A 55,658-nucleotide genomic window follows, 5' to 3' on the forward strand; every position below is an offset into this window, starting at 1 on the left:
CGTTCGTGCTGGCGCCGCTGGTCATCGTGTGCCTGGTGGCGTTCACGCCGGACTCGACGCTGACCGTGCCGACGACCAGCTTCTCGCTGCGTTGGTTCTACGCGGTCTTCGACCACCCCAACTTCATGCAGGCGTTCAAGAACAGCCTGTGGCTCGCGTTCCTGTCGGCCAGTATCGCCGTGTGCCTGGCGGTGCCCGCCGCCATCGCCATCACGCGCTACCGCTTTCCGGGGCGCGATGTGCTCAACGGCCTGTTCCTGTCGCCGCTGATGATCCCGCATCTGGTGCTGGGCGTGGCCCTGCTGCGCTTCTTTGCGTTGATGGGCATGGCCGGCAGCTTTCCCTGGCTGGTCGCCAGCCACGTCGTCGTCATCACGCCGTACGTGATGCGGCTGGTGATCGGCGCGCTGGTGGGCTTTGACCGCTCCATCGAGCACGCGGCGCTGTCGCTCGGCGCGAGCCGCGCGACGGTGTTCTTTACGGTCACCCTGCCGCTCATCATTCCCGGCGTGTCCGGCGGCTGGCTGCTGGCGTTCATCAACAGCTTCGACGAACTGACGATGTCGGTGTTCATCACCGCGCCGTCGACCATCACGCTGCCGGTGCGCATGTACATGTACGCCACCGAATCCATCGACCCGATGATGGCCGCCGTGTCTGCACTGGTGATCGCGCTGACGGCCGTGACGATGCTGCTGCTGGACCGCGTGTATGGCCTGGACCGCGTCCTGGTGGGCCAGAAATGAATTCACTGCCGACAGCCGCAAAGGAGCCGCGCGCGCCATGGCAATCCTGAAACGCCTGGCCGAAACCGGCCGGCCTGCGTTGACCTTCACCTTTGACGGACAGCCCTGCACCGCGCTGGCCGGCGACACCGTCCTGACCGCCGTGCTGACGCAGGCCGAGCGCCTGCGCACCTCGGAATTCGGCGGCGGCCCCCGTGCCGGCTTCTGCATGATGGGCGCGTGCCAGGACTGCTGGGTCCAGCTTGAAAACGGCGAACGTGTGCGCGCCTGTTCCACCTACATCGAGCCCGGCATGCGGCTGCAGAGCGCCGCGCTGGCGCCCGCTGCCGCGCCCGGCACGCTGACGGCCGCTTGGCCCGAGGATGACGCGTCATGAGCATCGTCATGCCTGTGATCGTGGGCGCGGGGCCCGCCGGCATCCGCGCGGCCCAGACGCTGGCCGCGCAGGGCCTGCGGCCCGTGATTCTGGATGAAGGGCTGCGGCCCGGCGGTCAGATCTACCGACAGCCTCCGCCCGGTTTCTCGCGCCCGAAATCCGCGCTGTACGGGTTTGAACACCGCAAGGCCGACGCCGTGCATCGCACCATGCAGGACCTGCAGGGCAGCGTCGAGTACCGTCCCGGGTGCCTGGTCTGGAACGCCGAGGGAAAGACGCTGGACGTGCTGCGCGACGGCGTCAGCACCACGGTGCCCTACACCCACCTGATTCTTGCGACTGGAGCAACGGATCGCGTCCTGCCATTCCCCGGCTGGCTGACGCCCGGCGTCTACACGCTAGGCGGGTCGCAGGTCGCGTTGAAGCACCAGGGCTGCGCCATCGGATCGCGCGTCGCGTTCCTGGGCACCGGTCCCCTGCTTTATCTGGTGGCGTATCAATACGCGAAGGCCGGCGCACAGGTCGCCGCCGTGCTGGACACGTCGCGATTTGCGGACCGCGTCGCCGCGCTACCCGGCATGTTGCGCGCGCCCGCGCTGCTGGCCAAAGGCCTGTATTACATGGCGTGGCTGCGCGCGCACGGCGTGCCGCTGCGCAGCGGCGTGCGCCCCGTCGCCGTGCAGGGCGGCGATCGCGTCACGGGCCTGTCGTACACCCAGAACGGGCAGACGCATGCGCTGGACTGCGATGCCGTGGGCTTCGGCCTGTCGCTGCGCTCCGAAACCCAGCTCGCCAGCCTGATCGGCTGCGACTTCGAATTCAATGAACGCGACCGAAACTGGATCCCGCGGCGCGATGCCGCCGGACGCAGCAGCGTGGCGGGCGTGTACGTCGCGGGCGACGGCGCGGGCATTGCCGGGGCGGATGCAGCGGAACTCGCCGGCGAACGCGCCGCGCTGGCGCTGCTTGAAGACACCGGCCACCCGCGCGACGCACGCCGCGCGCGGATACTGGAATCGCAACTTGCGGCAAACGGCCGCGCGCGCGACGCGCTGGAACGCGCGTTTCCGTTTCCGGCGGACTGGGCAGCCAGCATCGCCGACGACACCGTCGTCTGCCGCTGCGAGGAAGTGACCGCCGGCACCATCCGCCAGGCGGTGCGCGACAACGGCGTGCAAGAGATGAATCGCCTGAAGGCGCTGACGCGCGTCGGCATGGGACGCTGCCAGGGCCGCATGTGCGGCGTGGCCGGCGCTGAAGTCCTGGCGCGTGCCGTCGGCTGCGCGCCGCAGGCGGTTGGACGGCTGCGCAACCAGCCGCCGGTCAAGCCCATTCCGGTCAGCGTCGTCTGCCTGGAACGACCCGCGAAAAAGGCCGCCTGATGGAACGCATCGACACCGAAGTCGCGATCATCGGCGGCGGCATCGTCGGCGGCAGCGCCGCGCTCTTTCTGCGCCGACTAGGCGTGCCCGTCGTGCTGCTGGAAGCCGCGCTATGCGGCGCCAAGGCCAGCGGCGTCAACTACGGCGGCGTGCGCCGGCAGGGACGCGGTATCGAACAGCTGCCGCTCGCGCGGCGCGCGCACGAACTGTGGGGCCAACTGCCCGCGCTGATCGGCATCGACGGCGAATACGTGCGTTCTGGCCATCTCAAGCTGGCCACCTCCGAAGCCGATCTCGCACAGCTCGAAGCCTATCGCGACAGCACCCGCGGCTTTGGCCTGAACCTTGAAATCCTGGACCGCCGCGCGCTCGCCCAGCGCTTCGGCTGGCTGGGCGAAAGCGTGGTGGGCGGCTCGTTCTGCCCGCAGGACGGCCACGCCAACCCGCGGCTCGTGTCTCCGGCCTTCGGACGTGCCGCGGCCGCGCTGGGCGCCGACGTGCGGGAAGGCGTGCGCGTCACCTCCGCCACGCACGACGGCACACGCTTTATCGTGCGCGCCGGCGACACGCTCGAAGTGCGCGCGCGCGTCCTCTTGAACTGCGCGGGCGCCTGGGCCGGCCGCTTTGCCGAAGGCTTTGGCGAGCCGGTCCCCGAGACCTCCATTCATCCTTTGATGATGGTGACCGAACCCCTGCCGCTGTTCATGGACGTCAGCCTCGGCATGCAGGGCGGCGGCATCTACGCGCGGCAAGTCGCGCGCGGCAACTGCGTCATCGGCGGCGGACGCGGCGTGTCCGCCGACCCCGACTACGCCCGCCCCGGCCGCGCCAACCTGGGCGCCCTCATGGCGAACGCCGTCAAGCTCTTGCCCGTGCTGCGCGGCGCCCAGATCATCCGCTTCTGGACGGGCGTCGAAGGCAACATGCCCGACCACAATCCCGTGCTCGGCCCCAGCGCCACCGTGCCCGGTCTCTTTCACGCCTTCGGCCTGTCCGGCGCGGGCTTTCAGATTGGCCCCGCCATCGGCGAAGTGCTGGCCGACCTGGTCGTGCACGGCCGATCCCCCATCCCTATCGATGCCTTCCGCATTGAACGGTACGCGCCCGCCGCTCACGGCGCCGCGGCCCGGCCTGATCGTCTTCGTGAGCAAACGCTGGAGTCACCATGATGCACAAGAAACAGGGCGCGCAGCGCCTGAGCAAGGGGAAACGACTGCTGGGCGCGGCGATGCTGGCATTGCTGTCCGCCGGCGCGATGGCGCAGCAGAAAACGTTGTACGTCGGCATGAACGGCGGCGACATGGAACGCGCTTTCACGCAGCACGTCTTCCCCGATTTTGAAAAGGCCAACAACGTCAAGATCGTCGTCGTGCCCGGCACCTCGACCGACGTCCTCGCCAAGGCGCAAGCCTACAAGGACAAGCCCCAGATGCACGTCATGTTCCTGGACGACGGCATCATGGCCCGCGCGATTTCCATGGGCCTGTGCGAACAGCTCAACGACGACCCCGTCCTGAAAGAGCTGTATCCCACCGCCCTGATGAAAGACCGCATGGCCGCCGGCATCGACATCGGCATGACCGGCATCGGCTACAACACCCGCCTCTTCCAGAAAAACGGCTGGACCCCACCCACCTCGTGGCTGGACCTGGCCGACCCCAAGTACAAAGGCAAGGTCGTCTTCCAGTCCGCGTCCGGCAGCACCTTCGGCCTGCACGGCTTCCTGATGTTCAACCGCATCGAAGGCGGCAACGACCAGAACTACGAGCCCGGCTTCAAGAAGTGGCCCTCCACCATCGGCCCCAACGTCCTCGAGTACATCCCCAACTCCGCCAAGCTCGCCGAGATGATCCAGTCCGACGAGGCCGCCATCTTCCCGCTCACGCCCACCGCCATCGCCCGCTTGAAAAAGCGCGACATCCCGGTGGAATACGCCCAGCCCAAGGAAGGCTCCGTCATCCTCATGGTCGGCGAATGCGTCATCGCCAAGAACAGCGAACCCGAACTCGCGCAGAAGCTCGCGCTGTACCTCTTGTCCGCCAAGGCCCAGGCCAAGGCGCTCGAAATGGGCGGCCACTTCCCGTCCAACAAGAACGTCCAGGCCCCCGCCGACAACGCCGAGTCCCTCAAACGCTTCCAAGGCTACATGGCCAACGCTAAGATCCTGGACTGGGACCAGATCAACGCGGCCCGGCCCGCCTTCAACGCCCGCTGGAACCGCACGGTCGAACGTTGACGACACCGCGCGGCGCTCCCTGTGGACAACCCGCAGGCGCGCCGCGCCGGGCAATACGCCGGATATACGCGCTTGACTCTCGCGCCTGGCATACACGCCCGCAACACCAGCAAGGACACGCATGCGCCTCATCATCAATTCCGGCGGCCCCCAGGCGATCGAAGAATGGCGCACGCAATTCCGCAGCTTCGCGCCAAACCTGGACGTCGTCGGCTGGCATGAAGACCCCGACCCCGCCACCATCGACTACGCCCTCGTCTGGGCCCCCGACGCCGGCCGCCTGGCCACCTTCCCCAACCTCAAACTCATAATCAGCGCCGGCGCCGGCGTCGACCACATCCTCGCCGACCCCACCCTGCCGCGCCACCTGCCCATCGCCCGCATGGTCACCGCCCGCACGCAGACCGAGATGGCCGAGTACGTGCTCACCAGCGCCCTGATGATTACGCGCAACGTCAAACGCATCACCGACAACCAGTCCCGCCGCCACTGGGAAATCTTCGACTCCCTGCGCGTGGCGGCAGACGTGCGCGTCGGCATCATGGGTCTGGGGCATCTGGGCGTTGCCTCAGCCCAACTCCTGTCCCGCGCGGGCTTTCCCGTCAGCGGCTGGTCGCGCGGCGCCAGCAGGCTCCCCGACATGCCGTCCTACGCAGGCCAGGACCAGTTCACCGACTTCCTCGCCAACACCGACCTCCTCGTCTGCCTCCTGCCCGCCACCGAAACGACGCGCGGCATCCTCAACCGCACTACGCTGTCCCAGCTCCCCAAAGGCGCCAGCCTCATCAACGCGGGGCGCGGCACCCACATGGTCACGCAGGACATCCTGGACGCGCTGAACAGCGGCCATCTGGACCAGGCGATCCTGGACGTCTTTGAACAGGAACCCTTGCCCGAAGACTCCCCGCTGTGGACCCACCCAGGAATCACGATCACGCCCCACTGCGCCGCGATCCCCGACCGTAAGGAGCGCGCGCGTCACACCGCGCTGCTGATCGCAGCCAACGAGCGCGGCGAAGCGCTTCCGAACATCTACGACCCTCAGCGCGGCTACTGACGCCCATTCGCCGTGATGCGAAAGTCGGCAAGACGGCAAACCTTCACGACACCCAGCGCAGCGCGTAGCGCCAACGGATGACGCAAGGCACCGCGTAAGCTCCACCAGGCCGCCCGCGCGGCCGCCGTGGAGCGGGCCCCGCAAGATCTTCCATCCCAAGCTCCGCCCGAGCAAAAAAACGCCAAGCACCCCGCCCGCCCCAGCGATGCGGATACCCGAACTAACGGAGCACGGTGTGGCGGCGGCCTTGGGGTGCGGGGCGTGTAGATGCGCCCGAGGGAATCTGAAGGGAGCCGAAGGCGGACGAAGATGACAACGGGGCAGTCCGGAGCGAAGGCTCCGGACCGCAATCGTAGCCCCGCGCCCCAAGGCCGCCGCCGCACCGTGCGCCTAAAGAACCCAACGCCCGCCCCGCCAAAAAAAACCGCAAAATCTGCAAACCCCCAAAAGCTAAATTGCCCCTAACAAGGAGCAAACATTGAAGCCTGAAACGCGGTCCCTTTACGCCCAACGCCTGGACCCGGTCCTACGCTGGCTAATCGCCAACCCGGACGCCGATCCAGACCTGCACCAGCTGGCAGACCTGGCCTGCCTATCCCCCTACCACTTCCACCGCGTCTACCGCGCCATGATGGGAGAAACCGTCGCCGCCACCGTCAAGCGCATCCGCATGCACCGCGCCGCCGCAGCGCTAACCCGCACGCAAACCGCCCTGAAAGACGTCGCCCAGCGCGCCGGCTACGACTCCGACGCCGCCTTCAACCGAGCCTTCAACGCCGCCTTCGGCATCCCTCCGGGCAAATACCGCACCGCCCGTTCCCAGCTGTCCACCCCCCAGGAGCTAGCCATGTACCCCATCGCCATCGAAACCTTCCCCGGAACGACCCTGGCCGTCCTGCACCACCGCGGCAACTACCAGGACATCGGCCCCGTTTTCTCCAGAGCCTTCATGCTGGCCACAGGCAGAGGCATCGCCACCCCCGACACCCCCGGTATCGGCATTTACTTCGACGACCCCGATCAAGTCCCCGAAAGCCAGTTGCGCTCGCTTGCCGGTGTCCCCGTCGCGCCCGACGCCGACATCGGCCAGGAACTGGAGCGCTTTGAAATCCCCGCCGGCCGCTGCGCCATCCTTACCTACACCGGCCCCTACAACGAACTGCGCAAGCCCTACGACTGGCTCTTCTCCGAATGGCTACCCGCCAGCGGCATGACCCCCGCCGACTTCCCCATGTTCGAGCAATACCTCAACGACCCGCGCACCACGCCGCCCGCCCAATTGCAGACCCGCATCTGCCTGCCGCTCAAATAGTGCGGATCGGACAGCGCAGATAAGACAGCGCAGATAAGACAGCGCGCCTCAACTCACGTTGAGCGTCATCGAATACTTCATCTTGTCGTGCGGAAACGTGGTGATGGTGGCAAGCAGCAGCGCGCCGCCATCGCCGTAATAGCGGCGCGTAATCACAAAACCCGGCGTCCCCGTATCGACCTGAAGCTGCCTCGCAATAGGAGCCCCAATAGGCGTTGCGGAGAACTCCTGGTTGACCTCGGTGATGCGGTCCCCGAAGTGATCCTCGATCAGGCGCAGCAGCGAAATCCGCGACTTCACGTCGACCCGCACGTCGGAATGCGCCGGATCGGCGTAGATGAGGGTGCAGGCCGCGGCAACGTCCGGGTCGTCCAGCGTCTTGATTGAGTTGATGTGCAGCCACTGCTGGCCAGGCTCGCAACCCAGCGTTTCCGCAAGGCGCTTGGTGAGCTTGACGGTGCGCACGTCCTGCACCAGCAGCGCCGCATTGCGCGCGTACTGCAGCAGATCGGGAAACTGCGAAATGCGCTGCGTAAAGCGCGTCGTCGCGCGCGCCGTCTCCACCCGCGTACCCACGCCCGGCCGCCGCGACACCACGCCCGCCACCGTCAGCATTCGAATCGCTTCGCGAATCGTGTGCCGGCTCGCGCCAAATTGCTCGCACAGTTCATGTTCAGTCGGCAGCAGCGTCATCACCGGATAACGCCCCGAGCTGATGTCCTGCGACAGCGACTGGTAGATGCTCTTGTAGCGCGGTCCACCCGCCGCGTCTGCCGGGAGCGCCGCGCCGGGCCGGCCGCGCGCTTCCCGCTCCCCGCCGGAACTGGCAGCGCGCTCGGAAGTTCGGGTCATGAGGGAAGCCTCCTTGATTGGTTTTATAGGGTTTGTCCGGACAATAACCGATTGACAAGGCAGTCTTGCCGGATCCATTATTTGTCCGGACATTCATGTACGGACAAATTGTACGGCGGACATGAGGTCGCCGGGCAACAAATCAGTCGGTTCTTGCAGTTCTCTTCCAATATTCGGGGGTTCTCATGAGCAAGGTACTTGCAGTGCTCGCGGCAGCGGCGGTAGCAGCCGGGCTGGGCGCAAACGCACAGGCGCAGCAGAAACTGGTGGTCGCCGGTTACGGCGGATCGTTCGAAGACATCATGCGCAAGGACATCTTCCCGCCCTTCGCCAAACAGCACGGTGTCGAGCTGGATTACGTCGCCGGCAACTCCACCAACACCGTCGCGCGCCTGCAGGCGCAAAAGAGCAACCAGCAGATCGACGTCGCCATCATCGACGACGGCCCCATGTACCAGGCCATTGCGCTGGGCTTCTGCGAACCCATCAAGAACCTGCCCGCCGACGACATCTACACCACCGCGCGCTACAAGGACGACAAGGCCGTCGCCATCGGCATCGTCGCCACCGGCATCATGTACAACAAGAAGGTCTTCGACGAAAAGAAATGGGCCCCGCCTACGTCGTGGAAGGATCTGAAGGATCCCAAGTACAAGAAGCAGCTCGTCATCCCGCCGCTCAACAACACCTACGGCCTGCACACCCTCGTCGAGTATGCCCGCGAAGGCGGCGGCGGCGAAAAGAAGATCGACCCCGGTTTCACCACGTTCAAGAACGAGGTCGGTCCCAACGTCCTGGTCTATGAGCCCTCGCCCGGCAAGATGACCGAACTCTTCTCCAGCGGCCAGGCCACCATCGCGGTGTGGGGCAGCGGCCGCGTCAAGGCCTTTGCCGACACGGGCTTCCCGGTGGGCTTCGTCTATCCGCAGGAAGGCGCGTACGCGCTCCTGTCGTCCGTGTGTCCGATCGCCAAGTCCAACGCCAATCCGAAGGCGCAGGCCTTCGTCGAATACCTGGTGTCGCCCGAGGTGCAGGAGAAGCTCGCGTCCGCCTACGGCTACGGTCCGGTCAACAAGAAAGCCAAGGTGGCTGACGATCCCCGCGTGCCGCTGCCCATCGGCAAGCGCGCCGCCGATCTCATCGTGATCGACTGGGACACCGTCAACCAGAACCGGGATGACTGGAACAAGCGCTGGACGCGGGAAATCGAGCGCTGACTGCGTGTGCATAAGGGCGGCGCTGGCGCCGCCCACCGGGAGCATTCATGACCTATCTCGTGCTGGACCGCCTGAGCAAGCGCTACGGCGACACCACTGCCGTTGAAAACCTGAGCCTGTCCGTGAAGCAAGGCGAGTTCATCTCGCTGCTGGGCCCGTCCGGCTGCGGCAAGACGACCACGCTGCAGATGATCGCGGGTTTCGTCGAGCCTTCCGGCGGCAGCATCGTGCTGAATGGCAAAGACGTCAGCAAGGTACCCGCCAATAAACGCGGACTGGGCATGGTGTTCCAGAACTACGCGCTGTTCCCGCATATGACCGCGGCCGAGAACGTGTCGTTCGGCCTTGAGATGCAGCGCGTCAAGAAGGACGAGCGGCTGGCCCGCGTGGCGGATGCGCTCAAGCTCGTGGGCTTGTCGCATCTGGCCGACCGGCATCCGGCGCAGATGTCGGGCGGCCAGCAGCAGCGCGTCGCGTTGGCGCGCGCGCTGGTCATCCGGCCCAGCGTGCTGCTGCTGGACGAACCGCTCTCCAACCTGGACGCCAAGCTGCGCGAAGAAATGCAGCTTGAACTGCGCAGCATCCAGCGCACGGTCGGCACCACCACCATTCTTGTCACGCACGACCAGTCCGAAGCGCTGGCGCTGTCGGACCGCATCGTCGTCATGAACCAGGGCCGCGTCGAACAGGTGGCCGAACCTTTCGCCGCATACGAAGGCCCCGCCAGCCATTTCGTCGGCGGGTTCCTGGGCAAGGCCAACGTCTTCACTCCGCAGGCCGAGCAATACGAAGGCGAGATGCGCGCCCGCATCGGCGAGGCGCACATCGGCCTGGAAGGCGCGCCCGTGCCGCAGGGCGCGGTGATCGTGCGGCCCGAGAAGATCCTGTTCTCCGAACCCGCGGCCTGTGCGTTGCCCGGCCGCATGAAGACGCGCGTCTTTCAGGGCAATCACTGGCTGTGCCAGGTGGAAACGTCGGTTGGCGAAGTCATGGTGATCCGTCAGAACGACGGCGTGCCGGTCCCGGCGGAAGGCGAACCCGTGCATCTGCGCTGGCGCGCGCAGGACATGTGCACCGTCGATCCGGCCGCTGCGCCGCAAGGCAAAGCGTCATGACCGCGCGCACCAATCCGTGGGTGTTGAGTGCGCCGGCGCTGGTGGTGTACGCCACGTTCCTCGTCGTGCCGATGGCGCTGGTGTTCCTGATCAGCTTCTTCGACTTCCAGTTCTATGGCGGCATGCAGGCCACCTTTACCTGGAAGAACTACATCGAGATCTTCTCGGACGGCTACTACTACGAGATCTACGCGCGCACGTTCGGCGTCGCCGCCGCCGTGACGGTCGCGTGCCTGGTGCTGGGCACGGCGGAAGCGTACGTGCTGTCTCGCATGGCCAATCCGTGGAAGGGCCTGTTCCTGATGGTGGTGCTGGGGCCGCTGCTGATTTCGGTGGTGGTCCGCACGCTGGGCTGGGCGCTGCTGTTCGGCTCGACGGGTCTGATCAACAAGGCGCTGATGGGCATCGGGCTGATCTCCACGCCCATCGACCTCATGTACAGCAATCTGGGCGTGGGCATTGCGCTCACGCACGTGCTGGTGCCCTTCATGGTGATCTCGGTGTGGGCATCCCTGCAGCGGATCAACCCGGCCACCGAGGCCGCCGCGCTGTCGCTGGGCGCCAGCCAGTTCACCGTGATCCGGCGCGTGATCGTGCCGCAGGTGATGCCCGGCATCCTGTCCGGCGCGATCATGGTGTTCGCGATGGCAGCCAGCTCCTTTGCCACGCCCGCCATCATCGGCGGACGCCGCTTAAAGAACGTGGCCACCGCCGCGTACGACGAATTCCTGAACACCCTGAACTGGCCGCTGGGCGCGGCGCTTGCCGTGGTGTTGCTGGTGGCGACCGTGGTGGTGCTGCTGTCCGCCAACCGCATCATCGAGCGCCGCTACGGCGCGGTGTTCAACCAGGCCGGAGGCTGACATGCAATTTCGCAACGGCCCCATCGGCCTCGTCTTCCACACGCTGTTCATCCTCTTCATCCTGGCGCCCATCGTCATGGTGTGCGCGGTCGCGTTCACGTCCGAAGGCTTCATTTCGCTGCCCTCGGGCGGGCTGTCGCTGCGCTGGTTCCGCGCCATCCTGGACAACCCGCGCTTTGTCGACGCGTTCTGGTTCAGCCTGGGGTTGGGCACGCTGTCGGCCACGCTCGCCATTGCTCTGGCGGTGCCCAGCGCGCTGGCGATCGCGCGCAACCGTTTTCCCGGCCGCGAGGCCCTGGTGGCGTTCTTTCTGTCGCCGCTGATGATTCCGCACGTCGTGTTGGGCCTGGCGTTCCTGAAGTTCTTCACGACCGTCGACCTGGCCGGCACCTACTTCGGCTTGGTGGTGGCGCACGTGATCCTGGTCATGCCGTATGCGCTGCGGCTGGTGCTGGCGTCGGCGGCGGGCATCGACCCGGCGCTGGAACGCGCGGCGCAATCGCTGGGCGCGTCCAACTGGACGGCCTTCCGGCGCGTGGTGTTGCCATTGCTCTTGCCGGGCGTGGTGAGCGGCTGGGTGATCGCGTTCATCACCAGCTTCGATGAACTCACCATGTCGATCTTCATCGCCTCGCCGTCCAACACGACGCTGCCGGTCCGGATCTTCCTGCACATCGAAGACACCATCGACCCGCTGGTCACAGCCGTGTCGGCGGTGCTGATCTACGTGACCATCATTGCCATATTCATCCTGGACCGCGCCGTCGGCCTGGAAAAGCTGTTTGTAGGAAAGGGACGCTGATGACGGACGAGAAAGAACTGGCGCCGCGCGCACCCGCGCACCGCGGCATCTACGATGCGGCGGTGATCGGGGGCGGGTTGGTCGGATCGGCCGTGGCCTACGGGCTGCGGCGCGAGCTGGACCACGTGGCCGTGCTGGACGAGGGCGACGTGGCCTATCGGGCCTCGCGTGGGAACTTCGGGCTGGTGTGGGTGCAGAGCAAGGGCATGGGCCTGCCGCGCTACGGCGTGTGGACGATGACCTCGGCCAAGGGTTGGCCGCAGCTTGCCGCCCTGTTGCAGGAAGAGACCGGGGTCGACGTGCATCTGGAGCAGCGCGGCGGCCTGCACGCGCTCTTGAGCGACGAAGAGGTCGAGGCGCGCACGCGCTTCATGAGCACGCTGCTCGCGCAGCCCGGCATGGCGCAGTACGACTGGAAGATGCTGGATCGCGCCGAAGTCGCGGATTTGGTGCCGGGCATCGGGCCCGAGGTTCGTGGCGCGACGTGGACGCCGGTGGACGGCATTGCGAATCCGCTCAAGCTTCTGCGTGCGCTGCACATGAGTTTTGCACAGCGGGTTGTGGATTATCTGCCGCAGCGGCCGGCGCAGAACATCCGTCAGCGCGACGGGATATTTGAAATCGCCACGCCCAGCGGCACGGTGCGCGCGCACAAGGTGGTGCTCGCCTCGGGCCTGTCCAACAAGCAGCTTGGCGAGCAGGTCGGACTGGACGTGCCGGTGCGCCCGCAGCGCGGCCAGATCATCGTGCTGGAGCGCACGCGCCGCATGCTGGAAACGCCCTTGTCCACGCTGCGCCAGACCGACGAAGGCACCTGGCTGATCGGCGACTCGCAGGAAGAGGCCGGCTATGTGGACAACCTGGTGGGCCTGCCGATCCTCGGCACGCTGGCCGACCGCGCCGTCCGCACGCTGCCCGCGCTGCGCGAGGTCCGCGTGGTGCGCAGCTGGGCGGCGCTGCGCGTCATGTCCAAGGACGGCTTTCCGATCTATCAGCAGTCCGAAACGTGTCCAGGGGCCTTCGTCGCCACCTGTCACAGCGGCGTGACGCTTGCCGCCGCCCATGCGCTCAATCTGGCGCCCATGATCGCCGCCGGCATCCTGGCCGACGACATGGCGCCCTTCTCGACCCGGAGGTTTCATGTTCAAGCGGCTTGACGAGGCGCAGCGGCAGGCGCAGGGCGCGCCGGTGCGGGTAACGGTCAATGGGGCCGAGATGCTGTGCCGCCAGGGCGACAGCGTGGCGGCGGCGCTCTTTGCGGGCGGCGTGCAGGCCTGTCGCGACACGGCGGTCAACGAGGTGCCGCGCGGCCCGTATTGCATGATGGGCGTCTGCTACGACTGCCTGGTCACCATCGATGGACAAGCGAACCAGCAGGGCTGCATGACGCCCGTGCGGGAAGGAATGAAGATCGAGCGCCAGTTGGGTGCGCGCAAGGTGCAGGCATGATCGACACGACGCAATGCGATTTGCTGGTGGTGGGCGCGGGTCCGGCGGGTCTGGCGGCCGCCACGCTGGCCGCGAACCTGGGCGTGGACACCGTGCTGCTGGATGAACAGCCCGCGCCGGGCGGCCAGATCTACCGCGCCATCACCACCACGCCGGTCACCGACCGCGGCATCCTGGGCGAAGACTATTGGCACGGCGCGACGCTGGTGCCGCCGTTCCAGCAGTCCGGCGCGCGCTACGTGCCGGGCGCGACGGTGTGGGCCGTGGCCCAGCGCACGGCGCCCGAAGCAGCGGAAGGTTTCGAGGTGGCGTATTCGGTGGCGGGCGAGGCGCGCATCGTGCACGCGCGCCGGCTGCTGCTGGCCACCGGCGCGCAGGAGCGGCCATTTCCGATTCCCGGCTGGACGCTGCCGGGCGTCATCACCGCGGGCGCGGCCCAGATCCTCTTGAAGTCATCCGGCGTCGTGCCGTCCGACCGCACGGTGCTGGCCGGCTGCGGCCCGCTGCTGTATCTGGTGGCCTGGCAGTACCTGAATGCGGGCGTGAAAGTGGACGCGCTGCTGGAAACCACGCCGCCCGGCCGCATGGGGCAGGCGCTGCCCAAGGTCTGGGGCTTTTTGCGCTCGCCGTATCTGGGCAAGGGGCTGAAGCTGCTGCGCGCGGTCAAGGCCGCCGTGCCCATCGTCAAGGGCGTGACGGCGCTGGAAGCGCTGGGCGACGGCAAGCTGCAAAGCGTGCGCTACACCGCAGGCGGCGTCACCAAGACGCTGCCCGCCGATCAGCTGATGCTGCATCAGGGCGTCGTGCCCAACGTGAACCTGTCGCGCGCCGTGGGTGTGGCGCATCGCTGGAACGATGCGCTGGACTGTTGGGAGCCGGAAGTCGACGAGTGGGGCACGACGGCCGTGATCGGCATCGGCATGGCTGGTGATGGTGCGGGCATCGCCGGCGCGGTGGCGGCCGAGCACCGGGGCCGGCTGGCTGCCTTGCAGGCCGCGCATCTGCTGGGACGCATCGATGCGCGCAAGCGCGACAGCGAGGCCGCTGTACCGCGCGAGGCGCTGGCGCGTGCCGTGCGCGGCCGGGAATTCTTCGACACGCTTTACAAGGCGCCTGAAGCCTTCCGGCGCCCCACCGGCGACACCATCGTGTGCCGCTGCGAGGAGGTCACGGCCGCGCAAGTGCGCGAGACCGTCAAGCTGGGCTGCGGCGGGCCGAACCAGATGAAGGCGTTCCTGCGCTGCGGCATGGGACCGTGCCAGGGCCGTTTCTGCGGCCTGACGGTGGCCGAGATCATTGCCGAGGAACGCGGCGTGCCGACTGAGGAAGTCGGCTATTACCGGCTGCGCTTCCCGACCAAGCCGCTGACGCTGGGCGAACTGGCCTCGCTGCCGCAGACCGACGATTCGCGTCAGGCCGTGGTCCGCCTGAAGAAATGACGGGTGGACGCCATGACCGTGCAAACGCGGGCGGCTGAAGTCATCATCATCGGCGGCGGGCTGCACGGCAGCTCGGCCGCGCTGCATCTGGCGCGCGCCGGCGTGCGCGCGCTGGTCATCGAAAAGAACTACGTGGGACGCCATGCCTCCGGCGTCAACGCGGGCGGCGTGCGCACGCTGTCGCGCCATCTGGCCGAGGTGCCGCTGGCGTTGGCCTCGCGCGAGCTCTGGTATCGCATCGGCGAGCTGGTGGACGACGACTGCGGCTTCGAGCAGCACGGGCAGGTGCGTGTGGCCGAGAACGCCGCCGACGCCGAGACGCTGCGTGCGCGGCTCAAGACCATGACGGATCACGGCTACACGCACGAGCAGTGGATAAGCCGTGAAGACCTGCTGGACCTGATTCCCGCGATTGCGCCCACGGTGCAGGGCGGCTTGATCGCGCGCGAGGACGCGGCGGCCGATCCCTATCGCACCACCCTCGCCTTTCGCATGAAGGCCGCGAGCCTGGGCGCGCAGTTTCTCGAAGGCGTGCGCGTGCTCAGCGTGGCGCGGCAGGACGGCCAATGGCGTGTGGAGACGGATGCCGGCGTGTACACCGCGCCGCAGGTGCTGAACTGCGCAGGCGCGTGGGCCGACCGCATCGCCGCGCAATGGGGCGAGCCGGTGCCGCTGTTGCCGATCAGTCCCATGATGCTCGTCACGCTGCGCATGGACCACTTCCTGGATCCCGTGGTGCTGGGCACCGGCCGGGCGCTGTCGTTCAAGCAGCGCACCAACGGCACCGTGCTGATCGGGGGCGGCCGGCGCGCGTGGGTGGACCGCGATGCCGAATGGACCGAACTGGATTTCCGCTCGCTGGCCGAAGGCGCGCGCACGGTGGTCGACCTGTTCCCGCACATGCGCGAGGCGATCGTGAACCGAGGCTGGGCGGGAATCGAAGCGGCCATGCCCGACGAGATTCCCGTGATCGGGCGCAGCAGCCGGCACGAGACGGCCTTTCACGCGTTCGGATTCTCGGCGCACGGCTTCGAGCTCGGGCCCATCGTCGGCCGCATCATGGCCGACCTGATCACGACCGGCGCGACGGACATGCCGATCGCGCCATTCCGGATCGAACGTTTCTCGGATGCGGGCAAGGCATCCGGCTCATCCACCAAGGAGCAAGACCAATGAACGATATCGTGCGCAAGGAAACGAACGAGCGCCTGTCGCGCATCGTGATCCACGGCGACACCGTGTATGTGGCGGGCGTGACCTCGAATGCGGAAGGCGGCATCGCCGCGCAGACGCGCGACGTGCTGGCCAAGATCGACGGCTATCTGAAGCAGGCGAACACCGACAAGTCGCGGTTGTTGACCGTGCAGATATGGCTGAAGGACATCGAACGCGACTTTGCCGGCATGAACGCGGTGTGGGCCGAGTGGGCGCTGCCGAGTGCGATGCCCACCCGCGCCACGTGCGAGGCCAAGCTGGCCTCGCCTGATCTGCTGGTGGAGATCATCGTGACGGCCGCCGCGCGGCCGGGATACGTCAGCGGGCCGGTGTCTGAAAGCTGACCTCGCCGGGGCGGCCCGGCAGGTTCAGCGTGGCGGTGGCGGGCGGCGTGGTCGCCACCACCTTGCCGGCGCGCAGCACCATCAGGCGCGTGGCGCGCAGGCGCAAGGCCTCGACCGCGTCGCGCGCCTGCAGCAGCACCAGGTCGGCGCGCTTGCCGACCGCCAGGCCCGTCTCGTCCAGGCCAAGAATCTTGGCAGGCGTGGTGGTGACCGCTTCGAAACAGGCGCGCATCGCGTCCTGGCCCGTCATCTGGCCGACGTGCAGGCCCATGTGCGCGACTTCCAGCATGTCGCCGGAACCCAGGCTGTACCATGGGTCCATCACGCAGTCGTGGCCGAAGGCGACCGGCACGCCCGCCGCCATCAGCTCCGGCACGCGCGTCATGCCGCGGCGCTTGGGGTACGTGTCGTGGCGGCCCTGCAGCGTGATGTTGATGAGCGGATTCGCAATCGCGGACACGCCGGCTTCACGGATCAGCGGGATCAGCTTGGACACGTAGTAGTTGTCCATCGAGTGCATGGACGTCAGGTGCGAACCCGTCACGCGGCCGTGCAAACCAAGACGCTGCGTGTGGTACGCCAGCGTCTCGATGTGGCGCGACAGCGGGTCGTCGCTTTCGTCGCAGTGCATGTCCACGCGCAGGCCGCGCTCGGCGGCCAGTTCGCACAGGATGCGCACGGATTCGGCGCCGTCCTGCATGGTGCGTTCGAAGTGCGGAATGCCGCCCACCACGTCCACGCCCATGTCCAGCGCGCGCTTCAGGTTGTCCAGCGCACCGGGGGCGCGCAGCACGCCGTCCTGCGGGAAGGCAACGAGTTGCAGATCCAGGTAGGGTTTGACCTTCTCGCGCACGTGCAGCAGCGCTTCGGTCGCCAGCAGGCGCGGATCACAGACGTCCACGTGCGAGCGGATCGCCAGCAGCCCGCGCGCCACGGCCCAGTCGCAATAGGCGAGTGCGCGTTCCACCAGCGCTTCCTGCGTCAGCAACGGCTTCAGTTCGCCCCACAGCGCGATGCCTTCGAGCAGCGTACCCGACTGGTTCACGCGCGGCAGTCCGAAGGACAGCGTGGAATCCATGTGGAAGTGCGCGTCGACAAAGGGCGAGGTCACCAGCTGGCCGGCGGCGTCCACGGTCTGCGCGGCCTCGGCCTTCAGCGCCGGTTCCAGCGCGGTGATGCGTCCGTCGGCCACGCCGATGTCGATGTTCTTGCGGCCGTCGGGCAGCGTGCAGTTCTTGATGATCAGATCGAGCATGTTGTTCTCAGCGGTTTAACGTTCGCCTTTGCGATACGGTTTCATCAAGGCCTGCGGGTAGGCGGCGCGGCGCGCCATGAACACCAGGGCCAGGATGGACAGGATATAGGGCAGCATCAGGTACACCTGATACGGCAGTTCGGGCAGGCCCGGCAGCGCCGCCCCGCCCTGTTGCAGCCGCAACTGCAGCGCGTCGAAGAAGGCGAAGATCAGCGCGCCCAGCAGCGCCTTGCCCGGCCGCCACGACGCAAACACCACCAGCGCCACGCAGACCCAGCCGCGGCCGTTGACCATGTTGAAGAAGAATGCATTGAACGCGGCCAGCGTCAGGAAGCTGCCGGCCACGCCCATCAGCGCCGATCCGGCCACGATAGCGCCGATGCGCAGGCGCGTCACGGACAGGCCCTGGCCTTCGGCGGCGGCGGGGTTCTCGCCCACCATGCGCACGGCCAGCCCCACGGGCGTGCGGTTCAGCACCCACGCAAGAATAGGCACCGCGGCCAGCGCGATCAGCGTCATGGGCGTCTGCCCGGCCAGCACGGGGCCGATCAGCGGAATCCCGTCCAGGAACTTCATTTCGGCAAACGGCGTGATCGTCGGCGGCGTGGACACGCTGGGGAACGTGACGCGGTAGGCGAAGTAACTCACGCTGGTCGCAAGCAGCGTCACGCCGAGGCCCGAGACGTGCTGCGACAGGCCCAGCGGCACCGTCAGCACCGCGTGCAGCAATCCGAACACGGCGCCGGCCAGCGCGGCCGCCAGCACGCCCACGTACAGCGGCGCGCCCAGGTAGACGACCAGCCAGCCGGTGAAGGCGCCGGCCACCATGATGCCCTCGATGCCCAGGTTCAGCACTCCGGCGCGCTCGCACAGCAGCACGCCCAGCGTGCCCAATATCAGCGGCGTGGCCAGGCGCAGCACGGCCACCCAGAAGGCCGAGGAACTCATCAGATCCATCCATTCCATGGCGTGCTCCTCAAGCCTTGTTGCGGCGCAGGCGATACTGCGCGAATAGCGTCGCGACCAGCATGGCGAGCAACGAGGTGGCGACGATGACGTCGGCGATGTAGTTGGGCACGGCGATGGCGCGGCTCATGCTGTCGGCGCCCACCAGCATGCCGGCCACGAAGATGCTGGCCAGGATCACGCCCAGCGGATGCAGGCCGGCCAGCATGGCGACGACGACACCCGTGTAGCCGTAGCCCGGCGACATATCCAGCGTGACGTAGCTGGTGCGGCCCGCCACTTCGATGGCGCCGGCCAGGCCTGCCAGCGCGCCGGACAGCATGGCGGTGCCGAGCATCACGCGGTTCACCGGCAGACCCAGAAAGCGCGAGGCGTGGGCGTTGGCGCCCACCGCGCGCATCTGGAAACCGAAGACGGTATAGCGGTTCAGCAGCCAAAGGCCCAGCGCCAGGCCCGCGGCCCACAACAGGCCGGTGTGCGCACGCGTGCGTTCGATGAGCTTGCCCAGTTCCAGGTCGCCGTTCAGCGCGACCGACTGCGGCCAGCCCATCGCCATCGGATCCTTCATCGGGCCGTCCAGCATCATCGACACGAACAGCAGCACGATGAAGTTGCCCAGCAGCGTGGTCACGACCTCGTCGACGCCCAGGCGGGTTTTCAGGATGGCCGGAATCAGCAGCAGCAAGGCGCCGGCCAGCGCGGCCGCCAGCATCATGCCGCCGAACAGCACCGGCATCGGTAGATCGAAACCCGTGCCGCCGTGCAGGCCGCCGACGGCCACAGCGGCCAGCGCGCCCAGATACAGCTGGCCCTCGGCGCCGATGTTGTAGAAGCGCGCGCGGAACGCCACGGCACAGGCCAGGCCGGTCAGCATCAGCGGCGTGGCGCGGGTCAGGGTTTCGGACAGTGCGAAGCGCGTGCCGAACGCGCCTTCGAACAGCAGCGCGTAGGTGCGGCCGACGGGGGCGCCGGCCCAGGCCACCAGCAGTGTGCAGACCGCCAGCGTGAAGAGGATGGCCGCGATGGGCGCCAGCGCCAGCGCAAGGCGGCTGGGCTCGGGGCGGCGTTCCAGGATCAGTTTCATGGGATGCTCAATAGTGAAGAAAGCCGGGCGGAACGGTGCAAACCGTCATGCCCGGGTTCCTGTCATGGCCAGGCCGACGGTGGCGGGCGTCCACTCGGCCACCGGCTTGATCGCCACCAGCTTGCCGCCGCACAGCACGGCGATGCGGTCGGCCAGCGCGAAGATCTCTTCCAGGTCCTCGGACACCAGCAGCACGCCGGCGCCGCGCGCGCGGGCGGCCAGCAACTGCTCGCGCACGTAGGCCACGGCGCCGATGTCCAGGCCCCACGTCGGTTGGTCGGCCACGATGAAGCGCGGCTCGCGCGCCAGCGTGCGGCCCAGGATCAGCTTCTGCATGTTGCCGCCCGACAGGCTGCGCGTGCGCACGTCCAGCGACGCGGCGCGCACGTCGAACTGCTTGGCCAGCGACGCGGCGTAGGCCTTGCCCGCGCGGGCGCGGATCAGGCCGTGACGGGCGAAGCGCTTGTCCTTCAGGTCTTCGACGATGGCGTTTTCCCACAAGGGGCTGTCGCCGATCATGCCTTCGCCGTGGCGGTCTTCCGGGATGCGGCCCACGCGCGCGGCGGTCCAGCCGGCGGGCGTGGTGGGCGCGGCGGCGTGCTCCGGTCCCAGCCGGATCGTGCCGTCCGACGGTTGGCGCAGGCCGGTCAGCACCGACACCAGCGCCTGCTGGCCGTTGCCGGCCACGCCGGCGATGGCCACGATTTCATGCGTGTGGACCACGAGGTCCAGGCTGTCCAGGCGCGGCGCGCCGTCGCGGCTGTCGCGCACGGTGACCTGCGACAGCGTGACCACGGGGGCGGCCTGCTCGGCGGCCGTCGCGGCCTCGGCGCGCGGCATGACCACCTTGCGGCCCACCATCAGTTCGGCCAGTTCCGCGGGGTTGGTGCCCGCGGTGTCGCGTTCCGCGACCAGCTTGCCCTGCCGCAGCACCGCCACGCGGCGCGACACGGCCATCACTTCGTCCAGCTTGTGCGAAATGAAGATGACTGCCAAACCTTCGTCGACGAAGCCGCGCAGCGTCGCGAACAGATCCTGCACTTCCTGCGGCGTGAGGACCGCGGTCGGTTCGTCCAGGATCAGCACGCGGGCGCCGCGATACAGCGCCTTCAGGATCTCGACGCGCTGCTTTTCGCCGACAGACAGCGTGCCGACGCGCGCGTCCGGATCCACGCCCAGACCGAAGCGCTGGCCGAGTTCGACAAGGCGCTTGCGGGCCTGGCCGCGGCCCGAGGCCAGCTTCCAGAGCGATTCGGTGCCCACCATGATGTTGTCCAGCACGGTGAGGTTGTCGGCCAGCGTGAAGTGCTGATGCACCATGCCGACGCCCGCCGCAAGTGCGGCGTCGGGCCGGCCGGCGGGCAAGAGTTTGCCGAAGACTTCGATACTGCCGGCGTCGGCCACATAGTGGCCGAACAGGATCGACACCAGGGTCGATTTGCCGGCGCCGTTCTCGCCCAGCAAGGCCAACACTTCGCCCTGGCGCAGCGAGAGCGAGACATCGTCGTTGGCCGTGAGGGTGCCGAAGCGTTTGGTGATCCCCGTCAGTTGCAGGGCGAGAGGCGCTTGGTTCATCGTGCCGAGGACTTGGGTTCTTTGTCGTTGACCTTCACGGTGAAGCTGCCGTCCAGGATGGCTTTTTCCTTGGCCTGGACCTTGGCGATCAGGTCGGCGGGGATCTTCTGCTCGAACGTGCCCAGCGGCGCCAGCGACGAGCCCTTGTGCTTCATCAGCGAGTACTGGCCGAAGTCATCGGCCTTGAACGCGCCGGCCTTCACCTGATTGAGGGCTTCTTCGATGGTCGGGATCATGCTCCACAGCGCCGAGGCGACGACCGTCTCGGGGTACTGCGGCTGCGTGTCGATCACGTTGCCGATCGCCAGCTTGCCGCGTTCCTTGGCCGCGTCCGACACGCCAAAGCGCTCGGCGTACAGCACGTCCGCGCCCTTGTCGATCATGGCGAAGGCGGCTTCCTTGGCCTTCGGGGGATCGAACCACGAGCCGATGAAGGTCACGGTGAACTCGGCCTTCGGGTTCACTTCCTTGACGCCTTCCATGAAGGCGTTCATCAGGCGGTTCACTTCGGGGATGGGGTAGCCGCCCACCAGGCCGATCTTGCCGGTCTTGCTCATGCCGCCGGCGATCATGCCGGTCAGGTAGGCCGGTTCCTGGATGTAGTTGTCGAACACCGAGAAGTTGGGCTGCTGCGGCTTGCCCGACGAACCCATCAGGAAGGCGGTCTGCGGATAGTCCTTGGCGACCTTTCGGGCCGCGGCTTCAACCGCGAAGGCTTCACCGACGATCAGCTTGTTGCCCTGCTCGGCGTACTGGCGCAGCACGCGCTCGTAGTCGGCGTTGGTGACGTTTTCCGAGAACGTGTAGTCGATCTCGCCGCGGTCGCGCGCGGCGGACAGCGCGATGTGGATGCGCGACACCCATTGCTGCTCGACCGGCACCGTGTAGACGGCGGCGACCTTGATCTTGGCGGGCGCCTGGGCCAGGGCCGCGCCCGAGAACAACAGCGCGCCGGCAGCCGCGGCCGCCAGCTTGAGCAGGCCGCGGCGGGCGATGCCGCTAGCCGACGAAAGGGAAAGGGATTTCATGCAGGTGACTCCTACGCGAAGAAGGACAGGAAATGGAGGGATGGGGGAATGCCGCCCGCCGCACGGAGGCAGCCGCCGCCGGCAGTCGTGCCGGGCAGATCGTGCTTGAACGGGGGCGTGGGATCGGTCATCGGATGGGAGCGCCAGGCGGCGCACCCGGCCAAATGGTCGAGTTCTCAGCCTGTCCTGGCGAAGCAATATGTATGCCACGGGGCGTTCCCGCGACAAGGCGGGGAAACCTGATGGCCGGGCAGGATTATAGGCACCCTCGCCGAGAAGCGTGGCACCAGTTTGGTGCGTGGTGTCCCGATAGATGGACACCGGCGGGTCGCGCGACGCACTGCAATGGAACGCAGTGTTGCCGCGCGGACGGCAGGGTCTATGCCCCAGGCGCGAGGCCGCGCGCCTAAAATTGCGCGCATGAGCCGCGCCTGCGCCGCGCGCGGCAAGCTGGAAACCCCAATGCAAGATATTCAATTGCTGCTCGAACAGTACGGCGGGTGGCTCGTGTTCGCCAACGTCCTCATCGAGCAAGCCGGCCTGCCGGTGCCCGCCTACCCCATGATGATCGCCGCCGGCGCGCTGGCCGGCGCCGCCGGCTGGCTCGTGCCGCTGCTGGCCGCCACGGCCGCGTGCCTCATCGCCGACAGCCTGTGGTACTGGGCCGGGCGGCGCTACGGGTCGCGCCTGCTGGGCGTGGTCTGCAAGCTGTCGCTGTCGCAGGACTCGTGCATCCGCCAGACGCAGCGCCTGTACCTGCGCATCGGCGTGCGCGCGCTGCTGGTGTGCAAGTTCCTGCCGGGCGCGGGCGCCTTGTCCACCGTCATGGCCGGGCTGACCAACACGCCTTATCGCCGCTTCTTCCTCTATGACCTGGCCGGCGCGCTGATCTGGGTGGGCTCGGCCCTGCTGCTGGGCGGCCTGTTCCACAGCGTCATCAACGATGTGCTGGACATCCTGGGCACCTACGGTCCGATGGGGCTGGCAGTGCTGGCGGCCGTGCTGGCGCTCTACATCGTGGCGCGCTTTCTGCGGCGCAGGATCCTGCTGCGCAGCCTGCGCGTGATTCCGCGGCTGTCGGTCGACGAGCTGATGCAATGGCGTCAGGACGGCCGCGAGGCGCTGGTCTTCGACGTGCGGCCCGAAGCGCAGCGCGACGCGGCGCGCATCCCGGGCGCCGTGGCCGTGGACCTGAAGCAGCCGCTGCCCACGCTGGATCCCGGCGCGATCGATTCCGACATCGTGGTCTATTGCGCGTGCCCGAATGAGGTGTCGGCCGCCCTGCTCGCCTCGCGGTTGCGGGCGGCGGGCTACCGCAAGATCTGGGCGCTGCGCGGCGGCTACGAGGCGTGGGTGGAACGCGAACAGCAGGCTTGAGGCGTCCAGCGCATGATCCATCGGCCGCCGCGTGTGCGCGGCGGCGTGGCCCGGGCGCATAATGCGCGCATCGGCCCGCGCCTGACGCGGGCAGCCAACAGGAGACAGGCATGCGGTTGTTGTTCTTGGGCGCCGGCGGCACCGGCGGATACTTTGGCGGACGCGCGGCGCAAGCCGGCGCGGACGTGACGTTCCTGGTGCGCGAGCCGCGCGCCGCGCGCATCCGCGAACACGGACTGCGCATCCAGAGCCCGCTGGGCGACGCCACGCTGCATCCCAAGCTGGTCACGCAGCAGACGCTGCAGGAAAGCTATGACGTCGTCGTGCTGTCGTGCAAGGCCTACGACCTGGACAGCGCCATCGAGGCCATCCGCCCCGCCGTGGGACCGGACACCGCCGTGCTGCCCATCATGAACGGCGTGCTCCAGTACGACGTGCTGGACCGCGAATTCGAGCCGCATCGCGTGCTGGGCGGCCTGTGCCAGATCAACGCCACGCTCGGCCCCGAAGGCGAAGTGGTTCATCTGGGCAAGCATGCCAACCTGGTGTTCGGCGAGCGCGCCGGTCCCGCCCGCAGCGAGCGCTGCGTGGCGCTGGAGCAGGCGCTGGCGGGCGGCGAATACGTCAGCCGCCTCAGCGAAAACATCTACCAGGACATCTGGGAAAAGTACGTCATGCTGACGACGCTGGCCGCCGCCACCTGCCTGATGCGCGGCTCGGTGGGCGAGATCGCGTCCACCGACGACGGCGTCGACATCCTGCTGGGTCTGCTGCAGGAATCGCAAGCGGTGGCCGCAGCCTCCGGCCACACCGTGCGTCCCGAGGCGGACGCCACCGTGCGCAAGCTGCTGGCGGACCGCACCCAGCCCATGACCGCCTCCATGTTCCGCGACCTGCGCCAGGGCCTGCCCGTCGAGGCCGACCACATCGTCGGCGACATGGTCCGCCGCGCCCGCACGCTGGGCGTGGATGCCACGTATCTGCGCGTGGCCTATTCGCACCTGCAGGTCTATCTGGCGCAACGCGCCGCCCGCTGATCGCGGGGGGGCGGCCCTGTTCAAGCGGGGCCGCCGGGCGCACACTGATCGGGCGTGCCGCCGCTGCGTGCACGTCCGGGTCAAACCCCCAGCCGCGCGCTGCCTACGCCGGATTGGTGCATGGATTGCAAAAAACTCTTCTTCATTGACGGGTTTTTCGTTCGTATTTGACCGAATAGTATGGCTTTGCCTTGAGCCAGAGCTGATTTCGCCGCAATCGTGCGGCGGCTGCTCCGGCCCATTCCTCTCAGGAGCAAGACCATGAAAATCGCATTGATCGGCATTACCGGACGCGTGGGTTCGCGCGTGGCAGACGAATTGCTCAAGCGCGGCCATCAGGTGACGGGCATCGCCCGCAACCTGGCCGAGGTCAATGAGCAGCCGGGCCTGACCGTCCGCCAGGGCGATGCCACCGATCCCGAAGGCCTGACCCCGGTCCTGGCCGGCCACGACGCCGTCATCAGCGCCTCGCGCTTCGTGTCCGCCGACGCCAAGCCGCTCCTGGCCGCCGTGAAGAACGCCGGCGTGCCGCGTCTGCTCGTGGTGGGCGGCGCCGGCAGCCTGCTGGTCGCCCCGGGCAAGATGCTGATCGACACCCCTGAATTCCCCGATGCCTACAAGCCCGAGGCCCGCGCGGGCGTCGTGTTCCTGGACACGCTGCGCCAGGAAAAGGTGCTGAATTGGACGTTCCTGTCGCCCTCGGCCCTGTTCGAACCCGGCGAGCGCACCGCCACGTTCCGTGTGGGCGACGACCACCTCTTGGCCGACGAGGACGGCAAGAGCTGGATTTCGATGGAAGACTACGCGATCGCCCTGGCCGACGAGGTCGAGACGCCTCAGCATTCGCGCCGCCGTTATACCGTCGGATACTGATCCTCGGCCCCGTTTGTTTGTAAACTGGCAGGCCGCCAGCCGGCGTCATCTGAGTAGTCCTGTATGCGTATGAAGTGGAAATCGTTGGCCGCCTGCCTGCTGGTCGCCTCCAGTTGCGTGGCGGCTGCGCCGGCGCTTGCGGCCGCGCCGCAATCAAACAAGGAAATCGCCGTCGCGTTCTTCCGCATGATGTTCCAGGACCGCGACGTCGACGAGGCGGTGCGCCTGTATGTCGGCCCGAACTACACCCAGCACAATCCGTACATGCAGGACGGCGTCGGGCCGATGGTCGACTTTTTCCCGCGCTACTTCGAGCAGCATCCGCAGGCCATCGTCGAGATCAAGCGCGTCATCGCCGAGGGCGATCTCGTCATGATCCACAACCTGTGGCGCGATTCGCCGGAAGACCGCGGCCAGGCCGTGGTCGACATCTTCCGCGTCCAGGACGGCAAGATCGTCGAACATTGGGACGTGAGCCAGGAAATCCCCGAGAATCCCGCCAACAAGAACGGCATGTTCTAGGTGTCCATGATCGAACCCGTTGACCTGCCCCGCGCCTATCTCCTTCTGAACCACGGCCCGACCGTGCTGGTCACCAGCGCGCATGGCGACGCCCGCAATGTGATGGCCGCGGCCTGGGCCATGCCGCTGGACTTCAGTCCGCCCAAGATGCTGGTCGTGGTGGACAAGAACACCTGGACGCGTGAACTCATCGAAGCGTCGGGCGAGTTCGCGCTGTGCATTCCGTCGCGGGCGCAGGCGCGCGCCACGATGGTCGTGGGCTCGCAATCCGGGCGCGACGAAGACAAGTTCCAGGCCAGCGGCCTGACGACGTTTCCCGCCAGCAAGATCGGCGCGCCGCTCATCGAGGGCTGCCTGGGCTGGCTGGAATGCAAAGTCATTTCCGAACCGCACAATCAGCAGGCCTACGATCTCTTCATCGGCGAGGTCGTGGCCGCGTGGGCGGCGCCGGACGTGTTTTCCGGCAACCGCTGGCACTTTCCGGACGACGAGCGCCGGTCGGTGCACTACCTGGCCGGCGGCTCCTTCTTCGCCACCGGCGAAGCCTTCAACGTCGCCGATCCGGAGTAAGGGCCATGCGCAGTGTCTACCTGGCGGGTTTCGATGTCTTTCTGCCCGATGCCGTGGCGCACGGCGAACGGCTCAAGACCCTGTGCGCCACCTACGGTTTCGAGGGCGTGTTCCCGCTGGACAACGCCGCGCCGCCGGAACTGGCCGGGCAGGCGCTTGCAGAGTGGATCTATCGCGCGAACATCGCGCTGATCCGCCGTGCCGACATGGTGATGGCAAACCTGAATCCGTTTCGCGGCGCCGAGCCCGATTCGGGCACCGCCTTCGAAGTGGGCTATGCCATCGCCTGCGGCAAGCCCGTGTGGGGCTACACCGGCCAGGCCGGCTCGCTGATCGATCAGGTGGCGGTGGGGGCGGCGGCTGACGACGGCGCCTCGCGCATGGTCGACGCGCAGGGCCATACGGTCGAGGACTTCGGTTTGAACCTGAACCTGATGCTGGCGTGCAGCGCGCGCATTGTGACGGGCGGCCCGGCGGACTGCCTGGCCAGGATGGCGCGCGAGCGGGCCTGAGTCCGGCGGCTAGGCGCGCGCCGGCTTCGTCGTTTTGGCGGCGCTGGCCGTCCTGACCGTTTTCGCGGCCGCTTTGACTGACTTACTTGCCTTGCCCGGCGCGGCGTTTCCAGGCGCGCCCAGATACCCCATCACCGCATCGACCACCGCGCCCTCCAACTGCTTGGGCGTGAAGCCCACAGGCGGCTCCAGCGCGGCCGCGTGCACCAGCGACTCCATGATCCGCAGCACCACGTAGGTCGCCAGATCCCGATCCGCCTGCGCGATCTCCGCGCGGTGCAGTTCCAGGAGATGCCGCATGCGGCGGTGGATGTCCTGGTCCGCGCGGCTGTGCTCGTGCGGCTGGTCGAACAGCGGAAACTCCCTTTCCAGCACGCGGTGCAGCGCGGGCTCCAGCAGATGCGCGTGCAACATCGCCTGCACGATCGCCCCTACGCGCTCGCGCAGCGTGGCCGCCGGGTTGCCGTTCAGCACGTCGTCGATCACGTCCAGCATCTGGTTGTCGTGCCGGTCATGCAGCGCGGCGATCAGCGCGTTCTTGTTCGGAAAGTACTGATAGAGCGAACCCACGCTCACGCCGGCCGTTTCCGCGATCAGATTGGTGTTGGTGCCGGCATACCCATGCGTGGCCAAAACGTGAGCAGTGGCCTGAAGAATGGTGTCGACGGTTTGTTGCGATCTGAGCTGGCGCGGCGATTTCCGGGGCTGGGGAATGGCGGTCATGAATGGCAAAAGGCGAATATCAAACGTGAGCAATGGCTCATGGAATGTGCGGCAGGCGATTGCAGGCCAACGGGCCGTAGTCCGGCGGCGCCGCAGCCAGGCGGCCCCACCGCAACGCGCTGCGTCGCTTCGCGCGAATTATGCCATTCGCTCAGATACGCGATGGCCGCGCCCGCGAATGCCGCGGGCGCAACCCTGGCGGCCGCTCAGACGGTGGCCGCCATCTCCAGCACTTCGTCGTCGATCGCCTCGGCCTGGCCGTCCTTCAGCTTTTGCAGATGGTCCGCCAGTTCGGCAATGGTCAGCGCCACCAGCCCGTGCTCGGCGGCGTAGCGATCCAGCGCCGCGCCGCGCATCATCGTGCCGTCGGCATTCATCAGTTCGCACAGCACGCCCGCCGGGCGCATGCCGGCCAGCACGGCCAGATCCACCGATCCTTCGGTGTGGCCGCGGCGCGTCAGCACGCCACCAGGTTGGGCGCGCAGCGGAAACACGTGACCGGGGCTGACGATGTCATCGGGCTGCGCCGACGGCGCGATGGCGGCGCGGATCGTGGTGACGCGGTCCACGGCGGACACGCCGGTGCTCACGCCTTCACGCGCCTCGATCGACACGGTGAAGGCCGTGGCAAAGCGGCTTTGATTGCGCTGGACCATCGGCGGCAATTCCAGGCGGTCCAGCGTGTCGCCGGGCAGGCACAGGCAGACGATGCCGCTGCCGTCGCGGATGAGCTGCGCCATGACCGGCACGGTCAGCTTGTCGGCCGCGACGATCAGGTCCGCTTCGTTCTCGCGGTCAAAGTCGTCCATGAGGATGACGGGGCGGCCCAGGCGCAGATGATGCAGCGCGCGCGACAGGCGCACGGCGAAGGGCTGCGAAGCCAGGCTGGGGATGGGGGACTGCTGGGTGAAGGCAACGTTGGACATTGAAACGCTCTCGCAAAAGGATGGGGCGAAAAACGTTTCAGGGCTAATCGACAGCCGAACGCAATACGGCCAGGCAAGGCGCAAACGCGCCCGGCGCAGCCGAGTATGTGCCGGCACATCTTCTCTCATCCGGACTATGACCGTCGGCCCTGGCATCTCACCAGATCTGCTGACCCCGGCCAAAGCATGGCCGGGCGCTCGCGGGCTCGCCACATTGCATGGCATACCGCCGGTGGGGAATTGCACCCCGCCCTGAAGACGTACTGCATGTCGTGTTAACGACCGGTCGATTGTACGCCTGTCCGCAGAGCGGGGCTGAATATGCTTATTGCGGTTGTGGTCTTGGGAAATGGGGCGCCCGGCCCCGTTTTCCGTCAGGCGGCCGTGGCGGCCTTCTTCGCCTTCTTGGCAGGCAGCGCCAGCATCGTGCCACGGCAAGGCGGCGTGCCGCAGAGGCACTTGTAGCCTTCCTTCAGCGCCTTCGTGATGCGCCCGTCCAGCACCAGCCCGTAGTCGTACGACAGTTCCGTGCCGCGCGGGATGTCCTGCAGCGCGACGATGTAGACGCGCTTGCCGTGCTTGCCTTCCTGCGCCTCGCAGTTGGGCTCGCAGGAATGGTTGATCCAGCGCGCGTCGTTGCCTTCGTCGCCGCCGTCGATGACGCGGCCGGAGCTGAGCGCGAAGAAGAACGTGTGGAAGGGATCGTCCGGATTCGTGGGATGGCGGCGGTCGGCTTCCTTGGCGCTGATGCGCGCGCCGCCGTACTCGATGATGCGCGTGCCTGCGGGAATCTTGCGGGCGGCGAAGACGCCGTTGCCGTGCAGCTTGGAGCGGCGGACGGCATACCAGGGCTTGATCGGGGTGTCTTCGGTGGTCATTGAGGCTCGAGTGTGGCGGTGAGACGAAACAGAATTATATCGGCGGCTTCATTGCGCGATGACAGGCGTATAGTGACCGCCGCCTTGTCCCTTGCTTGATATTCATCATGATCGTCCGTCCGCGGCCCTCCGCGCTGGCTTTGTTCTTTGTACTGCGCGGTTCCATCATCCCGCGCATCCTCAGCAGGATCGTCGTCATCACGGTGCTCTCCTGCGTGGTGGTGTGGATGTACCACCGCCAGTTCTTCTCGCCCGCGCACCTGACCGCGGTGCCGTTTTCGCTCTTCGGCCTGGCCCTGTCCGTCTTCATGGGCTTTCGCAACAACGTCTGCTATGACCGCTGGTGGGAAGCCCGCAAGCAATGGGGCGACCTCGTCGTGCAGGCGCGCAGCCTGGCGCGCGAAAGCGCGGTGCTGCTGGCGGCCAGCACCGCCAATCCCGTGCAGGAACGGCTGGTGCGGCGCTGCATCGGTTTCGGCTACGGGCTGGCGGCGCGGCTGCGCGGGCAGGACATGGTCGAGGCCGTGCGCCCGTGGGTGCAGCAGGACGAGCTCGACACGCTGGCCGGCTGCCGCAACGTGCCCGATGCGCTGCTCATGTCCATCAACCGCGACCTGGCGACGTGCCTGCGGCGCGGTGAATTGACCGACATTCTTTATCAGGGCCTGACCCAGCGCGTGGCGCAGTGCGCCGCGATCCAGGCGGCCTGCGAGCGCATCAAGTTCACGCCCTGTCCGTTCGCCTATTCCCTGCTGCTGCATCGCACGGCGTGGCTGTTCTGCCTGCTGCTGCCCTTCGGTCTGGTGGGCACGCTGGAGTTCCTGACGCCGCTTGCGGTGACCATCGTGGCCTACACGTTCTTTGGCCTGGACGCGCTGGGCGACGAGCTGGAGGATCCCTTCGGCGCGGACGAGAACGACCTGCCGCTGTCGGCGCTGGCCCGCGTGATCGAGATCGATCTGCTCGAAGGCTTGGGCGTGCGGCCCTTGCCGGAACCGGCAGAGCCGGTGGACTACGTGCTGCGCTAAGGAAGTTGGCATGCGGGCCGTGGCGCTGGCGCCGGCCTAGGCCGCCGGCCCAGGCCCCGGCCCCGTCAGCGGCAGCTTGGTTTCCTTCAGCCGGCGCAGCACGAAGCAGGACTTGCTGTGCCGGATGCCGGGAATGCGATAGAGCTGTTCGCGCAGCAGGCGCTCGTAGTCGCGGGTGTCGCGCACGGCGATGCGGATGTAATAGTCATAATCGCCCGACACCAGAAACGCCTCCAGCACCTCGGGAATCTGCGCCAGCGCGCGGCCGAATTCGTACAGCGTCTCTTCGCTGTGGCTCTCCAGCGTTACGTGGACGATGACCGTGTCCATGAAGCCCAGGCTGGCCGGATCGATATCCACGGTGTAGCCGCGGATGACCCCGGCGCTTTCCATGCGCTTGATGCGGTTCCAGCACGGCGTGGATGACAAACCGACCGCCGCGCCGATGTCGTTCAGGCTGGCGCGCGCGTTGTCCTGCAGCACCTTCAAAATGGCCAAGTCGAACTTGTCGAGGTTCATTTTCTTTGATTCCTCCAAATCAAAGATGAATTTACTCCGTTCGCCTGTTATCCGTGGAAAAGAAGATAAAAATTCTTCGAATCTACCAATAAGATGGATAGCATGAACGATCGCCTGCACCCCACCGCCGCCGCCGCGCTTTCCGCCACCGAAACCGCCATCGAAACCGCCCCTGAAAACGGGGCGAAAATTCTGCTCGACACGCTGATTGCGCATGGTGTCGACACGGTCTTCGGGTATCCGGGCGGGGCGGTCCTGCCCTTGTACGACGCCCTGTACGCCGAGCCGCGCCTGCGCCACGTGCTGGTGCGCCACGAGCAGGCCGCCGTCCATGCCGCCGAGGGCTATGCCCGCACCACGGGCCGCACGGGCGTGGTGTTCGTGACCTCCGGCCCCGGCATGGCGAACACGACCTCGGGCCTGCTGGATGCCATGTGCGATTCGATCCCGGTGCTGTGCATCAGCGGTCAGGTGGCCACGGCGGCCATCGGCACCGACGCTTTCCAGGAATGCGACGCCATCGGCATCTCGCGTTCCGTCACCAAGTGGAACACCCAGATCCGCGCCGTGGACGACGTGGCCAGCGTGACGGCCCGAGCGTTTGAACTGACGCGCCAGGGCCGTCCCGGCCCGGTGCTGGTGGATTTTCCCAAGGATGTGCAGCTTGCCGTGCCGCGCGACAGCGATGGCCTGGACGCGCCGTCGCAGCACAAGCTGGCCGCGCTGCGCGCGCGTCGCCAGTCCGGCAAGCTGGCGGCCAAGCTGCCGCAGTCGGCCGTGCGCCGCGCCGCCGCGCTGATCGCGCAGGCCAAGCGGCCCATCTTCTACGGCGGCGGCGGCCTGGTGAACGCCGGCCCCGAGGCCTGCGAGGCGTTCACCGACCTGGTGCGCCACACCGGCGCGCCCTGCACGCTGACGCTGATGGGCCTGGGCGCCTTCCCCGCGTCCGACCCGCAGTTCGTGGGCATGCTGGGCATGCACGGCACGGTCGAGGCCAACCTCGCCATGCACAACTCGGACCTCGTCGTCTGCATCGGCGCGCGCTTTGACGACCGCATCACCGGCAAGCTGTCGGAATTCTGCCCGCACGCCCGCAAGATCCATATCGACATCGACCCCGCCTCGATCAACAAGGTCGTGCGCGTGGACGTGGCGCTGGTCGGCGACTGCCTGCCGCTGGTGCGCGCGCTGCGCGCCGAGCTGGGCGACACGCCGCTGGAGCCGGCGCGCCTGGCGCCCTGGTTCAAGCGCATCGACGCCTGGCGCGCGCAGGACTGCCTGGGCTTCACGCCCGCGCCCGACGCCATCCTGCCGCAACACCTGATGTCGCGCCTGAACGCCGCGCTGGCGGATCGCGATGCCATCGTGTCGACGGACGTGGGCCAGCATCAGATGTGGGCCGCGCAATACCTGCGCTTTGACCGGCCGAACCGCTGGCTGACGTCGGGCGGTGCAGGCACCATGGGCTACGGCGTGCCCGCCGCCATCGGCGCGCAGGTCGCGCATCCGGACAAGACCGTGGTCTGCGTCAGCGGCGACGCGTCGGTGCTGATGAACATCCAGGAACTGTCCACCGCGATGCAGCACGAGACGCCCGTGAAGGTCGTGCTGTGCAATAACGGCTACATGGGCATGGTGCGTCAATGGCAGGAACTGATCCACGGCGGCCGCTACAGCCACAGCTATAACGCGTCACTGCCGGATTTCGTGGCGCTGGCGCGGGCTTTCGGCTGGGGGGCGGCGCGGGTGGATGATCCTGCCAAGCTGGATGCGGCGCTGGCGGAGTGCCTGGCGCATGACGGTCCGTATTTTCTGGACGTGGCGGTCACGGCGCAGGAAAACTGCTTCCCGATGATGCCGGCGGGCCATGGTCACCAGAAGATGATGCTGGCCGAAGGCGTCTGGTATCAGGACGAGACGACCTGAGAACTTGCGGAAGGGGGTGTCTGCCTCACTTGCAAGGTAGGTGTCTGACACCCGCTGAGACGCTGTGGCAGGCTGTAGATCATCTCCCCAGGGTGTCAGACACCGGTGCAACACCGATGAACAAGTCGGTGTCAGACACCCATGAGACGGCCGCGCGATATGCAGAACTGCTCATGCGGGTGTCAGACACCTGGCGGCGGCTGCACGCGATCTTCCTTGCCTAGGTATCTGACCCCCGTTGATGAGTTGCGCTTCCTTAGGTGTCTGACATCCGTTGAGGCGTTGCGCTTCCCTAGGTGTCTGACACCCGCTGAGACGCTATTGCAGGCTGGAGATCATCTCTCCAGGGTGTCAGACACCGGCACCAGAACGCCTCATGACGATTTAAGACACCCGCCGTCTTCAAAACTGGATCGATAACCCGCCGTCCACCACGAGTACGTGGCCGTTCACATACGACGCAGCAGGCGAAGCCAGGAACACGGCAGCCCCCGCGATTTCCTCGGGCTCGCCCCACCGCCCCGTCGGGTTGCGTGCGGCAACGCGCGGCCCGAATTGCGGGTCCGCAACCATCTCCGCATTGGTTTCCGTGGCAAACGTCCCCGGCGCGATGGCGTTGCTGGTGATGTAGTGCGGGCCGAATTCCGCGGCCAGCGCGCGCACCATGCCGGTCAGCCCTTGCTTGGCCGCGGGATACACCGCGTCGCCCGCGCGCGCCAGTTCTCCCACCACCGACGTGATCGCGATCAGCCGCCCGCCGCCCTGGCGCATCATGCGCTCGGCCGCGAACTTGGCCAGCAGCATGCCGGCCACCAGATCCGTGTCGATCAGCTCGCGGATTTCGGCCGGGCTGGTGTCGCGCAGCGTCTTGCGATTGCGCGCGCCCACGTTGTTCACCAGGATGTCCAGGCGCTCGTGTTCGCGGTCGATGCGTTCGAAGGCCTCGGCCATCGCCGCGTCGTTGCTCACGTCAAACGGCAGCGGATGCGCGTCCAGGCCGGCGCCGGTCAGTTCGGCCACCGCCGCGTTGACCGCGTCCACATTGCGGCCGTTGATCAGCACGCGCGCACCGCAGCCGGCCAACGCCCGCGCAATACAAAAGCCCAGCCCGCGGGCCGAGCCGGTCACCAGCGCCACCTGTCCGGTCAGGTCGAAATTGCGCAGATACGGAAGTGTCTTCATCAATCGGGCCTCGCTCATTCCCGGAACTCCGGCGCCCAGTGCAAGAGCCGCCGTTCGATCCACGTCACACAATAAACCAGCGCGATGCCGACGATGGACAGCAGCGTCACTGCGGCGAACATGTCGGTGGCGTTCAGCGTCGCCAGCGCGGTGATCATCAGATAACCCATGCCCGTGGTCGAGCCCACGAACTCGGCCAGCACCACGCCGATCAGCGCGAAGCTGATGGCATTGGGCAGCGCGGCAAACGTCCACGCCGCCGCCGTCGGAATACGCACCCGCCACAGGATCTGCCGCGGCGACCCGCCCAGCGTGCGGCAGAAATCGACAAGCTCACGTTCCACGCTGCGCCCGCCCTTGTAGGTGTTGAAGAACACCAGAAAGAACACGACGAACCACGAGGTGACCACCTTGGACGCCAGCCCCAGTCCGAAGAACATGGTGATGAGCGGCACGAACGCGATCCGCGGCATGGAGTTGAACGCCACGATGAACGGGTTGAACACGTCGGCCAGAAAGCGGCTGCGGCTGAGCGTCATGCCCACCACAAAGCCGCTGCCCACGCCCACCACCAGGCCGACAAGCGTGGCCTGCAGCGTCAGCCACAGATGGGGCCAGACCGAGCGTGGCCCGGGTTGCAACCATTCCCACAGGCGCACAGCGACGCGCGAGGGCTGGCTGATGAAGAAGGGATCGAAGAGCGTGTTCTGGGCAAACCACGGGATGCGCGTCAGCGTTTCCCACGAGCCCAGGATGACGGCAAGGATCAGGACCTGCCACAAGGTGATGCGCACGCGGCGCGCGACGGCGGCGCGGCGGTCCAGGCGTAGCTGGTCCTGCAGGGTGTCGGCGGTATCAATCGAGGTCATGACGCGTATCGGTTCAGGCGGCGGCGCGGAACTGCTGGCCCAGCACGCTCCAGAGGCTTTGCACGTGGGAGACGAACTGCGGCGTTTCGCGCAGGGTGAAGACGTCGCGCGGATGCGGAATCTGGATGCGCTCGTCCAGCAGCACGCGGCTGGGCGGGCCGGACAGCACCACCACGCGATCGGACAGCAGGATGGCTTCGTCCAGATCGTGCGTGACCATCACGATGGTCTGGCCCAGCTTGCGCCAGATCTCCATCAATTCGCGATGCAGGTGCGTCTTGGTGTGCGTGTCCAGCGCGCCGAAGGGCTCGTCCAGCAGCAGGATGCGCGGCTCGACCGCCAGGCTCATCAAGAGCGCCACGCGCCGCCGCATGCCGCCGGACAACTGATGCGGAAAGGCGTCGGCGAAGGCGCTCAGGTGGCCGAGTTCCAGCAGTTCGGCGACACGCTTTGCGATGCGGTCGGCCGGCACGCCCTGAAACTTCAAACCTAGCGCCACGTTCTTCCTGACGCTGAACCACGGCAGCAGCGTGTCCTTCTGGAAGATGTAGCCCAGCGCCGGCGGCACCTGCCCATCCACCACGCGCCCGTCCACCTTGATGGTGCCCGTGGTGGGACGCAGAAAGCCCGCCATCATGTTCAGCAGCGTGCTCTTGCCGCAGCCGGACGGCCCGACGATGGACACGAATTCGCCTTCGTTGATGGTCAGGCTGACCTCGCCGACGGCGTGCGTCGTGCCCTGGCGCGACTGGTACGCCTTGCCTACCTTGTCCAGCGTGATCATCAAAGGCCCCGGGCTTTTCGCACGAAGCTCATGTTCACGCACTTGGCGTAAGGCACGGTCTTGATTTCTTCATTCGAGAACTGGCGCCCGTCGCCCATGATGGCCGTCATGCGGTTGTACGCGTCCTCGGTGATGATGTTGTCCTTCAGGAACACCGTCTCCTTGTAGACGCCCAGCGTCTTCTCGATGGCGGGGCGCGGGAAGGCGCTCAAGTAATCGTCGTAGATCACGTCCGTAATGGCGGCCGCGCTGTTGGCGGTGATGAAGTCCTGCGCCTTGACCATCGCGGTCACAAAGGCCTGCACGACCTCGGGGCGCTTCTGGATGGTGTCCTGCAGCGTCAGCGCCGCAATGCCCGGAACGTCGCCGCCCATGAACTCGTTCCACGAGGCTTCCGTGGTGGCGTCGAAGATCGGCACGCCCCAGCCTTCCTGGCGGGCCTGTTCCATCATCGACATGGTGGCCATGCTGGCGGCGACCGAGCCGGTCTTGAGCGCGCCCAGCATGGTCGCCAGGTCGCCCAGGGGGCGGATGTCGACCTTGTCGGCCACACCGGCCTTTTGCATCAGGTACAGCGCCATCAGCCACGTGCTGGACTGCGGCTGCGTCGCGCCGACGCGCTTGCCCGCCAGGTCCTTCATCGACTTGATCTTGCCGCTTTCAAAGTCTTCGCGGCGCACGATGACATTGGCATACGTCAGCTTGCGGTCAAAGCCGAACACCAGCGCGGCGGGCTTGCCCGCGATGGTCAGCGCGGGCGCGGCGGTGGCCGCCGTGGCGCCGAACACGATCTGGCCGGCGGCCAGCAGCTGGTTGGTGCGCGGGCCGCTCTGCGAATTCAGGTACTCGACCTCCAGCCCGCCTTCTCCGAAGAAGCCCTTCTTCAGCGCCACGTAGCCGGCCGCGAAAAAGGGGTCGATGCTGCCCTGGCCGTACACGACCTTGCCCAGCTTGGGCTGTGCGAAAACGACGCGCCCGTTGAGCAGGCTGATGCCGGCAAAGGCGGACGCGGCAGCCAGCACGCGGCGGCGGGTGGTGAAGTCGGAGCTACGGGTCATGTCGTCCTCGAAGTGTCTGGGTTGCAGCTGTTTGGCGTCAACAATACCCCAGCGATTGCTGCCCAACAATGGAAAACGCCCGGTTTCCCGGGCGTTCGGTCTTGCGGCTTAGCGCGGATTACGCCGCGGTCTTCTTCGGTGCGGCCTTTTTCACGGCCTTCTTGGCGGCGGTCTTGGTGGCTGTCTTAGTGGCCGTCTTGGTTGCCGTCTTGGTGGCCGCCTTCTTGGCCGGCGCCTTCTTCGCAGCCGTCTTGGCCGCCGTCTTCGTGGCAGTCTTAGTGGCCGTCTTGGCCGGCGCACGCGCACGGCCCGGCTTCTCGGGACGGGGCTCGAACTCGAATCCCACCTTGCCGTCGGGCTGACGCACCAGGAACGCCTTGAACTTGCGGTTCGTGCGGCTGGAGACAAAGCCATCGAGCAGATCGGTGCGGCCGTTGGTCAGCAGCTTTTCCATCTGCTCGCGCGAGATTTCCTGCTGCAGGATGACCTTGCCCGACCGGAAATCGCACGACTTCTCGGGACCAACCGACTTTTCGCAGACGTAGCTCATGCCGTGCTCGAACACGCGCGACTGGCATTTCGGGCAAGGCCCAACCGGCGTGTGGCCGGAGAAGTCCACCGCTTCGTTGTCGTCCTCGTCGTTCTGGCCGAAGTCGAATTCCAGTTTGTACTCATCGCTGATGCGCAGGATGGCGGCAAACGGCCGGCCCATCTTGCTGATGAAGCCTTGCAGCGGACCGATCTCGCGCTTGGCCAGCAGCTCTTCGACTTCGGGCAGTTCGAACGTGCGGCCGCCCGGGTGCTTGCCGATCGAGAAGTCGCAGGCCGTGCAGGCAAAGCGCCGGTAGTTTTCCTTGACCACCGCGCCGCACTTGGGGCACGGCGTGGTCAGCGTGGCGTAGTCGCCCGGCACCGTGTCGCGCTCGTATTCCTTGGCGCGCTTGACGATGACCTGCGTCATCTGCGCGATCTCGCGCATGAAGGCCTCGCGGCCCAGTCCGCCCTGCTCGATCTGCTTGAGCTTGTGCTCCCATTCGCCGGTGAGTTCGGGCGAGGTCAGTTCGGCCACATCCAGGCCCGACAGCAGCGTCATCAGCTGGCGCGCCTTGGCGGTGGGCACCAGATCGCGGCCTTCGCGGCGCAGGTAGCTTTCGTTGAGCAGGCCTTCGATGATGGCCGCGCGCGTGGCCGGCGTGCCCAGGCCGCGCTCGGACATGGCCTCGCGCAGTTCCTCGTCGTCCACCAGCTTGCCGGCGCCTTCCATGGCCGACAGCAGCGTGCCTTCGTTAAAGCGCGCCGGCGGCTTGGTCGACAGGCCGACGGCTTCGATGTCTTCCGTGCGCACGGTCTCGCCGTCCGCCACCGGCACCAAGTTGGCGTCTTCGCCCTGGGCTTCCTTGCCGTACACGGCCAGCCAGCCCGGATTGACCAGCACCTTGCCGTCCGTGCGGAAGCGATGCCCCTGCACTTCGGTAAGGCGCGTCGTGACGCGGTACTCCGCGGCGGGGAAGAACACCGCCAGGAAGCGCTTGAGCACCAGATCGTAGAGCTTGGCTTCGGCTTCGCTCAGATCGTGCGGGATCTGCAGCGTGGGGATGATTGCAAAGTGATCCGACACCTTCTTGTTGTCGAAGATGCGGCGGTTCGGCTTGACCCATTGCTGGCTGACGACGGTGTCGGCATGTCGCGCCAGGCCGCCCACGGCGTTGGAACCGCCCTTGGCCAGCGCGCGCATGGTTTCCTGCACCGTGCTGATGTAGTCCTCGGGCAGGTAGCGCGAATCGGTACGCGGATAGGTCAGCGCCTTGTGGCGTTCGTACAGCGTCTGCGCCAGCGCCAGCGTGGTCTTGGCCGAGAAGCCGAAGCGGCCGTTGGCCTCACGCTGCAGCGACGTCAGGTCGTACAGGGCCGGCGACATCTGGCTGGACGGCTTGGATTCCTCGGTCACGCTGCCCGGCTTCTCGCGGCAGGCGGCGACCACGCTTTGCGCGGCGGCGGCCGACCACAGGCGCGATTCGCGCTTCTCGGGATCTTTGTCGTCTTTCTTGAACTGCGGGTCGATCCAGCGGCCTTCGTACAGGCCGGCGGCCGCGACGAAGGTGGCGCGCACTTCCCAGTAGTCGCGCGGCACGAAGCGGCGGATGCGCTCTTCGCGTTCGGCCACGATGGCCAGCGTGGGCGTCTGCACACGGCCGACCGGCGTCTTGAAGAAGCCGCCGTCCTTGCTGTTGAAGGCGGTCATGGCGCGCGTGCCGTTGATGCCGACCAGCCAGTCGGCTTCGGCACGCGAGCGCGCCGCGGCTTCCAGCGGCTTCATCTGCGTATCGTCGCGCAGGTTGGCGAACGCTTCGCGGATGGCGGCCTGGGTCATCGACTGCAGCCACAGACGCTGAATCGGCTTCTTCACGCCCGCATATTGAACGATGTAGCGGAAGATCAGTTCGCCCTCACGCCCCGCGTCACAGGCGTTGATGATGGCGTCGACGTCCTTGCGCTTGGCCAGGCGGACAAGCAGCTTAAGGCGTTCGGCGGACTTCTTGTCGGTCGGGCCCAATTCGAACGCAGGCGGAATCACGGGCAGGTGCGTGAAGCTCCACTTTCCCTTGACCGGATCGTTGGGCGCGACCAAGCTGAGCAAATGGCCGATGCTGGAAGCGAGAACGTAACGTTCGCTTTCAAAATAGTCGCCCTCGCGCGCAAAGCCTCCCAAGGCGCGTGATATATCAAGGGCCACCGAGGGCTTCTCGGCAATAATCAGCGTTTTATTCATGTGTATCCAGTGGCGGTAGTCCCGCCGTATCAGCGCGGATAATAAGATCGGAGATTCGCCAGATGCAAGTCGGCACTGAAAGCAAAGCGGGATCCGAACTGCACGCTTGGCGTCAATTTTTGTCGCGAAGCACCTTGTGGCTAGGGGTTTTGCTGCTGGGCAGCGCCGCCGTTTGCTGGGTTGCTGCCAATTGGCAGGACATGACAAAAATGCAGCGCTTTGCCGGCGTGCAGGGTCTTCTGGCCGTGTGTGCGCTGGCCGCCGCGTGGTCCGGATTGCGCTTGCGCGCCCGGCCCGGCGTGCGGCGCAGCATACCTGGCGCGCTGCTGGCGCTGGCCGGCATTCTGCTCGGCGCGCTGCTCGCGCTGCTGGGCCAAACATATCAGACGGGCGCCGATACCTGGGAATTGTTCGCCTGGTGGGCAGTGCTGCTGCTGCCGTGGGCGCTTGCCGCAGGCAGCCAGGCGGTGTGGCTGCTGTGGGCGCTGGTGCTCAATCTTGCGGCCGCGCTGTGGCTGGGCGAACGCGTCTTCACCTGGCTGATGATCTTCGGCGGCCCGGGCCTGCCCAGCCTTGTCATGGCCGCCCTGAACCTGCTGTTGCTGTTTGGCTGGGAAATGGCCGGGCGCCGCTGGCGCGCCAGCACCGTCTTCGGACCGCGCATCCTGGCCGCCATCGCGATCAGCGTGCTGGTCCTGGCCCTGATGTTCGGCGATTCCATCGTCGACGGCCTGGGCACCTACAACGGCATTGCGTGGGTCGCCGCGACGTTGGGGCTTGGTCTTTACTATCAGCGCGTCCGGCGCGATCTCGTCATCCTGGCCATGCTGGCCGCCGGCGTCATCTGCGTGTCGCTGCGCGTCGTCGGCGAATGGTTGTGGCGACTGGAGCCCGGCGTGTGGGCGACGCTGCCGCTGGCCGCCTTGCTCATGGCCGAGGCCGTCGTGGCCGCGCGCTGGCTGCGTGGCCTCAGCAACGAAGCGCCAGTCCCCGTGCCCGCCGCTGACGCCGAGCCTGCTGGCGCGTCGGCCGGCAATGCCGTGGACCCCGCCGACTCCAGCGCGCCCGTCGCACAGCTGGCCCCCGCCGCCGTGCCTCGCGCCGAGCCGCCCTGGTACGTGCAGTGCCTGCTGGGCCTGTCCGCCTGGCTGGCCACTCTGCTCCTGCTGCTGTTCGTCGCGTTTTCCAATCTGATCACCACCGAAGGCGGCGCACTGGTCGCCGGGCTGGTGCTGTGCGCCGCGGGCGTGGCGGTGTTGCGCAGCGACGCCGGTCCGTTCTGGCGGCAATGCGGCACGGCGATGGCCTTCACGGGGCAGATCCTCATCATCTTCGGGCTGTCCAGTTCGACCTCGTTCGCCAGCGCCAGCTTCTTCGTGCTGCTGATGGCGGCCGCGGTCTATGCGCTGGGTCCCGATGTGATCCTGCGGTTCCTCAGTGGTCTTCTGATCGCCCTGGCCAGCGCGGCGCTGATCTGGCGCGGCCTGTCGCCCGACCTCATGCAGGAAGACCTGATGGACGCCTGGATCCGCTTCGACGCGACCCGGGCCACCTTCCTGTGGCTGCCCATCGGCGTGATCGGGGCGTGGGCCACGGCCGTCATCCTGACCGTCAGCCATCGCGTGGGCGCGCGGCGCGGCCATGCGCTGCAGCCGCTGGCGTGGGCCTTCTTGCTGTCCGTGCAGGGCATGGTCTGGCTGGCGAGCGGAATCTCCGTCATTGAATTGCCCGCCATCTGGCAGTTGGCGCCGCGAACCGCTGTGCTGATCGTCGCAGGCGCGCTGCTGCCCGTGGCTGCCGCGCTGGCCGTGCTGTGGCCGCGCCGCCGCCTGCTGACGGGCGGCGTCACCTGGGGCGTGCCGATCGGTCTGCTGCTGCTGGCGCTGTTCTGGCTGCCCAGTCCGGGCGTCGGGTTCGCCCTGACGTGGCTGCTGCTGGGGTTCGGCCTGAACCAGTCGCGCGTCATGATTTTTGGCGCGGCCAGCCTGCTGGCGTACCTGGGCGTCTATTACTACCAGTTGGAACTGCCGCTGCTGCAAAAGGCGCTGTGGCTCAGCGGCGCGGCGGTCCTGCTGTTCGTGCTGCGGGCCGCGGTGTGGCTCGTGCCGCGCCTGATGCGCACGCAGCCGCCCGCGCAGCCGCGCCCGATGCCACCGGTGTCCCCGGCCCTGCGCTGGCGCACTGCGGCGATCCTGGGCGGTCTGGCGCTGGTGCTCGCGGCGGCCAACTTTGGCATCTGGGAGCGCGAAAAGCTGTTGGCCTCGGGCAAGGTGGTCATTCTGGAGCTTGCCCCGGTCGACCCGCGCTCGCTCATGCAGGGCGACTACATGGCCCTGAATTTTGCCGCCGGGCGCGAGGTGACACGGCTGCGGCTGGGCGGTGAACGGGACGATCTGGACGGCGTGATGGGATATGAGCCCGACGGCTACGTGATGCTGACGCCGGACGCGCGCGGCGTGGCGCAGCCCGTGCGCATCCAGCCCGATGTCCATCCGCACGCCGAAACCGAAGTGCCGCTGCGCTATCGCGTGCGCGGCAATGGCGTGCGCATCGTGACCAACGCGTGGTTCTTCCCGGAAGGCGAAGCGGCGCGGTATGAAGTCGCGCGCTTCGGCGAGCTGCGCGTGGCCGACGACGGGGAAGCGCTGCTGGTGCGGATGCTGGGGGCGGATCTGCAGCCGTTGTGAACGGGTGCAGCGTTAAGCGTGCCGGGCGTTTCCGGGCGGGCATCGGTTTGACCCGGATTCGCGCGGATTCAATCTCTCGCGCAAAGCCGCCGCTCAGCCGGGAAACCGCTCGGCCCAGCGCGCGGTGGCGTCCTGCAGAAAGGTCGCGACATCCGCAGCGGGCAGCGGCGTAAATCCCAATGCCGCCCACGCGGTTTGCAGGGCCGGCATCGGTGCGCTGGTGTCGATCGCCGGTGCGCCATTCTGCTTCGACAGTTTCAAACCGCTGGCCGGGTCCAGAATCAACGGCACGTGCAGGTAGCGCAGTGGCGGCAATCCCAACAGGCGCCCCAGCACACGCTGACGCGCCGTGGAGCTGAGCAGATCGGCGCCTCGCACCACGTCAGTCACTCCCTGGGCGGCATCGTCCACCACCACGGCTAATTGATACGCCCACAGCCCGTCGGCCCGCCGCAGCGCAAAATCCCCGACTGCCTGCGCCACGTCTTGCTCCTGCGCGCCGAGCCAGCGATCCTCGAAGCGCTCCACGCCGTCGGGCACGCGCAACCGCCACGCGCGGGCCTCGCGTCCCGCCGGCAGTCCATTACGGCAGGTGCCGGGATACGGTCTTTCGCCATCGGCGCCCGGCGCGGTCTGGCCGCGCAGCGCCGAATCGGCGATTTCGCGGCGCGTGCAGCCGCAGCCATAGATCAGGCCTTGCGCTGCAAGCGCATCAAACGCGGCCTGGTAGGCCTCGTTGCGTTGGGACTGCCAGACGATCTCGCCGTCCCAGACCAGTCCCAGCGCCTGCAACTGTCCCATGATGACGTCCGCGGCGCCCGGCACCGTGCGCGGCGTGTCCACGTCCTCGATGCGCAGCAGCCAGCGCCCGCGCTGCGCGCGCGCGTCCAGCCAGCTTGCCAGCGCGGTCGCCAGCGAGCCCGCATGCAGCGGTCCGCTGGGACTTGGGGCGAAGCGGCCAACGTAATTCAAGGGAACGTGAACAAGACTTCAGCCCGCACGATCAGGCGCGGGCTGAGGGGTGGAAAAGCGTGGCGCGGGAACGCGTGCTCAATGCAGCAGGCGCCCGCCTTCTTCGTCGAGCAGCTCTTCGAGGACCAGATTGTCGATCTCGGCTTCCTGGCTCCAGAGAACCATGAGGGCAATGATCTTGATCTTGGAGAGCGGCACGGGCGTTTCCGGCGAGGCCAGGCCTCGGTCGATAACGATCTCGCGCAGGGGCGCGGGCAGCACGCCGGCCGATTCCAGAAAGGCGATGAAGCCGATGGACTCGGTGCCGAGCTGTTGGTATTCGTTATCGGTGTAGATCCGGGTTCCGGACGTGGGAGCCTGGGCCAGGTCGACGCACCGTTCGGTGGTCTCGGCAAGGCCATACAGCCAACCGAGCGCGTCGTCGATGTCCTCGTGCTCGAAACCGGCAGCGGCGAGCCGCTTGGCGAGCACATCGGCAGCAGGACAGGCCTGAGGCGTGTAGTAATTCTCGAACAGATAGACCAGGATATCGAACATATGGCGCAGTTTGTGCCTGTTTGCACAGTCGGCCCGCATATCGGCAGACCAGCAAACATGAATTTTACTTTACGCCGATTTATTTTGCCGGGCAACCGGGGAAAAGGCGGATGTTGTACTACGTCACCTTGCACGCAAGGACGCCTATTTTGCACCCAAATGCGGGCAAAATGGCTGATTCAGCAAAAAGGGGCGGTCCCGCACGGATCCGCCCCTTTTTTGCTTTCAGCGTCCTGCGTTACACGGCTTTAGGCGCGTTCTCCAGTTTCAGGCCCGCCAGCTGGCGGATGAAGACGGGGATGCAAATCACCAATCCGATGATGCCGCTGGTCAATCCCGGAATGATGGTCAACAGCGCGCCAATGGTGCACAGCCACCGCTCCCAGCTCTTCATGCCGACCAGCATGAAACGCGACAGGGCCGCCGACAGCAACACCAGGCCGACCATGCAGCCGAGCAGGGTCACGAAGAACTCGTACCAGGTGAACCCCTGCACCGAAATCAGCAGCGACGGCGAGAACACGAAGACAAACGGCACGATCAGCTTGGTGATGCCCAGCCGGAACGCCGTGTTCCCGGTCTTGAAGGGATCGCTGCCCGCCATGCCCGCCGCCGCGTATGCGGCCAGCGCCACCGGGGGCGTGATGTCCGCCAGGATGCCGAAATAGAACACGAAGAAGTGCGCCGCAATGGGCTGCACCCCCAGCTGCACCAGCGTCGGCGCCGCCACCGCCACCATGATGAGGTAGTTGGCGGTCGTGGGCACGCCGCAGCCCATCAGGATGCAGACGATGCCGGTCATCACCAGGGCTGCGACCAGCGTCAGCGACTGCATGTCCGTCATGGCCTCGGGCAGGAAGAACGCTGCGCCCGCCGCCAGCGCCTGCGACGCGGCGATCACGATGTACGAGATCTTGAATCCCACGCCCGTCAACGTCACCACGCCGATCACGATGCCCACCGTGCCGGCGGCCGCGCCGACCGCCAGCGCGTACTTCGCGCCGGTTTCAAAGGCTTCGTACAGGTCGCGCAACCGCAGCCGCGTGTACGGATTGAGGATGCCCACCACGATGCAGCCCGTGATGCCCGCGAAGGCCGCCAGGTACGGCGTGCGGCCGCTGGCCAGCATGCCGATCAGCATCGCCAGCGGAATCAGCGTGGGCCAGCGCATCTTGAACGACTGCTTGAGCTTGGGCATTTCCTCGGCGGTCAGCCCGCGCAGGCCTTCACGCTTGGCCTCGAAGTGCACCTGCATGAACATGCCGAAGAAGTACAGGAACGCCGGGAAGATGCCCGCGATCGCAATCTGCTGGTACGGAATACCCAGGAACTCGATCATCAGGAACGCGGCCGCGCCCATGATGGGCGGCGTGATCTGCCCGCCCGTGCTGCTGGCGGCTTCCACGCCCGCCGCGAAATGGCGTGGGTAGCCCACGCGGATCATCGCCGGAATGGTCAGCGACCCCACCGTCACGGCGTTGGCCACCGATGACCCCGAAATCATGCCGAACATCGCCGAGCCGAACACCGATACCTTGGCCGGTCCGCCCGCGTAACGCCCCGCCACGGTCGAGGCCACATCCAGGAACAACTGGCCCAGCCCGATGCGGGTGGCCAGCACGCCGAACAGCACGAAGTGGAATACGTAGGTCGCCACCACCCCCACCGCCACGCCGTACACGCCCTGGCTGGTCAGATACATATGGTTGACGACCTGCGACCACGTATTGCCCGCGTGCTTGAGCAACCCGGGAAAGTACGGCCCGAACATCGCGTACGCCATGAACACGATCGCAATGATCGGCAGCGGCCAGCCCATCGCGCGCCGCGTGGCTTCCAAAAGGCCGATCAGCAGGATCGAGCCCATCAGCACGTCCTGCGGCAGCGGATTGCCCACGCGGAACGCCAGGTCCTCGAAGATGTACGGGATGTACAGCACCGACAGGGCCAGCGCGATCGCAATGATCCAGTCGTACAGCGGAATGCCGCCCGGCGCATACCAGGTCGACTTGGGTTCGCGCTGGTAATGCGACTTGGAAAAGCCGAAGACCAGGAAGATCAGGCTCAGCACGAAGGCCAGGTGCACGCCACGGTGCGTCGCCTCGCGCAGCAGGCCAAAGCCGGCGGTGTAGTAATGAAAGATCGAGAGGCTGACCAGCAGGCCCGAGACGATCCACGTGGCAGTCTTGTCCAGCGGCCGGAAGCGGATTTCCGAATCGTACTTTTCCGCCAGCTTCTGGGTTTTCTCGTGATCGATTTCCATCGCGGTGATTCTCAAGATGATTCAACAAGCAGGGCCGCACAACGGCGGCCCTGCTCAGATGCGGCGCGAAAGCAATCGCCGCCGACATAAAGAACTACGACAGTTCGCCCACCCCTTCAGAGGCAAGCAATCCGCATAAAGAACCCGATCCGTCCGAGCGGGGCCGCGCGGATCCGGCTCTGCCGGTCCGCCACCGGCGCCCCTGGGGGAAGCGCCGCAGGCGCACGGGGGGGCTTATTTCAGCAAACCGATTTCTTTGTAGAACTTCTCGGCGCCGGGGTGGAACGGGATGCCCGCGCCTTTCGTCGCGTTTTCGCGGGTGATCAGCTTGCCCTTGGCGTGGCCGGCGTCCAGCGTCTTGCGCGTGGCGTCGCTGTACAGCGCCTTGGTCACCTCATACACCGTCTGCTCGGGGATCTTGGCCGACGTCACCATCTGCGCGTTCACCGAGATGGTCTTGACCTCGGGGATGTTCTGGTACGTGTTGGCGGTAATGACGTCCGGCGTGAAGAATTCCTGCTTGGCGCGCAGCGCGTCGATTTCCGGACCCACCAGCGACACGAGCTCGATGTTGCCCGTGGAGGCCAGTTCGGCGATGGCGCCGGCCGGCGCGCCGCCCACGAAGAAGAACGCGTCCAGGCCGCCGTCCTTGAGCTTGTCGCCCGCCTGGTTGGGTTTCAGGTATTCGGCCTTCACGTCCTTGTCGGTCATGCCGTACGCGCCCAGGATCAGGCGCACGTCGACCAGCGTGCCGGAGCCCGGCTCGTCCATCGACACGCGCTTGCCCTTCAGGTCGGCCACGCCCTTGATGCCGGAACCCTTGCGCGTCACCAGATGGATGCTCTCGGGATACAGCGTGGAGATCAGGCGCAGGTCCTGCGCCTTGGGCTTGCCTTCGAACGTGCCGGTGCCGCTGTAGGCCCAGAACGCCACGTCCGACTGCGTGAAGCCGGCTTCGAACGAGCCGCCCATGATGCCGTTGATGTTGGCGACCGACCCGTTCGAGGCAACCGCCGTGGCGATCAGCTTGCCGGGTTGCGACACGGCGTTGCCGATGATGCCGCCGATCGGGTAATACGTGCCCGCGGTGCCGCCCGTGCCGATGCGGAAAAACTGCTGGGCTTGTGCCGAACTGGTGGCGCCGACAGCGGCGACCGCGACGGTCAGGGCGGTGATCCAGTGCTTGAGTTTCATGCGAGCTTCTCCGGTACTTGTTGACAGGTCTGTCGGGTGACGTGGTTCGTCTTTGTCATCGCCGGCGCGGCAGCGTTGCCGCGCCGGAAATGGGCCTCCCCTTGGGGGCCGTTTTCATGATGAAATTCTGTCATGTCGCCCACTGGTAGCCAATGGTTACGGGGCTATCGTTTACCTGGGGGTGCATCGCCCGTTTGGTTATGGGTGGTCCCGCTTTGGTTATGCGCGTGTTACCTCTCAAGCAGTCAGACTACGGAGTCAACAGGATGTCCCAGGAAGTCATACGCGGCATTGCGCTGCCCCCGCCCGCGCAACCGGGCGATCCCTTGGCCCGCGTCGATACGCCCAGCCTCGTGCTGGACCTGACGCCCTTCGAGGCCAACCTGCGCGCGATGCAGGCCTGGGCCGACCGCCACGACGTCGCGCTGCGGCCGCACGCCAAGGCGCACAAGTGTCCGCAGATCGCCCTGCGACAGCTTGAGCTGGGCGCGCGCGGCATCTGCTGCCAGAAGGTCAGCGAAGCCCTGCCCTTTGTGGCCGCCGGCATCCAGGACATCCACATCAGCAACGAAGTCGTCGGTCCCGCCAAGCTGGCATTGCTGGGGCAGCTTGCGCGCGTGGCGAAGGTCAGCGTGTGCGTGGATAACGCGCACAACCTGGCGCAGGTATCGCAAGCCATGGTGCAGGCGGGCGCGCAGATCGATGTGCTGGTCGAAGTGGACGTCGGCCAGGGCCGTTGCGGCGTGTCGGACGACGCCCTTGTGCTGGCGCTGGCGCAGCAGGCGCGCGACCTGCCCGGGGTGAACTTCGCCGGCTTGCAGGCCTATCACGGGTCGGTGCAGCATTACCGCACGCGCGAAGAACGCGCCGAAGTGTGCCGGCAGGCAGCGCGCATCGCGGCGTCCTATGCGCAGTTGCTGCGCGAAAGCGGTATCGCCTGCGACACGATTACCGGGGGCGGCACCGGCAGCGCCGAATTCGATGCGGCCAGCGGCGTCTTCACCGAATTGCAGGCCGGTTCCTATGCCTTCATGGATGGGGATTACGGCGCGAACGAATGGGACGGCCCGCTAGCGTTTGAAAACAGCCTCTTCGTGCTGGCCACCGTCATGAGCAAGCCGGCGCCCGACCGCGTGATCCTGGATGCGGGGCTCAAGTCCACCACCGCGGAATGCGGCCCGCCCGCCATCTTTGGCGAACCGGGTCTCACGTACACCGCGATCAACGACGAGCACGGCGTCGTGCGTGTGGAACCGGGGGCGCAGTCGCCCGACCTGGGCGCGGTGCTGCGACTGGTGCCGTCGCACGTCGATCCAACATTCAACCTGCATGACGGGCTGGTGGTCGTGCGCGATGGCGTCGTGGAAGATATCTGGGAAATCGCCGCGCGGGGCTTTTCGCGCTAACGCCCACCGGCGTTGCGGGCAGCATTCGGCAGCCACGGTCCGTCTCAGGTCTGCGTTTTACCGTCCGAATGCCGTGCCGCGCGGCAGATATTACCGCCCGGACAGACGAAAAAAGGCCGGCGCGCCGTCAACGCGCCGACCTTTGGATGCAGGCACCTGCGCCTACTTGGCCTGGTTCTGGATCTTCTCCCCGCCCCGTTCGATGTCCTTGCCGGCACCTTCCATCGTGTTGCAACCGGCCGTTACGGCAGAGATCGCGAGCAACAGTGCAAGCCAAATACGGTGGGTCATTTTCTTCTCCTTCGGGCGTTTCATTGGACGTTGCGGGTCATGCCAACTGGCAGCCGCGATTACTTGTCCAGCAAGTCCCGTGCCTGATCCTTGGCCTCGCCTACATTGCGCTGCACCTTGCCCTCGGTTTTCTCGATTTTTCCTTCTGCCTCGGTCTTGGTGCTGCCGGTCACCTTGCCGGCCGTTTCCTTCACGGCGCCCTTCACTTCCTTGACGGTGCCCTTGATGCGGTCCTTGTCCATGTCATCGCTCCTTATCGCTCAGGTTGCGTGAAACCGCGCCGGAGAAAAACTACAAGATTCGGCTGCGGACAACCCCAATATAGGAACCGCGCCCATCCCGCGATAGAGGCGCATGCACCGGGTCAGGTGGTGCATTTTTACCGGTCGGCCGCCAGATCCGTCATCCCCAGAAACTGCCGCAACTCGGGCGTGGCCGGCGCGGTAAAGAGTTCGTCCGGCCGCCCGATCTCATGGACCCGGCCCTGGTGCATGAACACCACCCGGTCGCAGACCTCGCGCGCAAACCGCATCTCATGCGTCACCATCAACAGCGTCATGCCGTCGGCCGCCAATTCGCGCACCACCGCCAGCACCTCATTGACCAGCTCCGGATCCAGCGCCGACGTGATCTCGTCGCACAACAGCGCTAACGGCTGCATCGCCAGCGCACGCGCAATCGCCACGCGCTGCTGCTGCCCGCCCGACAATTCGTCAGGCCACGCGTCGAACTTGTGCGCCAGCCCTACCCGGGTCAGCATGGCGCGCGCCATGTCCGCGGCGTCGCGCTCGGGCACACGCTTGGCCACCATGGGCGACAGCATCACGTTGCGCCCCACCGTCAGGTGCGGAAACAGGTTGAACTGCTGAAAGATCATCCCGACCTTCAGCCGCAGCGCACGCAGCCGCAGCTCGTCATCGCCCAACTGCGCGTCCGCCACCATGATCGCGCCGCCGTCGATCTGCTCAAGCCCGTTGATGCATCGCAGCAGCGTGCTCTTGCCCGAGCCGCTCTTGCCGATGATGGCAATCACCTCGCCAGGATCGACGCGCAACGTCACGCCTTTCAGCACTTCGTTGTCGCCGAACCGCTTGCGGACGTCTTCAAGGGCGATGAGGGGCATGCAACTTCCTTTCCAGCCGAAGGCTGAGGCGCGACAGGGGCCAGCAAAGCGCGAAATAGATCAGCGCCGCGCAGGCATAGACGGTGAAGGGGCTGAAGGTGGCGTTGGTGATCACCGTGGCCGCCTTCGACAGTTCCGTGAAGCCGATGATGGACGTCAGCGCCGTGCTCTTGACGATCTGCACCGCAAAGCCGACGGTAGGCGCCACCGCAATGCGCAGCGCCTGCGGCAGCACCACGTAGCGCATCTGCTGCACGTAGCCCAGCGCCAGGCTGGCCGACGCTTCCCACTGTCCCTTCGGTATGGCCTCCACGCAGCCACGCCAGATCTCGGCCAGAAACGCGCCCGACCACAACGTCAGCGCCGCGCCCGCGGCCAGCCACGGCGGCACCTCCACGCCGATCAGCGACAGCCCGAAGAACGCCAGGAATAGCTGCATCAACAGCGGCGTGCCCTGAAAAAGTTCGATGTATGCCCAACTGATGCGCCGCATCGCGGCCACGCGCGAAGTGCGCATCATCAGCGCCAGCACGCCCATCAACGCCCCGCCCGCAAAGGCTGCAAGAGACAGAATGATCGTCCAGCGCGCCGCCAGCAGCAGGTTGCGCACGATGTCCCAGGTGGAAAATTCGATCATCGTGCCGCCTTGCGGAACAGCCGCCGCCCGGTCATACGCAGGATCTGCCGCAGCAGCACCGCCAGCGCCAGATAGATGCCGGTCGTCACGAGATACACCTCGAACGCCCGGAAATTGCGCGACTGAATGAAGTTCGCCGCAAACGTCAGGTCCTCCGCCGCGATCTGCGAGCACACCGCCGACCCAAGCATCACGATCACGATCTGCGACGACAGCGCCGGCCAGATCCGCATCAGCGCGGGCATCAGCACAACGTGCCGGAACACCTGCAGCCGCGACAGCGCAAGGCTCGCGCCCGCCTCGTACTGCCCACGCGGCGTGGCGTCAATGCCGGCGCGGATGATCTCGGTGCTGTAGGCGCCCAGGTTCAATGCCATCGCCAGGCACGCCGCCTGCATTTCTCCAAGCTGGATGCCCAGCGACGGCAGGCCGAAGAACACAAAAAACAGCTGGATCAGAAACGGCGTGTTCCGGATCAGCTCGACATACGCGCTGACCGGCGCGCGCAGCCACGTCGGGCCCTGCGTGCGCACCCAGGCGCACGCAATGCCGATCGCCACGCCCGCCACCGCGCCGAACGCAATCAGTTCGATCGTCACGCCGATGCCTTTGAGCAGCACCGGTGTGTACTCGAACACCGAGGCGAAGTCGTACTGGTAAGCCATGACGGCCGCCGCTTAGGCTACAGATCCTTAGGCAGTGCGGCGCCCAGCCATTTCTGCGAAATCGCCGACAGCGAGCCATCCTGCTTGGCGGCCGCCAGGATGTCGTTCACGCGGGCGCGCAGCTTCGGTTCGTCCTTGTTCAGGCCGATATAGCAAGGCGAGTTCTTGATCAGGAATTTTGTTTCGGGCTTCTTGGGCGGATTGCGCGCCAGGATCGCCGCGGCCACCACGTTGCCCGTCGCGATCATCGGCACCTGGCCCGACAGAAAGGCGGTGATCGTGCCGTTGTTGTCCTCGTAACGTTTGACCGTGGCGGACTCGGGCGCAATCTTGGTCAGCTCGATGTCTTCCACCGCGCCGCGCGTGACGCCAATGGTCTTGCCGGCCAAGTCGGCGGCGGAAGAAACCTTCAGTTCAGCGGGGCCGAACACGCCGTTGAAGAACGGCGCGTAGGCGTCGGAGAAGTCGATGGCCTTCTCGCGCTCGGCATTCTTGCCCATGCTGGAGATCACCAGATCCACCTTCTTGGTCTGCAGGTAGGGCACGCGGTTCGCGCTGGTGACCGGCACCAGTTCCAGCTTCACGCCCAGCTGCTTGGCGATGAGCTGCGCGGTGTCGATGTCATAGCCCAGCGGCTTCATGTCCGAGCCCACCGACCCAAACGGCGGAAAGTCCTGCGGCACCGCGATCTTGATCACGCCCGCCTTGACGATATCGTCCAGCGCGTCGGCATGCGAGACAGGGGCGGCCAGCAGGGTGGCGGCGGCGCAAAGGGACAGCAACAGGGATCTGCGTTTCATGAGGAACTCTCCAGGGCCCGCACTGCCCGGCCGGGTCAATGCGTTGCACACCAATTCGGTATACAAACGCATTCAATGCAAGTTCCATGCCATGTCTCATGTACTGGGCGCGACGCGGGGGTGGTGCATTCCTCGCCCCGTCATGGTGCGGCCGATGCGCCGCGAGCGCGCATGCCGGCACTGCTTTGGACGGTGCGCGCTGCGGGGCAGGTGTTGAATCAGAATTCCGGATGCGGCCGTCGAGATGCGGGCGTCGAGGGTCAGCCGTCGATATAGGGCGCCATCACGCCCGCGAACCACTCATGAAAAACAGCCAGCCGCCGCGACCGCTGGCGGCGGTGGGGATACAGCAGCGACACCGGCATGGACGCCGCGCGTGCGGTGGGCATGACTTCGACCAACTCTCCCGCATCCAGCAGATGCTGCACGTCGAACCGGGGAATCTGGATCAGACCCAGCCCGGCAAGGCAGCAGGCGATATAACTCTCGGCGTTGTTCACCACCACCCGGCTGCGCACCGAGTCGTGGCGGACGCTGCCATCGGCTGACGGCGACTCCCAGGGCAGCTCCCGTCCCGTCGTGGGCGACGCATACCCCACAGCCCAATGCCCGCTCGTCAGATCTTCCGGCCGCGCGGGTTCGCCGTGTTCGCTCAAGTAGGCCGGACTGGCGCAATTGATGAGCGAAACGCTGCCCAGCGGCCGCACCACCAGGCTGCTGTCGTGCAGCGCGCCGATGCGTACCGCGCAATCCACCCCTTCCTGCACCAGATCGATGGCGCGGTCGGTTGAACTGAGAACAACCTGCAGGCGCGGGTGTCGGCGAAGCAAGCCGGGCAATTGGGGCGCGATCAACCGCCGCGCCACGCGGCTCGGCACGTCGATGCTGAGCTTGCCGGACACTTGGCGATCGCTCGCCTCGAACAATTGGTCGATGTCTTCGACCTCGGCCAGCAGCGGCAACACGCGCTCCAGCAGCTGCTCGCCGTCCGCCGTCAGCCGCACCTGCCGGGTCGTGCGATGCAGCAGCCGCACGCCAAGCTGGGTTTCCAGTTGTTGGATGGCGGCGGACACGGACGCCCGGGGCGCGTCCAGCGCGTGCGCCGCCTTGATGAAACTGCCCATCTCGGCAACCTGCGCAAACACGCGGTATTGGTCGAATCGGTCCATGGCGGAATGTGGCGATGCGGTGGGACGGTGCAACGGGAAAGCGCGCACATCCCGTTGACGGGGCGCGCGCGCAGGGCATGAAAAGCATAGCCGCAATTTGGGGGGCTGATCGGGATCCGATTCGACGGGCTGATGGAGACCCAAGCCGAAAGCTTGATCGGGATCTGATTCGACGGTCTGGTGGAAACCGAACGCGAGAGCTTGATTGGCGGCCCCTGCTTGACCGCCCGATGGTGGCCTGCCCGACAACTCCCAGGCCGCGTCAGCCGCTACGCCAAATCGCCACGGCAGCCAGCGCCGCCGGCACCAGAAACACGATCGCCAGAATCGGCAATTCCTCGCGCACGCTGTAGCCCGCGTGGGTCACGCCCACCCACATGTTCACCAGCGACACCACCAGCCACACGGGGATGAACGCCTTGGCCGCCACCGCCAGCGCCGCTGCATCGCCGCCCCACAGCTTGCCGAAGAGCAGAAACACGCCCAACAGCACCGCGCCGCCTCCGATCACCATTGCCATATGCATGCCGCTCTCCCTGGTCTGCCGCCTACTTGGTCGTATAGCCGCCATTGATAAGGATGGTCTGCCCCGTGATCCACCAGCCGTCGCTCACCAGATGGCGGATGAACGGCACCACGTCCTCGATATCCGTCAGCCCCGTCTTGCTGAACGGCGACAGCGCCGCCGCGGTCTTGTGATACGCCACGGCATCGTCCCCCTCGGCCGGATAGAAAAACGGCGTATCCATCGGCCCCGGCCCCACCGCCGTCACCGAAATCCCCCGCGCCCCAAACTCCTTGGCCGCCGCACGCGTGTAATGCTCCACCGGCGCCTTCGTGCCCGCGTAGGCCGCATAGAACGGCGTGAAGGCGCCCAGCAGCGACGTCACCAGCGTGCACACCTTGCCGTTGTCGTTCACGTGCCGGCCCGCCTCGCGCAGAAAGAAAAACGCCGTCTTGGAATTTACCGCCGTCATCTCGTCGTATTCGTCCTCGCTGATCTCGGTGAAGGGCTTCTTGAGCACCTTGCCCACCGTATTGATCGCGATATCCGGCCGGCCCACCGCCGCCACCGCGTCGGCAAACAGCTTCTCCACCGCCGCTGCCGTCGTCAGGTCGCCCTGCAACGCCACCGCCTTGGCGCCCGCCGCCTGCACCGCCGCCACGGTCGCCTCGGCTTCGGCCTTCGATGCCGCACTGTTGTAATGGATCGCCACCGCGCGGGCGCCCTGCTCGGCCAGATCGCGCGCAATCAGCCCGCCCAGATTCTTCGCCCCGCCCGCAATGATCGCGACCTTGCCCTTGATTGAATGGTCCGCCATGGAAAATCTCCTTCAGGTGTCGATGGAGCTACGAGCTTAGGCAAGCGCCCGCGCCCGATAAACCACCTGAAGCTGGATGGATCATCCAGAAAAACCCCCCAATCGCGGCGCGCGGTGCGAAGGTCGAGAAGGTGTCAGACACCCAACAAGCAGCGCGGCAATTTCAAACGGATCTCACAAGGGTGTCAGACACCTGGGCAAGATCCCAGCCCCTCCACAAGAACCACGGCGGGAGGTGTCTGACACCCAGCAAACAACACGGCAGGTTCAAGCTGACCCCGCACGGGTGTCTGACACCTGGCAAGATGCCGCCGGCCTCCCAAAGAACGCCGAAATCAGACCCCAAGCCACCAACAAAAAAGCCGTCCCTAATCCAGGGACGGCTTGCAGCGACGTCAATCGAGTAACGCGCTCAATCCACCTGCGCGCCCGACTGCTTCACCGCCTTGCCCCACTTCTCGACCTCGGCCGTCATAAACGTCCCAGTCGCCTCAGGCGTCAACGGCATCGGTTCCGCGCCACGATCCCGGAAGAACTTCTGCATTTCCGGCGTATTCAACACCTGCCCGATCTGCTTGCTAAGCGAATCGGTAATCTCCGCAGGCGTCCCCTTAGGCGCCAACACCGCCGCCCAGCCAATCGCCTCAAACCCCGGATACCCCGATTCCGCCGCCGTCGGCACATTCGGCAACTGCGGCAGCCGCTTGGCCGTCGTCACCGCCAGC

Annotated in this window: 55 protein-coding genes and 1 riboswitch (1 of these 56 running past the window's edge); of the genes, 26 read left to right on the plus strand and 29 right to left on the minus strand. The window is 66.5% G+C overall.

From position 1 onward, the window contains the following. From RT697_RS11675 to RT697_RS11705, 7 genes are all read left to right on the plus strand, one after another. A partial coding sequence (locus RT697_RS11675; RefSeq protein ID WP_313699020.1) for an ABC transporter permease occupies positions 1-746 on the plus strand: 746 nt, incomplete at its 5' end. A gap of 37 nt (positions 747-783) precedes the next feature. Next, positions 784-1,122: a (2Fe-2S)-binding protein gene (locus RT697_RS11680; protein ID WP_313699021.1), complete on the plus strand. Its 339-nt coding sequence runs from the start codon at positions 784-786 to the stop codon at positions 1,120-1,122. Beyond that, positions 1,119-2,504, plus strand: coding sequence for an NAD(P)/FAD-dependent oxidoreductase (locus RT697_RS11685; protein ID WP_313699022.1), 1,386 nt, complete (start codon positions 1,119-1,121; stop codon positions 2,502-2,504). Before RT697_RS11680 ends, RT697_RS11685 begins: the two co-directional genes overlap by 4 nt. After that, positions 2,501-3,673, plus strand: coding sequence for an FAD-dependent oxidoreductase (locus tag RT697_RS11690; protein ID WP_313699085.1), 1,173 nt, complete (start codon positions 2,501-2,503; stop codon positions 3,671-3,673). The genes RT697_RS11685 and RT697_RS11690 overlap by 4 nt, the downstream gene beginning before the upstream one ends. Next, positions 3,670-4,740, plus strand: a complete 1,071-nt coding sequence (locus tag RT697_RS11695; protein WP_313699023.1) for an ABC transporter substrate-binding protein — start codon at positions 3,670-3,672, stop codon at positions 4,738-4,740. The genes RT697_RS11690 and RT697_RS11695 overlap by 4 nt, the downstream gene beginning before the upstream one ends. Before the next feature lie 121 nt (positions 4,741-4,861). Further along, a complete protein-coding gene (locus RT697_RS11700; protein WP_313699024.1) occupies positions 4,862-5,797 on the plus strand; it encodes a glyoxylate/hydroxypyruvate reductase A in 936 nt (311 codons plus the stop codon). A 478-nt stretch (positions 5,798-6,275) separates the two neighbouring features. Beyond that, complete coding sequence (locus RT697_RS11705) at positions 6,276-7,109, plus strand: AraC family transcriptional regulator (RefSeq protein ID WP_313699026.1); 834 nt, start codon at positions 6,276-6,278, stop codon at positions 7,107-7,109. A gap of 48 nt (positions 7,110-7,157) precedes the next feature. Here the strand turns inward: RT697_RS11705 and RT697_RS11710 are convergent, their stop codons facing one another. Continuing rightward, on the minus strand, positions 7,158-7,961 hold the full coding sequence (locus RT697_RS11710; protein ID WP_313699027.1) for a GntR family transcriptional regulator: 804 nt from the start codon (positions 7,959-7,961) through the stop codon (positions 7,158-7,160). Positions 7,962-8,146: 185 nt separating this feature from the next. Between RT697_RS11710 and RT697_RS11715 the strand changes: the two genes are divergently transcribed. The 9 genes from RT697_RS11715 to RT697_RS11755 are packed head-to-tail and all read left to right on the plus strand — an operon-like array spanning position 8,147 to position 16,405. Next, positions 8,147-9,178: an ABC transporter substrate-binding protein gene (locus RT697_RS11715; RefSeq protein WP_056565933.1), complete on the plus strand. Its 1,032-nt coding sequence runs from the start codon at positions 8,147-8,149 to the stop codon at positions 9,176-9,178. Positions 9,179-9,225: 47 nt separating this feature from the next. Next, entirely contained in the window at positions 9,226-10,293 is a 1,068-nt protein-coding gene (locus RT697_RS11720; RefSeq protein ID WP_191578371.1) for an ABC transporter ATP-binding protein, read from the plus strand. Then, positions 10,290-11,156 carry an ABC transporter permease gene (locus RT697_RS11725; RefSeq protein ID WP_105236817.1) on the plus strand — a complete coding sequence of 289 codons (867 nt, stop codon included), beginning with the start codon at positions 10,290-10,292 and terminating at the stop codon, positions 11,154-11,156. Before RT697_RS11720 ends, RT697_RS11725 begins: the two co-directional genes overlap by 4 nt. 1 nt (position 11,157) lies before the next feature. Further along, the gene (locus RT697_RS11730) at positions 11,158-11,958 is read left to right on the plus strand and encodes an ABC transporter permease (protein ID WP_313699030.1); all 801 of its coding nucleotides are present in this window, start codon (positions 11,158-11,160) and stop codon (positions 11,956-11,958) included. After that, positions 11,958-13,115, plus strand: coding sequence for an FAD-dependent oxidoreductase (locus tag RT697_RS11735; protein WP_313699031.1), 1,158 nt, complete (start codon positions 11,958-11,960; stop codon positions 13,113-13,115). The genes RT697_RS11730 and RT697_RS11735 overlap by 1 nt, the downstream gene beginning before the upstream one ends. Next, on the plus strand, positions 13,099-13,407 hold the full coding sequence (locus RT697_RS11740) for a (2Fe-2S)-binding protein (protein ID WP_056327675.1): 309 nt from the start codon (positions 13,099-13,101) through the stop codon (positions 13,405-13,407). The genes RT697_RS11735 and RT697_RS11740 overlap by 17 nt, the downstream gene beginning before the upstream one ends. Further along, the gene (locus tag RT697_RS11745) at positions 13,404-14,846 is read left to right on the plus strand and encodes an NAD(P)/FAD-dependent oxidoreductase (protein WP_313699032.1); all 1,443 of its coding nucleotides are present in this window, start codon (positions 13,404-13,406) and stop codon (positions 14,844-14,846) included. The genes RT697_RS11740 and RT697_RS11745 overlap by 4 nt, the downstream gene beginning before the upstream one ends. Positions 14,847-14,858: 12 nt before the next feature. Further along, a complete protein-coding gene (locus RT697_RS11750) occupies positions 14,859-16,022 on the plus strand; it encodes an FAD-dependent oxidoreductase (protein WP_313699035.1) in 1,164 nt (387 codons plus the stop codon). After that, positions 16,019-16,405: a RidA family protein gene (locus tag RT697_RS11755; protein ID WP_313699037.1), complete on the plus strand. Its 387-nt coding sequence runs from the start codon at positions 16,019-16,021 to the stop codon at positions 16,403-16,405. The genes RT697_RS11750 and RT697_RS11755 overlap by 4 nt, the downstream gene beginning before the upstream one ends. Here RT697_RS11755 and RT697_RS11760 read toward each other — a convergent pair. Genes RT697_RS11760 through RT697_RS11780 form a run of 5 tightly spaced genes read right to left on the minus strand, consistent with a single transcriptional unit; the run spans position 16,380 to position 22,313 of the window. Beyond that, positions 16,380-17,660, minus strand: a complete 1,281-nt coding sequence (locus RT697_RS11760; protein WP_313699038.1) for an amidohydrolase family protein — start codon at positions 17,658-17,660, stop codon at positions 16,380-16,382. The genes RT697_RS11755 and RT697_RS11760 overlap by 26 nt on opposite strands. A 15-nt stretch (positions 17,661-17,675) precedes the next feature. After that, positions 17,676-18,626: an ABC transporter permease gene (locus RT697_RS11765; protein WP_056565907.1), complete on the minus strand. Its 951-nt coding sequence runs from the start codon at positions 18,624-18,626 to the stop codon at positions 17,676-17,678. 10 nt (positions 18,627-18,636) lie between these two features. After that, positions 18,637-19,710: an ABC transporter permease gene (locus RT697_RS11770; protein WP_056565904.1), complete on the minus strand. Its 1,074-nt coding sequence runs from the start codon at positions 19,708-19,710 to the stop codon at positions 18,637-18,639. A 45-nt stretch (positions 19,711-19,755) separates the two neighbouring features. Further along, positions 19,756-21,285 (minus strand): ABC transporter ATP-binding protein, encoded by a 1,530-nt coding sequence (locus tag RT697_RS11775; protein WP_313699040.1) that lies wholly within the window; start codon positions 21,283-21,285, stop codon positions 19,756-19,758. Further along, positions 21,282-22,313, minus strand: coding sequence for a BMP family protein (locus RT697_RS11780; RefSeq protein WP_313699042.1), 1,032 nt, complete (start codon positions 22,311-22,313; stop codon positions 21,282-21,284). The genes RT697_RS11775 and RT697_RS11780 overlap by 4 nt, the downstream gene beginning before the upstream one ends. Before the next feature lie 462 nt (positions 22,314-22,775). Here RT697_RS11780 and RT697_RS11785 point away from each other — a divergent pair, with 462 nt between their 5' ends. The 6 genes from RT697_RS11785 to RT697_RS11810 all read left to right on the plus strand — a co-directional run bounded on the left by RT697_RS11785 (position 22,776) and on the right by RT697_RS11810 (position 27,204). Further along, entirely contained in the window at positions 22,776-23,690 is a 915-nt protein-coding gene (locus RT697_RS11785; RefSeq protein ID WP_313699044.1) for a DedA family protein/thiosulfate sulfurtransferase GlpE, read from the plus strand. 110 nt (positions 23,691-23,800) lie between these two features. Then, positions 23,801-24,727 (plus strand): 2-dehydropantoate 2-reductase, encoded by a 927-nt coding sequence (panE, locus tag RT697_RS11790; RefSeq protein WP_313699046.1) that lies wholly within the window; start codon positions 23,801-23,803, stop codon positions 24,725-24,727. A gap of 261 nt (positions 24,728-24,988) precedes the next feature. Then, the gene (locus RT697_RS11795; RefSeq protein WP_313699047.1) at positions 24,989-25,600 is read left to right on the plus strand and encodes an NAD(P)-dependent oxidoreductase; all 612 of its coding nucleotides are present in this window, start codon (positions 24,989-24,991) and stop codon (positions 25,598-25,600) included. A 63-nt stretch (positions 25,601-25,663) separates the two neighbouring features. Continuing rightward, on the plus strand, positions 25,664-26,122 hold the full coding sequence (locus tag RT697_RS11800; RefSeq protein WP_313699048.1) for a nuclear transport factor 2 family protein: 459 nt from the start codon (positions 25,664-25,666) through the stop codon (positions 26,120-26,122). Continuing rightward, the gene (locus RT697_RS11805) at positions 26,123-26,692 is read left to right on the plus strand and encodes a flavin reductase family protein (protein WP_279971382.1); all 570 of its coding nucleotides are present in this window, start codon (positions 26,123-26,125) and stop codon (positions 26,690-26,692) included. A gap of 5 nt (positions 26,693-26,697) precedes the next feature. Next, positions 26,698-27,204 carry a nucleoside 2-deoxyribosyltransferase gene (locus RT697_RS11810; RefSeq protein ID WP_313699049.1) on the plus strand — a complete coding sequence of 169 codons (507 nt, stop codon included), beginning with the start codon at positions 26,698-26,700 and terminating at the stop codon, positions 27,202-27,204. A gap of 9 nt (positions 27,205-27,213) precedes the next feature. Here the strand turns inward: RT697_RS11810 and RT697_RS11815 are convergent, their stop codons facing one another. From RT697_RS11815 to RT697_RS11825, 3 genes are all read right to left on the minus strand, one after another. Next, a complete protein-coding gene (locus tag RT697_RS11815) occupies positions 27,214-27,927 on the minus strand; it encodes a TetR/AcrR family transcriptional regulator (protein WP_313699050.1) in 714 nt (237 codons plus the stop codon). 206 nt (positions 27,928-28,133) lie between these two features. Next, positions 28,134-28,853, minus strand: a complete 720-nt coding sequence (gene ribB / locus RT697_RS11820) for a 3,4-dihydroxy-2-butanone-4-phosphate synthase (protein ID WP_313699052.1) — start codon at positions 28,851-28,853, stop codon at positions 28,134-28,136. Between the two features lie 113 nt (positions 28,854-28,966). Then, positions 28,967-29,117: riboswitch (FMN riboswitch) on the minus strand. Positions 29,118-29,227: 110 nt separating this feature from the next. Further along, a complete protein-coding gene (locus RT697_RS11825) occupies positions 29,228-29,731 on the minus strand; it encodes an SET domain-containing protein (protein WP_313699054.1) in 504 nt (167 codons plus the stop codon). Between the two features lie 107 nt (positions 29,732-29,838). Here RT697_RS11825 and RT697_RS11830 point away from each other — a divergent pair, with 107 nt between their 5' ends. Beyond that, positions 29,839-30,759: a bestrophin family protein gene (locus tag RT697_RS11830; RefSeq protein WP_313699056.1), complete on the plus strand. Its 921-nt coding sequence runs from the start codon at positions 29,839-29,841 to the stop codon at positions 30,757-30,759. Positions 30,760-30,795: 36 nt separating this feature from the next. Here RT697_RS11830 and RT697_RS11835 read toward each other — a convergent pair whose 3' ends face one another. Beyond that, a complete protein-coding gene (locus tag RT697_RS11835) occupies positions 30,796-31,278 on the minus strand; it encodes an Lrp/AsnC family transcriptional regulator (RefSeq protein ID WP_218342436.1) in 483 nt (160 codons plus the stop codon). A 93-nt stretch (positions 31,279-31,371) separates the two neighbouring features. Here RT697_RS11835 and ilvB point away from each other — a divergent pair, with 93 nt between their 5' ends. Beyond that, positions 31,372-33,204 carry a biosynthetic-type acetolactate synthase large subunit gene (gene ilvB, locus RT697_RS11840; protein WP_313699057.1) on the plus strand — a complete coding sequence of 611 codons (1,833 nt, stop codon included), beginning with the start codon at positions 31,372-31,374 and terminating at the stop codon, positions 33,202-33,204. 402 nt (positions 33,205-33,606) lie between these two features. Here ilvB and RT697_RS11845 read toward each other — a convergent pair whose 3' ends face one another. The 5 genes from RT697_RS11845 to RT697_RS11865 form a co-directional block, all read right to left on the minus strand. Next, positions 33,607-34,386, minus strand: coding sequence for an SDR family oxidoreductase (locus RT697_RS11845; RefSeq protein WP_313699058.1), 780 nt, complete (start codon positions 34,384-34,386; stop codon positions 33,607-33,609). Positions 34,387-34,400: 14 nt separating this feature from the next. After that, a complete protein-coding gene (locus RT697_RS11850) occupies positions 34,401-35,255 on the minus strand; it encodes an ABC transporter permease (RefSeq protein ID WP_191578354.1) in 855 nt (284 codons plus the stop codon). Positions 35,256-35,268: 13 nt separating this feature from the next. Continuing rightward, positions 35,269-36,039: an ABC transporter ATP-binding protein gene (locus RT697_RS11855; protein ID WP_056565862.1), complete on the minus strand. Its 771-nt coding sequence runs from the start codon at positions 36,037-36,039 to the stop codon at positions 35,269-35,271. Beyond that, complete coding sequence (locus RT697_RS11860; protein ID WP_105241316.1) at positions 36,039-37,097, minus strand: ABC transporter substrate-binding protein; 1,059 nt, start codon at positions 37,095-37,097, stop codon at positions 36,039-36,041. Before RT697_RS11860 ends, RT697_RS11855 begins: the two co-directional genes overlap by 1 nt. Positions 37,098-37,215: 118 nt before the next feature. Then, the gene (locus RT697_RS11865) at positions 37,216-39,867 is read right to left on the minus strand and encodes a DNA topoisomerase III (protein ID WP_313699060.1); all 2,652 of its coding nucleotides are present in this window, start codon (positions 39,865-39,867) and stop codon (positions 37,216-37,218) included. A 62-nt stretch (positions 39,868-39,929) separates the two neighbouring features. Here RT697_RS11865 and RT697_RS11870 point away from each other — a divergent pair, with 62 nt between their 5' ends. Continuing rightward, positions 39,930-42,554, plus strand: a complete 2,625-nt coding sequence (locus RT697_RS11870; RefSeq protein ID WP_313699062.1) for a GDYXXLXY domain-containing protein — start codon at positions 39,930-39,932, stop codon at positions 42,552-42,554. 93 nt (positions 42,555-42,647) lie between these two features. Here the strand turns inward: RT697_RS11870 and gluQRS are convergent, their stop codons facing one another. The 4 genes from gluQRS to RT697_RS11890 all read right to left on the minus strand — a co-directional run bounded on the left by gluQRS (position 42,648) and on the right by RT697_RS11890 (position 47,520). Continuing rightward, the gene (gluQRS, locus tag RT697_RS11875; protein WP_313699063.1) at positions 42,648-43,526 is read right to left on the minus strand and encodes a tRNA glutamyl-Q(34) synthetase GluQRS; all 879 of its coding nucleotides are present in this window, start codon (positions 43,524-43,526) and stop codon (positions 42,648-42,650) included. Between the two features lie 78 nt (positions 43,527-43,604). Next, positions 43,605-44,063, minus strand: a complete 459-nt coding sequence (locus tag RT697_RS11880) for a DUF494 family protein (protein ID WP_056565848.1) — start codon at positions 44,061-44,063, stop codon at positions 43,605-43,607. A gap of 238 nt (positions 44,064-44,301) precedes the next feature. Then, the gene (locus RT697_RS11885) at positions 44,302-46,326 is read right to left on the minus strand and encodes a TRAP transporter permease (RefSeq protein ID WP_313699065.1); all 2,025 of its coding nucleotides are present in this window, start codon (positions 46,324-46,326) and stop codon (positions 44,302-44,304) included. 234 nt (positions 46,327-46,560) lie between these two features. Next, on the minus strand, positions 46,561-47,520 hold the full coding sequence (locus tag RT697_RS11890) for a TAXI family TRAP transporter solute-binding subunit (RefSeq protein ID WP_175125813.1): 960 nt from the start codon (positions 47,518-47,520) through the stop codon (positions 46,561-46,563). A gap of 266 nt (positions 47,521-47,786) precedes the next feature. Between RT697_RS11890 and RT697_RS11895 the strand changes: the two genes are divergently transcribed. After that, positions 47,787-48,926 (plus strand): DSD1 family PLP-dependent enzyme, encoded by a 1,140-nt coding sequence (locus RT697_RS11895; protein WP_313699066.1) that lies wholly within the window; start codon positions 47,787-47,789, stop codon positions 48,924-48,926. A gap of 162 nt (positions 48,927-49,088) precedes the next feature. Here RT697_RS11895 and RT697_RS11900 read toward each other — a convergent pair whose 3' ends face one another. From RT697_RS11900 to RT697_RS11945, 10 genes are all read right to left on the minus strand, one after another. Continuing rightward, positions 49,089-49,217, minus strand: a complete 129-nt coding sequence (locus tag RT697_RS11900) for an entericidin A/B family lipoprotein (protein WP_175185513.1) — start codon at positions 49,215-49,217, stop codon at positions 49,089-49,091. Positions 49,218-49,276: 59 nt separating this feature from the next. Beyond that, positions 49,277-49,459 carry a CsbD family protein gene (locus RT697_RS11905; RefSeq protein WP_313699069.1) on the minus strand — a complete coding sequence of 61 codons (183 nt, stop codon included), beginning with the start codon at positions 49,457-49,459 and terminating at the stop codon, positions 49,277-49,279. 137 nt (positions 49,460-49,596) lie between these two features. Further along, positions 49,597-50,340 (minus strand): amino acid ABC transporter ATP-binding protein, encoded by a 744-nt coding sequence (locus RT697_RS11910; protein ID WP_313699070.1) that lies wholly within the window; start codon positions 50,338-50,340, stop codon positions 49,597-49,599. Continuing rightward, complete coding sequence (locus RT697_RS11915) at positions 50,321-50,977, minus strand: amino acid ABC transporter permease (RefSeq protein ID WP_218342426.1); 657 nt, start codon at positions 50,975-50,977, stop codon at positions 50,321-50,323. The genes RT697_RS11910 and RT697_RS11915 overlap by 20 nt, the downstream gene beginning before the upstream one ends. Then, complete coding sequence (locus RT697_RS11920; RefSeq protein ID WP_313699072.1) at positions 50,974-51,642, minus strand: amino acid ABC transporter permease; 669 nt, start codon at positions 51,640-51,642, stop codon at positions 50,974-50,976. Before RT697_RS11920 ends, RT697_RS11915 begins: the two co-directional genes overlap by 4 nt. A gap of 17 nt (positions 51,643-51,659) precedes the next feature. Next, complete coding sequence (locus RT697_RS11925; RefSeq protein ID WP_313699074.1) at positions 51,660-52,442, minus strand: transporter substrate-binding domain-containing protein; 783 nt, start codon at positions 52,440-52,442, stop codon at positions 51,660-51,662. Between the two features lie 260 nt (positions 52,443-52,702). Continuing rightward, the gene (locus RT697_RS11930) at positions 52,703-53,611 is read right to left on the minus strand and encodes a LysR family transcriptional regulator (RefSeq protein ID WP_313699075.1); all 909 of its coding nucleotides are present in this window, start codon (positions 53,609-53,611) and stop codon (positions 52,703-52,705) included. A gap of 262 nt (positions 53,612-53,873) precedes the next feature. Continuing rightward, positions 53,874-54,137, minus strand: coding sequence for a hypothetical protein (locus RT697_RS11935; RefSeq protein ID WP_279971353.1), 264 nt, complete (start codon positions 54,135-54,137; stop codon positions 53,874-53,876). Between the two features lie 22 nt (positions 54,138-54,159). Continuing rightward, on the minus strand, positions 54,160-54,933 hold the full coding sequence (locus tag RT697_RS11940; protein ID WP_286939858.1) for an SDR family oxidoreductase: 774 nt from the start codon (positions 54,931-54,933) through the stop codon (positions 54,160-54,162). Between the two features lie 412 nt (positions 54,934-55,345). Continuing rightward, positions 55,346-55,658: the final stretch of a tripartite tricarboxylate transporter substrate binding protein gene (locus tag RT697_RS11945; protein ID WP_313699077.1), read on the minus strand. 653 nt of this gene lie beyond the right edge of the window; only the last 313 of its 966 coding nucleotides appear in the window; its start codon lies beyond the right edge, outside the window — the gene reads right to left on this strand; the stop codon is at positions 55,346-55,348.

It is taken from the genome of Achromobacter sp., from assembly GCF_032113835.1.
In the GTDB taxonomy this organism is placed as follows: Bacteria; Pseudomonadota; Gammaproteobacteria; order Burkholderiales; family Burkholderiaceae_B; genus Achromobacter.

Excerpts from the sequence above, each read along its gene's own strand:
- RT697_RS11815 (WP_313699050.1), bottom strand. The coding sequence starts at position 27,927 with ATGACCGCCATTCCCCAGCCCCGGAAATCGCCGCGCCAGCTCAGATCG.
- RT697_RS11700 (WP_313699024.1), top strand. The coding sequence starts at position 4,862 with ATGCGCCTCATCATCAATTCCGGCGGCCCCCAGGCGATCGAAGAATGG.
- RT697_RS11745 (WP_313699032.1), top strand. The coding sequence starts at position 13,404 with ATGATCGACACGACGCAATGCGATTTGCTGGTGGTGGGCGCGGGTCCG.
- RT697_RS11730 (WP_313699030.1), top strand. The coding sequence starts at position 11,158 with ATGCAATTTCGCAACGGCCCCATCGGCCTCGTCTTCCACACGCTGTTC.
- RT697_RS11695 (WP_313699023.1), top strand. The coding sequence starts at position 3,670 with ATGATGCACAAGAAACAGGGCGCGCAGCGCCTGAGCAAGGGGAAACGA.
- RT697_RS11850 (WP_191578354.1), bottom strand. The coding sequence starts at position 35,255 with ATGACCTCGATTGATACCGCCGACACCCTGCAGGACCAGCTACGCCTG.
- RT697_RS11910 (WP_313699070.1), bottom strand. The coding sequence starts at position 50,340 with ATGCCCCTCATCGCCCTTGAAGACGTCCGCAAGCGGTTCGGCGACAAC.
- RT697_RS11775 (WP_313699040.1), bottom strand. The coding sequence starts at position 21,285 with ATGAACCAAGCGCCTCTCGCCCTGCAACTGACGGGGATCACCAAACGC.
- RT697_RS11890 (WP_175125813.1), bottom strand. The coding sequence starts at position 47,520 with ATGAAACTCAAGCACTGGATCACCGCCCTGACCGTCGCGGTCGCCGCT.
- RT697_RS11925 (WP_313699074.1), bottom strand. The coding sequence starts at position 52,442 with ATGAAACGCAGATCCCTGTTGCTGTCCCTTTGCGCCGCCGCCACCCTG.
- RT697_RS11885 (WP_313699065.1), bottom strand. The coding sequence starts at position 46,326 with ATGGAAATCGATCACGAGAAAACCCAGAAGCTGGCGGAAAAGTACGAT.
- panE (WP_313699046.1), top strand. The coding sequence starts at position 23,801 with ATGCGGTTGTTGTTCTTGGGCGCCGGCGGCACCGGCGGATACTTTGGC.
- RT697_RS11835 (WP_218342436.1), bottom strand. The coding sequence starts at position 31,278 with ATGAACCTCGACAAGTTCGACTTGGCCATTTTGAAGGTGCTGCAGGAC.
- RT697_RS11900 (WP_175185513.1), bottom strand. The coding sequence starts at position 49,217 with ATGACCCACCGTATTTGGCTTGCACTGTTGCTCGCGATCTCTGCCGTA.
- RT697_RS11935 (WP_279971353.1), bottom strand. The coding sequence starts at position 54,137 with ATGCATATGGCAATGGTGATCGGAGGCGGCGCGGTGCTGTTGGGCGTG.
- RT697_RS11755 (WP_313699037.1), top strand. The coding sequence starts at position 16,019 with ATGAACGATATCGTGCGCAAGGAAACGAACGAGCGCCTGTCGCGCATC.
- RT697_RS11785 (WP_313699044.1), top strand. The coding sequence starts at position 22,776 with ATGCAAGATATTCAATTGCTGCTCGAACAGTACGGCGGGTGGCTCGTG.
- RT697_RS11940 (WP_286939858.1), bottom strand. The coding sequence starts at position 54,933 with ATGGCGGACCATTCAATCAAGGGCAAGGTCGCGATCATTGCGGGCGGG.
- RT697_RS11780 (WP_313699042.1), bottom strand. The coding sequence starts at position 22,313 with ATGAAATCCCTTTCCCTTTCGTCGGCTAGCGGCATCGCCCGCCGCGGC.
- RT697_RS11765 (WP_056565907.1), bottom strand. The coding sequence starts at position 18,626 with ATGGAATGGATGGATCTGATGAGTTCCTCGGCCTTCTGGGTGGCCGTG.
- RT697_RS11830 (WP_313699056.1), top strand. The coding sequence starts at position 29,839 with ATGATCGTCCGTCCGCGGCCCTCCGCGCTGGCTTTGTTCTTTGTACTG.
- RT697_RS11895 (WP_313699066.1), top strand. The coding sequence starts at position 47,787 with ATGTCCCAGGAAGTCATACGCGGCATTGCGCTGCCCCCGCCCGCGCAA.
- RT697_RS11880 (WP_056565848.1), bottom strand. The coding sequence starts at position 44,063 with ATGTTCGATATCCTGGTCTATCTGTTCGAGAATTACTACACGCCTCAG.
- ribB (WP_313699052.1), bottom strand. The coding sequence starts at position 28,853 with ATGTCCAACGTTGCCTTCACCCAGCAGTCCCCCATCCCCAGCCTGGCT.
- RT697_RS11915 (WP_218342426.1), bottom strand. The coding sequence starts at position 50,977 with ATGATCGAATTTTCCACCTGGGACATCGTGCGCAACCTGCTGCTGGCG.
- RT697_RS11710 (WP_313699027.1), bottom strand. The coding sequence starts at position 7,961 with ATGACCCGAACTTCCGAGCGCGCTGCCAGTTCCGGCGGGGAGCGGGAA.
- RT697_RS11760 (WP_313699038.1), bottom strand. The coding sequence starts at position 17,660 with ATGCTCGATCTGATCATCAAGAACTGCACGCTGCCCGACGGCCGCAAG.
- RT697_RS11800 (WP_313699048.1), top strand. The coding sequence starts at position 25,664 with ATGCGTATGAAGTGGAAATCGTTGGCCGCCTGCCTGCTGGTCGCCTCC.
- RT697_RS11810 (WP_313699049.1), top strand. The coding sequence starts at position 26,698 with ATGCGCAGTGTCTACCTGGCGGGTTTCGATGTCTTTCTGCCCGATGCC.
- RT697_RS11855 (WP_056565862.1), bottom strand. The coding sequence starts at position 36,039 with ATGATCACGCTGGACAAGGTAGGCAAGGCGTACCAGTCGCGCCAGGGC.
- ilvB (WP_313699057.1), top strand. The coding sequence starts at position 31,372 with ATGGATAGCATGAACGATCGCCTGCACCCCACCGCCGCCGCCGCGCTT.
- RT697_RS11720 (WP_191578371.1), top strand. The coding sequence starts at position 9,226 with ATGACCTATCTCGTGCTGGACCGCCTGAGCAAGCGCTACGGCGACACC.
- RT697_RS11715 (WP_056565933.1), top strand. The coding sequence starts at position 8,147 with ATGAGCAAGGTACTTGCAGTGCTCGCGGCAGCGGCGGTAGCAGCCGGG.
- RT697_RS11750 (WP_313699035.1), top strand. The coding sequence starts at position 14,859 with ATGACCGTGCAAACGCGGGCGGCTGAAGTCATCATCATCGGCGGCGGG.
- RT697_RS11685 (WP_313699022.1), top strand. The coding sequence starts at position 1,119 with ATGAGCATCGTCATGCCTGTGATCGTGGGCGCGGGGCCCGCCGGCATC.
- RT697_RS11920 (WP_313699072.1), bottom strand. The coding sequence starts at position 51,642 with ATGGCTTACCAGTACGACTTCGCCTCGGTGTTCGAGTACACACCGGTG.
- RT697_RS11930 (WP_313699075.1), bottom strand. The coding sequence starts at position 53,611 with ATGGACCGATTCGACCAATACCGCGTGTTTGCGCAGGTTGCCGAGATG.
- RT697_RS11870 (WP_313699062.1), top strand. The coding sequence starts at position 39,930 with ATGCAAGTCGGCACTGAAAGCAAAGCGGGATCCGAACTGCACGCTTGG.
- RT697_RS11825 (WP_313699054.1), bottom strand. The coding sequence starts at position 29,731 with ATGACCACCGAAGACACCCCGATCAAGCCCTGGTATGCCGTCCGCCGC.
- RT697_RS11770 (WP_056565904.1), bottom strand. The coding sequence starts at position 19,710 with ATGAAACTGATCCTGGAACGCCGCCCCGAGCCCAGCCGCCTTGCGCTG.
- RT697_RS11725 (WP_105236817.1), top strand. The coding sequence starts at position 10,290 with ATGACCGCGCGCACCAATCCGTGGGTGTTGAGTGCGCCGGCGCTGGTG.
- RT697_RS11735 (WP_313699031.1), top strand. The coding sequence starts at position 11,958 with ATGACGGACGAGAAAGAACTGGCGCCGCGCGCACCCGCGCACCGCGGC.
- RT697_RS11865 (WP_313699060.1), bottom strand. The coding sequence starts at position 39,867 with ATGAATAAAACGCTGATTATTGCCGAGAAGCCCTCGGTGGCCCTTGAT.
- RT697_RS11680 (WP_313699021.1), top strand. The coding sequence starts at position 784 with ATGGCAATCCTGAAACGCCTGGCCGAAACCGGCCGGCCTGCGTTGACC.
- RT697_RS11860 (WP_105241316.1), bottom strand. The coding sequence starts at position 37,097 with ATGACCCGTAGCTCCGACTTCACCACCCGCCGCCGCGTGCTGGCTGCC.
- RT697_RS11845 (WP_313699058.1), bottom strand. The coding sequence starts at position 34,386 with ATGAAGACACTTCCGTATCTGCGCAATTTCGACCTGACCGGACAGGTG.
- RT697_RS11795 (WP_313699047.1), top strand. The coding sequence starts at position 24,989 with ATGAAAATCGCATTGATCGGCATTACCGGACGCGTGGGTTCGCGCGTG.
- RT697_RS11905 (WP_313699069.1), bottom strand. The coding sequence starts at position 49,459 with ATGGACAAGGACCGCATCAAGGGCACCGTCAAGGAAGTGAAGGGCGCC.
- RT697_RS11740 (WP_056327675.1), top strand. The coding sequence starts at position 13,099 with ATGTTCAAGCGGCTTGACGAGGCGCAGCGGCAGGCGCAGGGCGCGCCG.